The following is a 57671-nucleotide window of genomic DNA, read 5'->3' on the forward strand; positions in this document are numbered from 1 at the left end:
CCTTCGCGATCGTGCCGCCGAGCCGTGACCCGAGCAGGTCCGACAGCGGGTCGTCCGCCTTCCGTGAGGTCGTCGTCCGCGTGCTGCGCCCCGACCGGCCCGAACGCCGCGACGCCGCAGCCCGCTCGGCCTTCTCGAACTCGCGCTGCGTCCGCTCGTACTCCTTCTGCGCAGCAGCCCGCTCGCGTTCCTCCTGCTTGGCCTGCGCCGCGGCCTCCTTGGCCGCGGTCGCCGCAGCACGCGCGGCTTCCTTCTCGGCCTCGGCCGCCGCGAGGGCTGCGTCCTTCTGCGCGTCCACCGCCGCCGCCTCGGCAGCAGCTGCCTCCATCCGACGTGCCAGCATCTCGTGCGCCGAGTCCGGGTCCACCCGGGTGCCGTACGTCGCGAGCAACGGCGATGCCTGCACCCGCGATTGCATCTCGGCGGCGGGCATCGGGTCCATCGATCCCTGCGGCGCGCGCAACCGGGTCCACGCGACCGGCGTCGGCGCACCCTTCTCGTTCATGACGGTGACGATCGCCTCGCCGGTCGCCAGCGAGGTCAGTACCTCACCCAGGTCGTAGTCGCTCGACGGGTAGGTCGACACCGTCGCCCGGAGCGCCTTCGCGTCGTCGGGGGTGTGCGCCCGCAGCTGGTGCTGGATGCGCGACCCGAGCTGCGCCAGGACGTCGTTCGGCACGTCCTTCGGGGTCTGGGTCACGAAGAAGATCCCGACACCCTTCGACCGGATCAACCGCACGGTCCGCACGATCTGGTCCGTGAAGTCCTTCGACGCCCCGCTGAACAGCAGGTGCGCCTCGTCGAAGAAGAACACAAGCTTCGGCTTGTCCTGGTCGCCGACCTCTGGCAGTTCGTTGAACAGGTCGGCCAAGAGCCACATCAGGAACGTCGAGAAGACCTCGGGCTGGTCCTGCACGCCCGGGACCTCGAGCAGGCTCACGATCCCCCGGCCGTCCGCCGCCGTGCGCAGGAACACCTGCGTGTCGATCTCGGGCTCGCCGAAGAACTGGTCGGCACCCTTGTCGGCGAACGTGATGAGCTCGCGCAGGATCACCCCGGCGGTCTGCTTCGACAGACCACCGAGCTCGGCGAGCTCGCCCTTGCCCTGGTCGCCCACCAGGAACGTCAGCACGCTCCGCAGGTCGGCCAGGTCGACGAGCGGCAACCCGGCCTGCTCGGCGTAGTGGAACACCAGTCCGAGCGAGGACTCCTGGGTGTCGTTCAGGCCGAGCACCTTCGACAGCAGCAACGGCCCGAACCCGGACACCGTCGCGCGGATCGGCACGCCCGCGCCCTGACCACCGAGCGAGAAGAGCTCCGCCTGGCTCGCGACGCCCTGCCACTGCTGGCCGATGCCCGCGGTGCGCGCGAGCAGCTTCTCGTTCCCCTGCCCGACCACCGCGAGCCCGGAGAGGTCGCCCTTGATGTCGGCCGCGAAGACCGGCACGCCGTTCGCCGCGATCTGTTCGGCGAGGACCTGCAGCGTGCGGGTCTTGCCGGTACCGGTCGCGCCGGCGACCAGCCCGTGCCGGTTCAGCATGCCGAGCGGGATGCGGACCTGGACGTCGGGCTGCGCCTCGCCGTTCACCAGCGCACCGAGTTCGAGCGCCTGCCCCTCGACGGTGTAGCCGGTGCGGATCGCGGCGACGGCGTCCGGCCCGAGCGGGGCTGCGCCACTGCCGGGAGGCGCGGTGCCGGCCGCCGGGGCGTCCGCCGGTGCCGGGACGGCCGCGTCGAGAGCCGCCGTCGCGTCGTCCGCGACGGCTGCGGTGGGTCCTGCGGTGGTGGGCTCTGGAGCCAGTGGGGTGGCGGAGGCGGGCTCCGCGTCGGGGGCGAGCCGGGCCTCCTGTCCGGCGAGTGCGGCGGCGAGCTCCTCGGCCCGCTGCACGGCTTCGTCGGCCAGCCGGCGTGCCTCGTCCGCTGCCTGCCTGGCGGCCTCGGCCGCTGCCCGTGCCTGCTCCACCGCGTCGCTCATGGGCACAGCCTATGGACGCGCGGGGGCCGCTGTCCGGCTGATCCGGGCAGCTGTGGAGAACGCGTCAGTGCGTGAGCTCGGGGACCGTCCGGGGCCGCACCACGAACCACAGGATCAGGATGGCCATCACCGAGGTCGAGGCCATCACGATCGCCATCGGGGTCGCGGTGGTGATGCCGAGCCAACCGACGATCGGCGAGATCAGGCCGGCGACGCCGAAGTTCAGGGCGCCGAGCAGCGACGCCGCCGTCCCGGCCTCCTTGCCGTGCGCAGCAAGGCCGATGACCTGGACGAGGGGGAACGAGAACCCGCAGGCCGCGATGAAGAACCACAGGGGCACGAGCACGCCCACGAGCCCCGCACCGAGCTGGTCGAGCACGATGATCGCGATCGACGCCAGGAACAGGGTCGCCGTCGAGCACGCCAGGATCCACTGCGGCCCGACGCGCTGCGCCAACCGCGCGGAGATCTGCACACCGAGCACGACGCCCACCGAGTTCACCGCGAAGAGCAGCCCGTACTGCTGGGCGTCGAGTCCGTAGACACCCTGGAACAGGAACGGCGACGAGCTGAGGTACGAGAACAACCCGCTGAACACCATCGCCCCGATGAGCGCGACCCCCACGAAGATCCGGTCGGAGAACAGCGCCTTGTACCGCTGACCGATCGTGGAGTGGCCGGCCTCGCGGCGACGGGCCGGGGGCAGGGTCTCGACGATGAGCAGGATCGACGCGATCACCACGGCCAGGCCGTAGCAGGCGAGGAAGACGAAGATGCCGCGCCAGCTGGTGAACTGGAGCATCTGCGAGCCGATGAGCGGCGCGAGGATCGGCGCCAGCCCGTTCACCATCGCCAGGCGGGACAGCATCCGGACGAGCGGCTTGCCGCCGAACAGGTCGCGGACGGTGGCCATCGCGACGACACCGCCGGCGGCAGCACCCATGCCCTGGAGCACGCGGAACACCGCGAGGAGCTCGATGTCGGGAGCGGTCGCCGCGCCGATCGACGCGGCGATGTGCACCGTCGTCGCGATGATGAGCGGCAGCCGGCGGCCGACCTTGTCGCTCCACGGGCCGACGAGCAGCTGCCCGAACGCGAACCCGAGCGTCGTCGCCGTGAGCGTCAGCTGCACGGCGCCGTCGGTGACGCCGAACTGCTCCTTGATCGCCGGGAACGCCGGCAGGTACAGGTCGATCGTGAACGGCCCGAGCGCCGTCAGGGCGCCCAGGACGAAGACGTAGACGAGTCGCTGCCCACGGGAGAGTGAGTCTCCGGGGTGCAGGACGACCCGGAGCGAACCGGTGGTGGCGGGCGCGGTCACGAGCAGGAGTCCTTCGGCGGTGAGGGGCGGGGAGGTGATCGCGGCGTCGATCGAATCGATTCGTCCGCGGAACCATCCTACGGGCCGCAGGAGCGCTCCCGACGCCGTCGGCTCGGATTGCCCGCGTGTTGCCACCCGCCGTCCGCGTGCCGATCCCGTGCCATGCGGTACCGTCGGACTGCTCGGGGGCCTCCGGGTGAACCGGATCAGAAGGGGGTGGGCGTCATGGTGGATGCCCGGATCCTGCACACGACCGCCGCCCTGCGCGAAGCGATCCTGCGACTGGCGGCCGACCGCCCCGTCTCCGAGATCACCGTCGCGGACGTCACCCGTGCCGCCGGCATCAACCGCGCGACGTTCTACTCGCACGCGGTCTCCCCCGGATCGCTGCTCGCCGACGTGCTGACGCCGGAGCTCGACCGCATCCGGCAGGACGACGCCGACGACCGACGGGCCGCAGCCGCCCGCGGAGCCGACGCGGCCGAGCTCGCGACCATCACACGGCGGGGCATCAACGCGGTCGTCGAGCACGTGACCACCCACCGCGACATCTACGCCAAGGCACTGCCGGACCCGAACGACGCGTCACTGCACCGGCTGCTCGTGGGCCACTTCACCGAGTCGAGTGCCCTTCACATCCGCGAACTCGACGCCGACCGCCGCCCGGAGCTCCTCGACGACGTGGCCGCCGGCTACGTCGCGCAGGGCTTCGTCGGGGCGATCGAAGCGTGGCTCGCCGGGCCCCGACGGTCGCGGAAGGCGCTGGTCGAGACGATCACGCTGTCGTTCCCGGCCTGGTGGAGCTGAGCTGAGCCGCCTGGTGGCACGGCGCTGACCGGCATGCTGACGCGGCGCTGACCGGCCTGGTGGCGCGGCTCGCCTCGGCTCACTCGGCGTCGGTCGAGTCGCCGTCGCTCGGTTCGGTCTCCGGCTTCTCGCCGCGCTGCAACGACTGCACGACCTCGACCGCGGTGGCCGCCAGGTCTGCGTCGTCCGCCGCTGCGGGCACCCGGTAGTCGGCCGACACACCGTCGCCGCCGGTACCGCTCGCCGGCAGCGGATCACCCAGGGACACCACCACGACACCGGCGTCGTGCGCGGTCTGGATCACCCCGGTGAGCGCGGACGGCCGAGCCGCGTGCACGAGCAGGGCCTTGGCGCCCTTGCGGACGAGCTGGGCTACCGCGGTCCGCTGGGACGCCGCCGCACCGGACGCGGGTGCGACCCGGACGTCGGGACGGAACCCGGCATCGGACAGGCCGGTGCGCAGGTCCTCGCCCAGGGCCGCGTCGTCGTCGACCAGCACGACGCCGATGACAGCCTGCTTGTCGAACCCGCCGTCGGAGCTGGTCAGGTCCGTGCTCTGCACCGGCGTGGGCGCAGCGGAGGTCGTGCCCTGGCAGCCGGCCAACGCGAGGGCGGCCGTCAGGACGACGGCTGCAGCGACGATGCGCACCACGGGTGTCTCCTCTTCGGTCCGGTCTGCCACGCTACCCGGCTGCGCGGTCCGGCGACGCCGACGACACCGGCGCGGGGACGGGTCCGAGCCGCCGGACCGCGGCGATCGCCAGTGCGGCGAAGCAGATCATCGCCGCGAAGACCAGCGGGAAGGACACCGTGCCCTCGGCGCCGCCGGTCGCGGTGAACAGCAGCCCGGTGACCGCCAGGCCGATGACGCTGCCCGCTGCGTCGGCGATGGTGAGCGCCGAGCTCGCGAAGCCGTCGTCGCCCTCGCCCGAGAACCGCAGGGTGAGCATCGACGTCCGCGGGTAGATCGCCCCCATGCCCGCGCCGCCGACGAACCAACCGGCGACGAGCACCCACCACGGCAGGTCGAGCGTCGCCACCGCGAAGGCCGCCAGCAGGCTCACCAGGACGAGCGCGAGGCCGACACCGAAGGTCCGACGTGCGGTCAGGCGCTGCTCCCCCAGCCGACCGTGCGCCCAACTCGACGCCGCCCAGCTGAGCGCGGCGACTGTCAGCGCGAGCCCCGCAGCCGAAGCGGACAGGCCGTGCTTCGCCTGCAGCAGGAACGGCACGTACGCCTCGCTGCCGAAGAACGACGCCGCCACGAGCCCGCGCAGCAACACCACCGAGGGCAGTCCGGCGGCGGCACGGAAGGTGCCGGTCGGCAGCAACGGACGCAGGGCGAACCACGTCCCGACCAGGCCGACCACGACCGCGGCCACCATCCCCCACGGGGTCAGGTCCGGCGCGACGTTCAGCAGCAGGATCGACACGGCCGCGGCGACCGACCACCCGATCCGGATCCGCTGCCACGGCGGCCGCAGCTCGACCGCCGGTGCCTGCAGCCGTCCGAGCGTCGGCACGAGCACGCTGAACGCACCCACGGCGATCACGAGCGCCCCCGCGAAGACCCAGTGCCAGTTCCACGTGTCGGTGACGATGCCGGCGATCGCCGGGCCGATCAGCGCCGGGACCACCCACGCGGCCGCGAACCCGGCGAACACCGGTCCGTGCAGCTCGGCGGGGAAGATCCGGGCGACGAGCACGTACAGCACGACGTCGATCGCGCCGGCACCGAAGCCCTCGACCAGTCGACCGACGAGGAAGACCTCCATCGTCGGCGCGAGCATGACCACGGCGGTCCCGACGGCGAACAGCAGCGCGGAGACCCAGGCGACGACCCGGCCGCCTGCGCGGTCGGTCCAGTTGCCGGCGAGCACCATGCCGGGTACCCCGGCCGCGAGCGGTGCCGCGAAGGCCAGGGCGTACAGGGCCTCGCCGTCCAGGTCGCGACTGATCACCGGCATGATCGTCGTCATCGCCAGGTTCTGGAACGCCGCGACGCCCACGATGGCGACCATGCCGATCGTCGCGAGGGCGTACCGCCCGCTCAGCAGGCCCGTCCTCGTCGCCGTGGTGCTCACCCGCTCATCGTAGGGGCGAGGGGCGACACCGCCGACGTCGCGGGGCGCGGACCACGCGCGATGCGCGTCAGCGCCTGCTGCAGGTCCGCGTCAGCGCCTGCTGCAGGTCCGCGTCAGCGCGTCAGCGCCTGCTGCAGATCCGCGATCAGGTCGCCCGCGTCCTCGATGCCGACGGACAGCCGCACCACGTTCTCGGGCACCGCGAGCTCCGTGCCCTTCACCGAGGCGTGGGTCATCTCGCTCGGGTACCCGATGAGCGACTCCACACCCCCGAGCGACTCGGCCAGCGCGAACAGCTCCGTGGACTCCGCGAAGCGTCGGGCCGCGTCCGGGCCGCCCGACAGTGCGACGGACAGCATCCCGCCGAACCCGCGCATCTGACGCGCGGCGATGTCGTGCCCCGGGTGGTCGGTGAGCCCCGGGTAGTAGACGCGCTCGATGCCCGGCGCTGCGACGAGCGCCTCGGCGACGGCCTGCGCGTTCGTGGAGTGCCGCTCCATCCGGACCGCCAGTGTCTTGATGCCGCGGGTGGTCAGGAAGGCGTCGAACGGCGACGAGATCGCACCGGCGCCGAACTGCAGGAACTGCACCTTCGCCGCGAGCTCCTGGTCGGCGAGCACGACGGCCCCACCGACGACGTCGGAGTGGCCACCCAGGTACTTCGTCGTCGAGTACACGACGACGTCGGCACCGAGCGACAGCGGCTGCTGCAGGTACGGCGACGCGAAGGTGTTGTCCACGACGACGAGTGCACCGGCCTCGTGCCCGAGGGTCGCGAGTCCGGCGATGTCGGCGATCTTCATGAGCGGGTTGGTCGGCGTCTCGACCCAGAGCACGGTGTCCTCTGGGGCGCCCTGCAGCGCGGCCCGGACCTGGTCGAGCTCGCTCATGTCGACGACGACGAGCTCGACGCCCCACGGCACGTGCAGTCGGCTGACCAGACGGTGGGTCCCGCCGTACACGTCGTTCCCCATCACGACGCGGGCCCCGGGACGGAGCGCCGCCCGGAGCAGGGCGTCCTCGGCGGCGAGACCGGACGCGAACGAGTACGCGGCCACGCCGCCGTCCAGGTCGGCGAGCAGCGTCTGCAGGGAGTCGCGCGTCGGGTTGCCGGCGCGGGAGTACTCGTAGCCGTTCCGCATCCCGCCGATGCCGTCCTGCACGTAGGTGGACGTCAGGTGGATCGGCGGGATGACGGCGCCGGTGGGGCCGTCGGGCTCCTGGCCGGCGTGGACGGCGCGGGTGCTGAACTCGGTCATGCTGGCTGCGTTCCTTACTCGGAGAGGTAGGTCAGGAGGTCGTGGCGGGTCAGGACCGTGACCGGCTTGCCGTCCTCGACGACGAGCAGGGCGTCCACCGTCTCGAGGGCTCGACGCGCTGCGGACACGGACTCGCCCACGCCGATCAACGGGAGTGGTTCGCCCACGAAACCGGTCAGGGCGTCCGTCATCTTCGCAGCACCGGTGAAGACCTGTTCGAGCAGGTCCTTCTCGGCGACGGCCCCGATGACCTCGCCGATGACGACCGGCGGTTCGGCACTGAGCACGGGCATCTGGGACACCCCGTACTTGGTCATGATGTCGACGACCTCGCGCACGGTGTCCGCCGGGTGCGCGTGCACCAGGTCGGGCAGACGGCCGTCCTTGCCGGCGATGAGCGACCCGACGGTGCGCGCCTCGTCGGTCTCGGCGAAGCCGTACGAGCGCATCCACCGGTCGTTGAAGATCTTGCCGAGGTAGCCGCGGCCACCGTCGGGCAGCAGCACCACGACGACGTCGTCCTCGGTCAGGTCGCGGGCGGCCCGCAGCGCTGCGACGACCGCCATCCCGCTGGACCCGCCCACGAGCAGGCCCTCTTCCCGCGCCAGGCGGCGGGTCATCGCGAACGAGTCGGCGTCCGACACCGCGATGATCTCGTCCGGCACCTCGGGGTCGTACGCGGTCGGCCAGAAGTCCTCGCCCACACCCTCGACCAGGTACGGCCGGCCGGTGCCGCCGGAGTAGACCGAGCCCTCGGGGTCGGCCCCCACGATGCGGACACGGCCGTCGGACGCCTCCTTCAGGAAGCGCCCGGTGCCCGAGATGGTGCCACCCGTCCCGACGCCCGCGACGAAGTGGGTGATCTGCTGCTCGGTGTCGCGCCAGATCTCCGGACCGGTGGTCTCGTAGTGGCTGCGGGGGCCGTTCGGGTTCGCGTACTGGTTCGGCTTGTAGGCGCCGGGGATCTCGCGGACGAGCCGGTCGGACACCGAGTAGTACGACTCCGGGTGCTCGGGCGCCACTGCCGTCGGTGTGACGACGATCTCGGCGCCGTACGCCGTCAGGACGTTGCGCTTGTCCTCGCCGACCTTGTCCGGCAGCACGAACACGCACCGGTAGCCGCGCTGCTGAGCGACGAGCGCCAGCCCGACCCCGGTGTTGCCCGAGGTGGGTTCGACGATCGTCCCGCCGGGTCGCAGGTCACCGGAGGCCTCGGCAGCATCGATGATGCGCGTGGCGATGCGGTCCTTCGACGATCCGCCGGGGTTCAGGTACTCGACCTTCACCAGGACGGTGGCGCGCACCCCCTCGGTGACGCGGTTGAGCTTGACGAGCGGGGTGTCGCCGACGAGGTCGACCACGGAGTTCGCGTAACGCACGGGCCCGAGTCTAGGACGCCGACACCGCGTTCTGCTGGGATGCGACGTGCGCGGACACCGCTGCGGACACCTCGGCGCGTCGCCGGTCGATCACGTCGCCCATGTCGCGCGCCAGCGCCGGGGTGGACCGCACGATCTGGTCGAGAGCCGTGGCGGGGACGACCAGCACCGCGACCTCGGTGAGCGCCGTGGCGGTCGTGAGCAGGGCCTCCCGGGTCAACGCCGTCTGCCCGACGTAGTCGCCGGCCTCGACGCGGGTCGCCGGAAGGTCGGCGTCCTCGAAGGGGACCCGCAGTTCCACGCTGCCGGACAGGACGAACCGCACCGAATCCGGCACCGAGCCGACCCGGTGGATGACCTCGCCGGCCGCGTAGCGCTCGAGCCGCACCGTCGGCGCGAGCGCCGCGGTGTCGTCACCGGTCAGGTACAGCGTCGCGGCGATCGAGGCGAGCGCCTCGTCGCGGCGTGCATCGGTGACGAAGTCGTCAGTGGTGTCGCCGTCGAGCCCGAGGCCCGCGCGACGCGCCGCGTACCAGAGCCACATCCGGAACTGGGCGAGCGCGTCGGCCTCCTGGGACGGGCCGCGCACCTGGAACGACACCGCGTACGCCGCGCCGCCCGCCGGCACCGCCGTCGGTCGCGTCCCGGCGTACAGCTGCGGGAGACCGCTGGCGACCCGCTCGAGCAGGGCGACCACGGCGGCGGGTGGATCGTCCGTCGTGAACGTGACGTCGGTCGACACCGGGAACGTGCCACCGGTGCGGCTGAGGTTCGTGAACGACGCCCCGGCCAACGATCCGATCGGGGTGATCAGGATGCCCTCGCCGGTGTCGACGTGCACCGATCGCCAGTTGACCTCGACCACCCGGCCGCGCGTGCCGCCGATGTCGAGCCAGTCGCCGAGGCGGAACGGCTGCTCGAACAGCAGGAACAGGCCGGCGACGATGGGCCCGACGGCGGTCTGCAACGCGAGGGCGATCACGAACGACCCGACCCCGAGCGCCGTGAAGATGCCGCCGATGTCGGTCCCCCACACGATGCGGAACACCACCGCGAGGCCGATCGCCACCAGGATGACGCGGGCGATGTCGACGAAGATCGACGGGATCTTCTCGCGCCAGGTCCCCTTCCGGGCGTTCGTGAACATCAGGATGTTCAGCCCGTTCAGCACGAAGACGATCAGCAGGAAGCCGAGCACGGTCGCGATGACCTGGCTGACCACCGGCCGACCCGGGTCGACCGCGTCGGTCACCTGCACCGACAGGACCAGGATCGCGATGACCGGGACGACGGCGTTGCGCAGCAGCGCGACGACCTTCGACATCGGGTTGTGCCGGCGCTCGAGGCTCGACTGCACCTCGGTCAACAGGAGCAGCAGGAGTGGCAACCCGACGATCACGCTGATCGACGGCCAGAACCACGCCTGCTCCCAGAAGGCGGTCACGACGCCACCCGCTCGAGCTTCCAGACCTTCTGCGGACCGGTCTGGGTCTGCACCGTCCCGACGTCCTGCACGCCACCGCGGTCACCGAGCTTGTCGATCACCCGCTGCGTCGCGTACACCCCGGGCGCGGGCGCGATGCCCTGGACCCGGTACGCCAGGCTGACGGCATCGCCCCACATGTCGTAGACGATGCTGGAACGACCGACCAGACCACTCGTCACCTGGCCGGTGTCGATGCCCGCGCGCAGCCCGACCTTCGAACCGTGCTGGGCGTTGAACCGCTCGAGTGCACCCTGTGCTTCCTCCGCCCAGTCGACCACCCGCCGGACGTTGTCGACGCGGGGCACGCTCAGACCGCAGCTGGCCAGGTACCCGCTGCGCGTCGTGCGCACCCGCTCGATGCCGTGCCGACCAGCGGCCTCGTCGAGGGACCGCCACAGGTCGTTGAGCAGCGACAGGGACTCCTCCGCCGTCAGGCCGGCGGCGAAGTCGTCGTACCCGATGATGTCCGCGTAGACCACCGCGACGTCCTGGTGGTCCGAGGCGATGGTCTCGTCGCCCTGCTTGTACCGCCGGGCGACCTCCTCCGGCATGAGCGTCAGGAGCAGGGTGTCGTTCTGCCGCCGCTGCTCGTCGAGCAGGTCCTGCTTCACCTGCAGGCTCCGGCTCATGTCGTTGAAGGCGAGCCCGAGGTCACCGATCTCGTCACCGGCCTTCGTCTTCACCTCGACGCCGAGATCGCCGCTGCTGACCCGGTTCACCGCGGTCTGCAGTCGGCGGATGGGGCGGACGAAGACCTGCGCCAGCAGCAGCGACAGCAGGCTCACCAGGACGATGATGGCGACCAGGGACAACCCGATGTTCCGGGCGAAGTCGTTCACCGGCGCGAAGGCCTCAGCGGTGTCCATCTGCGCCACGACCACCCAGCGCAGGCCGTCCACCTCGAGCGGCGCGTACGCGGACAACACCTCCTTGCCCCGGTAGTCGTTCGAGATCACCGTGCCCGACTTGCCCTGCAGTGCCCGGCTGACCGGGGTGGTGTTGACCTCCTGCAGGAGCACCGACCCCTTCACGGCGATCTGTCGCGCGGCCGTGCCGGGTGCGGTCCCCGCGGCGATCACGTCGCGCTGGTACTGCTTCGGGTGCTCGAGCAGCTGGCGCGGGTAGGACCGCATCAGGTGGTCCGCCCCCACCAGGTACGACTCCCCCGTGTCGCCGAGCCCGTCGTCGGCCCAGTCCTGGTTGCCCGTCATGACCTGGTTGATGAGGTCCACGGGCACCTGCACGGCCAGCACGCCGATGATCTTGCCGTCGTCGGCCACCGGGGACATCACCCACAGCGTCGGGACGTTCAGGCTCGGTGCGTACCGGGCGAAGTCGGTCACCACGAAGTCGTCCGCACTGGTCAGCTGCAGCGCCTCCTCGTACCCGCTCGCCAGGTTCGAGTCGCGGTACGGGCCGTCCTGCAGGTTCGAACCGAGGTCCGCCCCGGAGTAGGTCGAGTACGTCACGTCGCCGTCGGTGTCCATGAGGAGCAGGTCCTCGTAACCGGCGGACTCGACCGCCTGGCGGAAGTACGGCTGGTACTCGGCGTGCGCCTCGGACCACTTGCTGCCGTCACCGGCGTCGTCGAGTTGCGCGGCCTGGTCGTAGTCGTCGAAGGGCGCCGTGTACCGGGCTTGCAGGTACGCCTGCGGATCGGTCGTCGGCGCGAACTGGTCCGGGTTCGCCGAGCCGCCACTCCGCGCGTCGAGCTGCGGGACGAAGGTGTCCGCGTACCAGGCGTCGACCTTCGTGTGGTCGGCGTCGGACATCGGACGGTCGCGCAGGTCGTCCCACCCGGCCGAGAACGCCTTGGTCGCGCCGATCACGCTCTCGTTGCGGGTCTGCGCGACGACCGTCTGCGTGAACTGGTCGAACGACCGCTTCAGCTCGGTGATCCGCGCCTCGCGCAGCGACGTCACCTGGTTGAGCGCCGCGTTCTCGAGCGAGGCACGACCGTTCAGGTACCCGACGACGCCGACCACCAGCGCCGCGATGATGCTCACGGCGAGCAGCATCACCAGGAGCTTCGACTGGATGTCGAGTGAGCCGCTCGTCAGGAAGGCCCGGAGCTTGCCCTTCCTGCGCGGTGCGTCCTCGACGACGCGAGGACCGCCCGTCTGCGAGTCCGTCGCCGGGGGGATCGGGTCGGGACCGGGGCTGCTGGTGTCGGACGTCGGTGGGACTGCAGTCACTTCGAACTCCGCTCAGGAGGGCTGGGTGCGCGCGCGCGTCAACCACAGGTACCACGCGAGCAACACTCGTGTCAGGTATCCGACGTTCGTTGCGGCTTCGTGACCTCGGTGGTCGCGTTCGCGACACCTGTCGCGGGGCGGGCCGGAGACGGCGGGCTGGAGACGCGGGCTGGAGACGCGGGCTGGAGACGCGGGCGGTCGGACGGGAGGCGCGCTGCGGCCCCGTCACGGGCCTCCCGTCCGCCGTCGGGTCACCTGTCCGTTCCGCGCACGCGCCGCGCACGCTGGCACCGGTCGGTCCGTGCGCACCGGCGCCGGCGCCGGCCGGCCGGCTCAACGCTCGACGGCGTCCGCGGGCGTGTTCTGCTGCCGGTGCAGAAGCGCGTAGGTGCCGTCGAGCGCGAGGAGTTCGTCGTGCGTGCCCTGCTCGACGATCCGCCCGTGGTCGAGCACGAAGATGACGTCGGCGTCCCGGATCGTCGACAGCCGGTGCGCGATCGAGATGGTGGTGCGCCCCGCGGCGGCGGTGTCGAGCGCGGTCTGCACCACGCGCTCCGAGATCGAGTCGAGCGCGCTCGTGGCCTCGTCGAGCACGAGCACGGGAGGGTCCTTCAGGAGCACCCGCGCGATCGCGATCCGCTGCTTCTCGCCGCCGGACAGTCGGTACCCGCGTTCCCCCACGACCGTGTCGTAGCCGTCCGGGAACGAGGCGATCGTGTCGTGGATGTTCGCCGCCCGTGCCGCCCGTTCGACCTCGTCGTCGGTGGCGTCCGGTTTGGCGTAGCGCAGGTTGTCGCCGATCGTCGCGTGGAACAGGTACGTCTCCTGGCTGACGATCCCCACGTGGCGCATGAGGTCCTCGTGCACGAGGTCGCGGACGTCCTGCCCGGCGAACCGCACGGAGCCCTCGGTCGCCTCGTACAACCGCGGCACCAGGTACGACACGGTGGTCTTGCCCGCACCCGACGGACCGACGAAGGCAGCGAACTGCCCGGGTCGGAGGTCGAACGAGACCCCGCGGAGCGTCGGCTTGTCGGCCTCGCCGTCCGGGTACGTGAACGTCACGTCGTCGAACGCGACGTGACCGACCATGGTGTCGTCGACGGGCTTCGCCGTGGGCGAGTCGGTGATCGCGGGCTTCAGGTCGAAGTACTCGAAGATCCGAGCGAACAACGCTCCGGAGGTCTGCAGGTCGAGCACGACCCGGAGCAGTCCGACCGTCGGGAACAGCAAGCGCGACTGCACCGTCGTGAACGCGACGATGGTGCCGGCGGTGATAGGGACGTCGCCGATGATCAGCCAGGCCGCGACGAGGTAGATGATCGCCGGGATGATCGACAGGAAGATCTGCACGATCGCGAAGAACCACTGCCCGGACATCTGCTGGCGGACCTGCAACTGGATCTGGTTGCGGTTCTCGTCCCCGTAGCGGCGGGTCTCGCTGCGCTGCTGGTTGAAGCTCTTGGCCAGCAGGATGCCGGAGACGCTCAGTGCCTCTTGCGTGATCGCCGTCATGTCGGACAGCGACTCCTGCGTCTGCCCGGCGATGCGGGCACGGACCTGCCCGACCCGACGCTGCGCGATGACGAGCAACGGCAGCAGCACGACCGCGACCAAGGTCATCTGCCAGCTCAGCAACAGCATGGCGACGATGGCGGCGATGACCGTGACGGTGTTGCCGAGCACCGACGAGATCGTGTTGTTCAGCACGCTCGCGACGCCGCCGACGTCGTTCTGCAGGCGGGACTGGATGACACCGGTCTTCGTGCGGGTGAAGAACGCGAGTTCCATGCGCTGCAGGTGCCCGAACAGGCGCATCCGCATGGCGCCCATGACCTTGTTGCCGACCGTCGCCGTCAGGTAGGTCTGCCAGACGCCCACCCCGGCGCTCGCGATCCAGAGGAACACCATCGCCGACACGAGCTCGACCAGCACCGGGACGTCGGGGCTGCCGGAGGGTGGGAACAGGCCCCGGTCGAACGCCTGCTGCGTCAACAGCGGCGGGATCACCGAGATCGCCGCGCCGATCAGGACGAGGACGACCGTCAGGATGATCGACCGCCGGTGCGGGACGAACAGCCCGGCGATCCGCTTCACCAGGTGCGGGATCTTCGGCGCTTCGGCGTTGGCGGCCTTCTGCGCACGGAAGTCACCGCTGGAGATCCGGCCGCCGCCGCGCGGACCACCGCCACCGCCGCCCCCGCGCATCCCGCCGCCCATGCTCATGCAGCAACCGTATCCCCACGGTCGGACATCGGCGCGCGCTCGACGACCGCCGTTCCGCGGTGCAGTCCGACGGCCGTATTTGACCCCGTTCAGGGGGCGTGCGAGCATGTGCCGTCCCCGCCCCCGCACCACCGAGGTCCCATGACGTCCGCGCCGTCCCGTCCCACGTCCCTCCGCCAGCAGCTCGCCCGCCGCAAGCCGATCGAGCAACTGCAGTCCGAGGCGGCCGTCGGCGTCAACGGCGAACCGCTCCGCCGGTCGCTCGGTGTCTGGCACCTGACGATGATCAGCGTCGGCGCGACCCTCGGGACCGGCATCCTCGTGGTGCTCGGCACGGCCGTGCCGCTCGCGGGTCCTGCCGTGTGGATCTCCTTCGTCGTCGCCGGGATCGCGGCCCTGCTCTCGGCACTGTCCTACGCCGAGATGGCCGGAGCCGTCCCGACCTCGGGGTCGAGCTACTCGTACACCTACGCCACGATGGGCGAGGGCATCGCGTGGGTCTGCGGATGGTGCCTCGTCCTCGAGTACGCCGTCTCGGTGGCCGCGGTCGCGGTCGGCGCGAGCGAGTACGTGGACGAGACCCTGCGCGTGTTCGGGTTGCACCTGCCGACGGCACTGTCGGCGCCTCCGGGCGACGGCGGCGTCGTGAACCTGCCGGCGGCCGTCCTGGTCCTGCTCGCCACCGTCGTCCTGATCCCCGGTGCCCGCGAGAGCGCCTGGGTGAACACCGTCATGGTCGTCGTGAAGATCGCACTGCTCGTGTTCTTCGTGGTCGTCGCCTTCACAGCCTTCCAGGCGCAGAACTTCGAGCCGCTCGCGCCGATGGGTGCCGCCGGGGTGACCGCCGCCGCGTCCAGGCTCTTCTTCTCGTACATCGGTTTCGACGCCGCCTCCACCGCCGGCGAAGAGGCGAAGAACCCGCGCCGCGACCTCCCCCGGGCGATCATCGGTTCGATCGCGCTCATCACGGCGCTCTACATCCTCGTCGCCATCGCCGCGATCGGTGCCCGTTCGTGGACGGACTTCTCGTCGTCCGAGGCCTCGCTCGTCCGCATCGTGGTCGACGTCACGGGGCAGCCGCTCGTCGCGCTGGTGTTCTCGATCGGCGCGGTGATCGCGATCGCGAGCGTGGTGCTGACCGTGCTCTACGGCCAGACCCGGATCCTGCTCACCATGGCCCGCGACGGCCTGGTCCCGAAGGTCTTCGGTCGGGTCTCCCGGCGCACCGGCACCCCCATCGCGAACACGTTGATCATCGGCATCGCGGTCACGATCGTCGCCGCCCTGGTCCCCCTGGGCGAGCTCGCCGACGCCACCAGCATCGGCACCCTCGTCGCGTTCGCGCTCGTCAACGTGTCGGTCATCGTGCTCCGTCGCTCGCAGCCCGACCTCGAGCGCTCGTACCGCGTCCCGCTGTTCCCCGTCGTGCCGATCCTCGGCGCCCTGAGCTGCGTGCTCCTGGCGGTGTTCCTCGGCGCAACGACGTGGATCGCCTTCGGCATCTGGATGGTCGTCGGCGCCGTGCTCTACCTGGCCTACGGCCGCCGTCACAGCACCTTGCGCTGACCCGCCCGGCCCGCCGGCGACTTCGCGGGCCCAGCGACAGTTCACGCGTCCCACTGCCCGTAAGACGTCGCTGAGCCCGTGAACTCGATGCTGACTCATTCCTCCACAGGGACGGCGCCGGGGCTCCAGGTCCACAGGTGTCCGACGGGCAGACACGGCACGGACCGCCTCGACGATCATCACGGCATGAACGAGAGCACCCACCGGCCACGCCTGCTCCGGGCGACAGCACTGGATCCGGCGAACGCAAGACTCCTGCAACGCAAGCATGCGTCGGGCACACTCGTCCGCCTGCTCGCTGGCGTGTACATCCCAGCGGACGAATGGGAGGCCCTCAGCCCTGTCGGCCAGCACCTCGCTCGCGCACGGGCGATCGCTCCACGGCTCCGAGTCGGGTCGGTGTTCTCGCACGTCACCGCCGCATTGATGCACGGGTGGCCGCTGGTCGGGACCGCTCCAGATCGCGTCCACGTCATCGACCCGGCGGTCCCGTCGATCCAGCACCGAGCAGGTCTCGTCCGGCACCCCTGCCCAGGGCCGCCCCTGAACGACTCGGTCGCCTTCAACGGTGTGCCGGTCACCGCCGCACTCGACACCGCGCTCGCGCTCATCACCTCGAGTGCACCCCACACCGCAGCGGTCGCCGTCGATGCGGCAGTCCGGCAGGGAGCGATCGCTCGCGACGACCTCCGCCGGTCTGTCCCGATCCGTCCAGCGCGCGGATCCGTGCGTGCGGAGACCGTGCTCGCTGCGTTGGACGCTCGACACGAGTCGGTCGGCGAGTCGTTCGCCGCGATCCGGTTCGTCCAGCTCGGACTGCCGCCGTGTGAGCCACAGGCCGAGTTCCGACACCGAGACGGCACCGTCGACCGCGTCGACTTCTGGTTCCCGACGTTGGGCGTGATCGTCGAGTTCGACGGGCGACAGAAGTACGTCGACCCGTCCATGCTGCGGGGGCGCGATCCTGCGGACGTGCTCTGGGCCGAGAAACGACGTGAAGACCGGCTCCGTGCGCTCCCCATCGTCCGCGCCGTCATCCGCGTCACCTGGTGGCACCTGGTCGAGCCCGATCGCCTCCGCGCGCTCTTCCGCTCGCACGGCATATCTTTCTGAGCAGTGCGATCTCACGCGCTGTGCGACACCTCACGCCACCGGCGACCCGCGAACTGTCGCTGAGCGCGAAAGGTCGCGCACGACGAAGGCCGCCACCCCGAGGGGCAGCGGCCTTCGTGAACCGAACGGTCGAGACTACGCGAGCTCGATCGTGGCGCCAGCGGCCTCGAGGGTCGCCTTCGCCTTCTCGGCGGTCTCCTTGTTCGCACCCTCGAGGATCTTGGCGTCGGCGGTCTCGACGAGCGCCTTCGCCTCACCGAGGCCGAGCGACGTCAGGCCACGGACCTCCTTGATGACCTGGATCTTCTTGTCACCAGCGGACTTGAGGATGACGTCGAACTCGGTCTTCTCCTCAGCGGCCTCGGCCGGGGCAGCGGCGGCCGGAGCGGCAGCAGCGGCCGGGGCAGCAGCGGTGACCTCGAAGACCTCTTCGAACTTCTTCACGAAGTCCGAGAGCTCGATGAGCGTGAGCTCCTTGAAGGCCTCGATGAGCTCGTCCTGCGAAAGCTTCGCCATGATTTTCTCCTACTACTCAGTAATACGTGTGGTTGTGGAACGCGAGCCTGATCAGGCCGCGGACTCCTGCTTCTCGCGAAGGGCGTCCACGGTGCGGACGGCCTGCGAGAGGGGGGCCTGGAACAGGTACGCAGCACCGAACAGCGAGGCCTTGAAGGCGCCGGCGAGCTTGCCGAGCAGAACTTCACGGGACTCGAGGTCGGCGAGCTTGTCCACCTCGGTCGCGGTGAGCGGGTTACCGTCGAAGTAACCGCCCTTCACCACGAGCTCGGGGTTCGCCTTGGCGAATGCACGCAGCGACTTCGCGACGGCGACGGTGTCACCGTGGACGAAGGCGAGAGCGGACGGACCGGCGAGTTCCTCGTCGAACGAGGAGATGCCGGCGTTGTTCGCCGCGATCTTGGTCAGCGTGTTCTTCACCACGGCGTACGTGGCGTGCTCACGGATCGAGTTGCGGAGCTCCTTGAGCTGCGCGACCGTGAGACCGCGGTACTCGGTGAGCAGAACGGCGTTCGAGCTACGGAAGGACTCCGTGAGCTCGGCGACCGCAGCTTCCTTGTTCGCCATGGTTCTCCTTGGGGGTTTCTTGCCGGTAGCCCCAGGTCCACGAACGAAAAAAGCTCCGGCGCAGAGGCTCGGAGCTGCTCTCACCAGATGGTGGGAGTGGTTCGGAACACCTGCGCGGGATGCCTCACGAGTGAGGACCTTCGGTCATGCTGCACGCAGCACGACATCCGGCGGTCTTTGGCTTCGAGAACAGTAGCAGATGCCGTGGACGAGACCAAACGGCGGACGGGAGGCGCGGTGCGGGCCCGCCCCGCACCTCCCCAGCGTCAGTGGGTCGCGTCCACCGCAGCGGGCGTCCCCGACCAATCAGCGGACACCGCAGCAGCGGCCGACGCGGCCGACTCCGACTCCGCCGCAGCCGACGGATCCACCGGCAGGTGCACCGTGAACACGGTGTCGCCCGGCACGCTCGCCACCTCGACGCTGCCGCCGTGCGCCTGCACGACCGCGTCCACGATCGCGAGCCCGAGCCCGGTCGACCCCACGGTGCGCGACCGGGAGCTGTCGGCACGGGCGAACCGCTCGAACAGCTTCGGCAGGAACTCCGGGTCGATGCCCTGGCCGGTGTCGCGCACGGTCAGGTCCACGCCGGGGCCGGACGGCGACGGCGCGAGGCCCACGGTGATGCGGGTGCCCTCTGGTGTGTGGGTCCTGGCGTTGGTGACGAGGTTCACGATCACCTGGTGCAGGCGCGCGGCGTCCCCCACGACCACGACGGGCGAGGACGGCACGTCGATCTCGATGACGTGCTCCGGCGATGCTGCGTGGGCGTCGTTGACGGCGTCGAGCACGAGGCCGGTCAGGTCGACCTCGTCGAACTGGATCTCGCGCCCCTCGTCGAGGCGGGCGAGGAGCAGCAGGTCCTCGACCATCGACGTCATCCGGATCGACTCGGACTCGATGCGGCTCATGGCGTAGACGACGTCCTTCGGCAGGTCACCGCCCATCCGACGGGTGAGTTCGGCGTACCCGCGGACCGAGGCGAGCGGGGTGCGGAGCTCGTGCGAGGCGTCCGCGACGAACTGCCGGACCTTCTGCTCGGAGCGTTCCCGGGCCTGCATCGCGCTGCCGATGTGCCCGAGCATCCGGTTGAAGGCGCTGCCGACCCGGCCCACCTCGGTGCGGGGGTCGGTGTCGGGCACGCGGACGCCGTCCAGGGCGTCACTGCGGTCGAGGGGCATCCGGGCCACGGTCGAGGCGGTCTCGGCGACGCGCTCGAGCGGGCGGAGCGAACGCCGGACCACGACGGCGGCGACGATCGACGCGGCGAGCAGCGCGGTGCCGACGACGATGACGACCACCCAGAACAGCGACCAGACGCTGGCGTAGACCGGGGCCATCGGCAGTCCGACGACCAGGACGGCGGGACCGACGGTGACGGCGGTGAGCCGGTAGCGCCCGATGTCCGAGCCGAGGTCGACGGTCTCCGGGTCGCCGCCCACGCGCACCTGGCCGAGGGCCGAGGCACTCGACTGCGTGATGGAGCTCGGTCGCCCGTAGTCGTCGAGGACGTTCGCGATGACGACCTGCCCGTCCACGAAGTAGGCGGTCAGGGTCCCCGCGGCCTGCCCCGACGGACGGGACAGGTCGATGCTCGGCTGCCCGCTCTGGTTCTGCTCGAGGTAGCGCTGCGCACGGTGGGTGGCGCTGGTGATCTGCTTGTCGATCGCACCGGTCTGGATCGACGAGAGCGCGATGATGCTCACCGCCCCGATCACCGCGCTGACGGCGACGACGAGGGCGACGATGCTCAGGACGAGCCGACGCCGGAGTGTCACGAGGTGGGCTTGATGACGTACCCGACGCCGCGCACCGTGTGGATCATCGGGGTCTCACCGGCGTCGATCTTCTTGCGCAGGTAGGAGATGTAGATCTCGACGACCGAGGACTTGCCGCCGAAGTCGTACGACCACACGCGGTCCAGGATCTGCGCCTTCGACAGCACGCGACGGGGGTTGCGCATCAGGAAGCGGAGGAGCTCGAACTCGGTGGCGGTCAGCTCGATCGGCCGGCCGGCACGGTGCACCTCGTACGACTCCTCGTCGAGCACCAGGTCGCCGACCACGATGCGGGAGTCGCCGGCCTCGGAGATCGAGATCTGCGAGCGGCGGATGAGGCCCCGCAGTCGCGCCACGACCTCCTCGAGGGAGAACGGCTTGGTGACGTAGTCGTCGCCGCCGGCGGTGAGCCCGGTCACGCGGTCCTCGACCGAGTCCTTCGCGGTGAGGAACAGCACCGGGGTGTCGTCGTTGTTCTGCCGCAGCCGGCTGAGCACCTGCAGGCCGTCGAGGTCCGGCATCATCACGTCGAGCACCATCGCGTCGGGCTTGAACTCCCGCGCCGTCGTCAGGGCGTCCTGCCCGCCGTTCGCGCTCTTGACGTCCCAGCCCTCGTAGCGGAGCGCCATGGACAACAGGTCGGTGAGGCTGGCTTCGTCGTCGACGACCAGGATGCGCAACGGGGTTCCGTCGGCACGCGTGAGGCGCGGGGCTGCTGCAGGCTGGGAGATGGTCACGTCTTCGAGTATCGAGGATTTCCTATGAGCTGTCTGTGGACCGCCCCTCCGCGCTCTGTGGATCGCTCCGAGGGCACTCGGCCGCGCCTTCGTAGGTTGGGGGGATGCTGCGATCCTCCGCTTGGCCACCGTCCGCCAGGCACGTCGACACCGCGGGGATCGAGGAGACGGCCGGGAGGCCCGGCTCGAGCCCGGCAGACCGTCTGACGGCCGCGCGCACACTCGCCGCCACCACCCCGCTCCTGTCCGCGGGGACCGCCGGCGGCTTCCTCGCCACGCTCGCCGCCGTCGCCGCGGGCGACGTCGCGACCGCCCGCACCGTCGAACCCCACCTCGACGCGCTCGGCATCCTGCAGCAGGCCGACGTGCCGGTCCCCGCTGATTCGACCTGGGGCGTCTTCGCTGCCGAGGGCCCGGGACTCCGCCTCGAGGCCGCGCTGCAGGACGACGGCACGGCGATCCTCACCGGCACGAAGCCGTGGTGCTCCCTTGCGTCGACGCTGTCGCACGCGCTGGTGACCGCGCACGCCGGCGACGACCGCGTCCTCGTCGCCGTGGACCTGCGCCAGGACGGCGTCACCGCGCACGACGAGGCCTGGGTCGCCCGGGGCATGCCCGACGTGCCGAGCGGCCCGGTGGACTTCGACGGTGCCACGGCACGGCTCGTCGGCGCACCCGGCTGGTACCTGCAGCGACCGGGCTTCGCGTGGGGCGGCATCGGCGTCGCCGCGTGCTGGTGGGGCGGTGCGGTGGGCCTCGGCCGGGTCCTGCGCGCGCTGGCCGCGGCCCACCCGGAGTCCGAACTGCTGCAGGCCGCGCTCGGTGCGACCGTGCTCGACCTCGCGGACGCCGAGGACGCCCTCGCCGACGCCGCCGCACTGATCGACCGGCCCCGGGAGCCCGACGCCGCCGAGGTCGACTGGCCGCTGCTCGCCCAGACGGTGCGCTCCCGGGTGCGCCGGGCGGTGGACGCCGTGCGCGAGCGGGTCGTCGCCACCGTCGGCCCGGCTCCCCTGACCTCGGACCCCGCGGTCGCGGCACGGGTCGCCGACCTCGAGCTCTACGTGCTGCAGGACCACGGGGCCCGCGACCTCGCCCGGATCGGCCGCATCGTGACGGAGCGCGGCGCTGTCGCGTGGTGAGCTTCGACCACCGCGAGCCGGGCACCGACCCCGCGGTGTGGACGCCGTTCCTCGACACATTGTCGGCCGCACCCGTCGACCTGGGCGGCATCGGCTCCGTGGTGGTCCTCGCGCCGCACCCCGACGACGAGACCCTCGGTGCCGGCGGGCTGATCGCGACCGCAGCCGACGCGGGACTCCCCACCCACGTCGTGCTCCTCACCCGCGGCGAGCGCTCGCACCCGGACTCCCCCACCACGACGGCGTCGGAGCTGGCCACCGTGCGCGACGACGAGTTCACCCGGGCCCTCGCCACGCTGCACCCCGGGGCGACGGCGTCGTCGGTCGGGATCCCTGACGGCGGGACGCGGGAGCACCGGGACGAGGTCACCGACGCCCTGCGGCGAGCGCTCGACGACGCCGCGCGGCCGACGCTCGTGGTGGCGCCGTGGCGCGGGGACGGTCACCGGGACCACCGCATCGCTGGTGAGGTCGCCGAAGCGGTGACCGCCGATGCCACCGGGGTGTCGCTGCTGACGTACCCGATCTGGGCGTGGCACTGGGACGAACCGTCCGCGTCCGCACAGCCGTGGGACCGAGCCCGGGTCCTGCCGTTGGCCGACGCCGTCCGGGAGCGGAAGCGCGCCGCCCTCGACGCCTACGCCTCGCAGATCCGCCCGCTGTCCGGAGCCGCCGGGGACGAGGCGATCATCGACGACCGGCACGCCGCGCACCACCTGCGGTCGGCCGAGTGGTTCTTCGCGCCCGAGCCGACGGCGTCGCGCTCGCGGGAGTCGTTCGACGCGCACTACGAGCGGAAGCCGGAGGGCTGGGACTTCGAGCGCTCCTGGTACGAACGCCGCAAGCGGGCGGTGACGCTCGCCGCGCTCCCCCGCGAGCGGTACCGGTCCGCGCTCGAGCTCGGCTGCGCCACGGGCGTCCTCACTGCAGCGCTCGCCGAACGGGCCGACGCCGTGCTCGGCACCGACATCTCGGCAGCGCCGCTGGACCGGGCTGCCGTCCGTGCGCCGGGGGCCCGGTTCGTGCGGGCCTCGTTGCCCGCCGAGTGGCCGTCGGGTCGGTGGGACCTCGTCGTCATGTCCGAGGTGGGCTACTACCTGTCCCCCGCCGACCTCGACGAGACGATCGACCGGGTGCTGGCGTCGCTCGACGACGACGGCGTGCTGGTCGCCTGCCACTGGCGCCACCCCGACGACGAGGCGGTGTCGAGCGGTGACGCGGTGGACGCCCGGCTCGCGGAACGGTGGCCACGACCGGCGCTCGTCCGCCACGTCGAACCGGACTTCGTGCTGAGCGTGCTGCCCGGCCCCGGCGTCGTGTCGGTCGCACGGGCCGAGGGACTCGTCCGGTGACCGCGCCCTCCGGCGTCACGCGGATCGACGTCGTGCTGCCCGCCCACGACGAGGAGGACCGCATTGCCGCCTGCCTCGACGCCCTGCTCGCCGCCCGCGCCCGACTCGGCGGGGAGCACCCCGACGTGGCGGTCTCGGTGACGGTCGTGCTCGACGGCTGCACCGACGACACGGCGACGGTCGTCGAGCGCTTCCCCGTCGACGTCGTCGCGACCGCCCACGTCGGCGTCGGTCGGGCGCGGACCATCGGGGCCACGCACGCGCTCCGGCAGCACCCCGCCGACCCGGCGTCCCGCTGGCTCGCCCACACCGACGCGGACTCGCGGGTGCCGGAGGGCTGGCTGGTCCAGCAGGCCGACGCCCTCCGCTCCGGGGCGCACGTGCTCGTCGGCGCCGTCGTCCCCGACCCGGACGACCTGGACCCGGTCGTGCTCGCCCGGTGGACGCAGGCGCACCCGCCCGGCGCCGCGCTCGGGCACGTGCACGGCGCGAACCTCGGCGTGCTGGCATCGGCGTACCTGGCGCTCGGCGGGTTCGACCCCGTCCCCGAGCACGAGGACGTCCGGCTCGTCGAGCGGGCGCACGCGATGGGGTTCCGCGTCGACGCGACGGTCGACCTGCCCGTGGTGACGAGCGGTCGGTTCGCCGGCCGGACGCCCGGCGGCTACGCGGAGCACCTGCGCCGGGAGTACGGCGACGCGAGCTGAGGGCCCCTTAGACAGCTCATAGGCTGCCGATGGGGCGGCCACTGACCGGCTGCCTACGTTCTCCTCCGTCGGCCCCGCCGTGCGCTCTGCGCGGCCGGTGACCCCAGCCGGCCACCACCGAGGAGAACCATGTTCCTGACGTACCTCAGGCGCGAACTCACGAACCGCAAGAAGCAGACCGTCATCATCGCGATCGGCATGGCGTTGGCCATCGCCCTCGTGGTCATCGTGTCCTCGATCGCCGGCGGCGTGAAGGCGGCCCAGTCCAGCGTCCTGCAGTCCGTGTACGGCGTCGGCACCGACATCACCGTCACGAAGACGACGACCCCGAGCGCGTCGGGCTCCGGTCGGCCGAGCTTCGACTTCGGCAGCCAGAGCGGTGACGACAGCGACAGCAGCGGTTCGACCGACCTGTCGCAGTCACGGCTCGCCGTCGCCCGCGGCACGAGCACGCTCAGCGCAGCGAACCTCACGACCGTGACGGGCACCGACGGCGTCAAGGCGGCGACCGGCGTCCTGACCCTCGAGAACAGCACGTTCTCGGGGCAGGTCCAGCAGTCGACCGACGGCAGCAGCACGGACAGCAGCAGCTCCGACAGCAGCAGCACGGACAGCTCCACCCAGCAGGGCCCGCCGAGCGGCGACTCCGGCCAGGGCGGCGGCGGCTTCGGCGGCGGCTCGTTCAACGTCGACTCGTTCACCGTGACGGGCATCCCGGTCTCCGGCGACGCCGTCGGCCCCCTGACCAGCACCGAGCTCACCAAGGGCCGCACGTTCACCGCGAAGGACGCCGGCAAGGACGTCGTCGTGCTGGACGCGTCCTACGCGAAGAGCGAGTCGAAGGCGGTCGGCGACACGGTCGACATCGGCGGCACCGACTTCGAGGTCATCGGCATCGTCACCTCGACCGGCTCGTCGTCGACGACCGGCTCGAACACCTACATCCCCCTCGACACCGCGCAGGCACTGGCGGACCTCGACGGCAAGGTCACCTCGATCTACGTGTCCGCCGAGTCCTCGTCGGACGTCAGCGCGATCAAGACCGCCCTGCAGCAGAAGCTCACCACCGCCACGGTCTCCACCGAGTCCGACCTGGCGTCGAGCGTCTCCGGTTCGCTGAGCACCGCGTCGAGCCTCGTCTCGAACCTCGGCACCTGGCTGTCGATCGTCGTGCTGGCGGCGGCGTTCCTCATCGCGATCCTCTTCACGATCTCCGGCGTCACGAGGCGCACCCGCGAGTTCGGCACCCTCAAGGCCATCGGCTGGTCGAACGGCCGCATCACCCGGCAGGTCGCCGGCGAGTCCCTCGTGCAGGGCCTCATCGGCGGTGTCCTCGGCGCAGCAGCCGGCCTGATCGGCATCCTCGTGGTGAACATCATCAGCCCGACCATCTCGGCGAGCGCCTCGAGCACGACCGGCGGTGGCGGCGCAGGTGGCGGTGGCATGCCCGGTGGCGCGGCGACCGCGGCCGCGGGCAGCGGCACGACGGGCGGCGCCCCGGCCGGCGGCTTCGGCGGCGGCGCGAGCACCGCGTCGACGACCGACGTGGTCCTGCACGCCCCGGTGACCGTCGAGGTGATCCTGCTGGCGATCGGCCTCGCGATCCTCGGTGGCCTCATCGCCGGCGCTCTCGGCGGCTGGCGCGCGAGCAAGCTCCGTCCGGCCGAGGCCCTGCGGAGCGTGGCCTGATGCCCGGCCCCGCCACGGGCGCGGTGCCGACCACCGGACCCGCACCGACCCCGAGCACGCGACCAGAAGGAGTGACCGTGACCAGCACCGACACCGCACCCGGCCAGGCGGAGGCGAGCCGCGCCTCCAGTCCGATGTACCGGCTGACCAACGTCAGCAAGACGTACAAGCAGAAGAACCGCACCGTCACCGCCCTGACGAACGTGGACCTGACGATCCCGCAGGGACAGCTCGTGGCGATCCAGGGGCCGACCGGCGGCGGAAAGTCGACGCTGCTGCAGATGCTCGGGGCACTCGACCGGCCGACGGCCGGCTCGATCCACCTCGGCGGCGACCGCGACGTGGCGAAGCTCGGCGACCGTGCGCTGACCGACCTGCGGGCGACCGAGATCGGCTTCGTGTTCCAGAGCTTCAACCTCATCCCGACGCTGACGGCGCTCGAGAACGTCGAGACGGCGTTCGCGGGGTCGCTCGCGAACCGGGCACGTTCGGAGATCCGCGAGCGGGCCACGGCGGCGCTCCGCGAGGTCGGGCTCGGCGAGCGGATGGAGCACCTGCCGGCCGAGCTCTCCGGCGGGCAGCAGCAGCGCGTGGCGATCGCCCGTGCCCTGGTGAAGAACCCGAGCGTGCTGCTGGCGGACGAGCCGACCGGCGCGCTCGACGAGGGCACCCGCGACGAGATCATGGGGCTCATCGAGAAGCAGTGGAAGGAACGCGGGCTGACGGTCGTCATCGTCACGCACGACTCGTGGGTGGCGAAGCGGGCCGAGCGTCGCCTGCACCTCAAGCAGGGGCAGGTGCGCGAGGTCTGAGGTGACCCGAGTCTCGCGGTGGGCGACAGTCCTCGTGGCCACGAGCCCGAGGACTGTCGCTCAGACCGAGTCTCGACCCACGGGGTAGTCGCAGTAGGCGAACCAGCGGGAGTCCGGCGACCACGGCGGGACGTTGACCGTGCCCTGGCCGCCGTCGAGCACGACGAGGGTCTCCGGCACCGGCATGATCCGGGCGCCGCGGACGAGCACCCCGGGCAGCCGCCGCAGTTCCACGCGGTGGTCGGCCGGGTGGCCCTGCACGCCCGGCTCGTAGGACAGGTAGAGCAGGTGCTCCCCGTCCGGCGAGACGTGCGGGAACCAGTTCACCCGGTCGTCGTTCGTGATCCGGACCGGGTCGGTCGCCCCCGGCCAGAGCGCGACGAGCTGCGCGGTGCCCGGCGTGAACCGCTCCGAGTTCCACACGAGCATCTCGCCCGCGAACGAGACGCCGTCGTCGGGGTGCTCGTCGCGGGTCAGGAACGTCGGTTCGCCGGTGGCGGGGTCGACGAGTGCGACGTCGGTGGTCCAGACGCCCGCCTCGGTGCGCTCCCCGACGATCGCCGCGAGGGTCTCCCCGTCCGGGGCGATGCCGTGCAGGTAGAACTTCCGGACGACCGGCAGCGCGGTGGTGACGTCGGTGAGGGTCGCGGCCGCTCCCCCGGCCGGCACGGGCACCCGGTACAGGTCCCCGTCGCGGCCGCTCACCACGACCGACTTGCCCGAGGGGTCGAGCACGTGGTCGTTGTTGATCTCGGGGACGCCCGGCATCGGCACCGGGACGAGCGCGGTCTCGTCGAGGACCTGTGCGCCGTCGGCGAGCGGAAGCAGCCACAGGTCACCGTTCCCGTTCAGCAGGATCGTGCCGTCGTCGAGCACGTTCGGCGCCTCGACGAGCACCGTCCTCGACTCGAACACCAGCCGCGATGTCCGCGACTCGAGGTCGTACACGTGCACCCGGCTGGTCTGTCCTGGCAGCAGTTGCCGCCCACGCGCTCCACTCATGCGCCCCATCCTGCCCGGTGGCACGGACCGGTACGCGAAAGCGACAGATTCCCGGCGATGTTCGCCGGGAATCTGTCGCTTTCGCGGAGCTGGAGCTGGAGCTGGGGTCGAGCCAGCTGCCTACTTCACCGCACCGGCGGTCAAGCCGGCCACGAACTGACGCTGCACGATGAGGAACGCGATCACCACGGGGATGGACACGACCAGGGACGCGGCCATGATCTGGTTCCAGTACACGTTCGTCTGCGTGGAGTACTGCTGCAGACCGACCGCCAGGGTCTGCCCGTCGCCGTTGGTCATGACCGAGGCGAAGAGCACCTCGCCCCAGGCCGTCATGAACGAGTAGATGCCGACCGCCACCAGACCCGGACGGGCCGAGGGCAGGATGACCCGGAACAGGGCACCCATCGGGCCGGAACCGTCGACCATCGCGGCCTCGTCGAGCTCACGCGGGATCGTCTCGAAGTAGCCGGCGAGCATCCAGATCGAGAACGGGAGCGTGAACGTCAGGTACGTGATGATCAGGCCGGTCCAGCTGCCGACGAGCTGGATGCCGAGCGAGTTCCCGAGGTTCGTGAAGATGAGGAACAGCGGGAGCAGGAACAGCACGCCGGGGAACATCTGGGTGGAGAGCACCGCGGTGGTGAAGGTGCTCTTGCCCTTGAAGTTCCAGCGCGAGACACCGTAGGCGGCGAACGTCGCGATGATCAGCGAGAACACCGTGGCGACCGTGCAGACCACGAGCGAGTTCACGAAGTACTTGCCGAGCGGCACCGTCGACCACATGTCGATGAACGGCTGGATGGTGATGTTGGTCGGGATCCACGTGAAGTCGTTCTGCACGTCACCGAGCGGCTTGATGGCCGTGGTGATCATCACGTAGAGGGGCACGACCGTGAACAGGGTCAGGATGACCAGGGTCACGACCTTGAAGGACTTGGCGCCGAATGTCTCACGCACGGACGGACCTCCGGTTGGTCACGGCGAGGTAGATGCCGGTGACGATGAGCAGGAAGATGAGGAGCAGGACGCTCATCGCGGCACCGGAGCCGAAGTTCCAGGTGATGAAGGACGCGTTGTAGATGTGGAAGCTCAGCAGGTCCGCGGCCGGGGGCTGCGCGGTCGAGCCGAACAGCACGAACGGCGTGTTGAAGTCGTTGAAGGTCCAGAGGAACATCACGAGCACGAGCGTCACGTTGACCGGGCGGACCATCGGCAGCGTGATCGAGCGCCACTGCCGGAACGGCTTCGCACCGTCGACCGAGGCGGCCTCGTACACGTCGTTCGGCACGGACTGCAGGCCGGCCATCAGCATCAGGAAGGCGAAGGGCCAGGTCTTCCAGATCGCGACGACGACGACGGAGACGAAGGCGTTCGAGCCGATCAGCCAGAACGGGCCGGTGCCGTTGAACAGGTGCAACTGGTCGACCAGGACGTGGTTCACGGCGCCGGAGTCACGCTGGAACATGAACTTCCAGGTGATGATGCCGGCGTACATCGGCAGCGCGTAGGGCACCAGGAACAGGGTGCGGAACAGCCCGCGGCCCCTGAACGGCTTCTGCAGTGCGACCGCGGCGGCCATGCCGAAGGTCCAGGACAGGCCGACGACGAGCACCGTGAAGCCGCAGGTGATCAGGAAGGAGTGCAGGACGCCCTTGCCGATCGCCTGGTCGAAGTCGACGACGACCGAGTAGTTGTGCAGTCCCGCGAAGGGTGCAGCGCCCCAGTTGGCGATGAAGTACTTGGTGAGCTGGATGAACGAGATCCAGATGCCGGTGAGCATCGGGACGATGTGGATGAGCAGCTCGAACAGGATGGCCGGCGCGACGAGCGCGTAGGGCAGCCAGTTGGTCTTGCGCTTGCGACCTGGCGGACGGCCCGACAGCGTCGAGCCCTTCGTGTGCGTCAGGTCGATGCGCTCCGCATCGGGCAGGACCGTCGTGGACATGGGCGGGGGCCTTTCGGCAGGAGGGGGTTCGGGTGCTTCGCACTCCGGTCCGTGGCAGCGGACGGGAGGCACGGCGTGCGTGAGACGGGACGCTCACTGCCGGCGGATGGCCGGCTCTGGGGCTGTGGGGCCGGTGACGACCTGCCCCGGCGCGTCCGGCTGTGGACGCGAGGGGTGGAGGCCCGGGGACGTCCTTGCGGACGCGCCCCGGGCCTCCTGGCTGGATCAGCCGTTCGCCTGGGACACCTGGTCCTGGGCGGTCTGCAGCGCGGTCTTGATGTCGCTGTCGGACACGGAGCCGCCGGTGGCGATCTTGGCGAACATGTCGTTCATCGCCTTGCCGACGGTGGACTCGAACTGGTCCTCGGCGGGGACCAGCGGGAGGGGCTTGGCCTTGTTGTTGTAGATGTCGAGGAACGTCTTCGTCTGCTCGTCGGTGACCGAGTCAGCCGCGGCCGCGAGCACCGGGAGGGCCGAGTACGGCTTGTCGAGCGTGGTCTGCGTGTCCGCGCTCGTCATGTACTTGACGAACTTGAGCGCGCCGTCCTTGTTCTTCGTGTTCTTGAAGATCGACAGGTTGATGCCGGCCGGGAACGACGCGATGTCCGCGCCGTCAGCGGTGGTCGGGAACGGCACGACGCCGAACTCGTCCGTCTTCATGCCCTGCGAGGTGATCGTCGCGTTCGCGTTGTTCTGCGTCAGCATCATCGCGGCCTTGCCGTTCGCGAAGTCCGAGACGGCCTGCGTGCCGTTGTCGTACTGCGCGTTCGAGGTGTTGACGACCTTGTCGGACTGCATCAGGTCGAGGTAGCGCTTGATGCCGTCGACGTTCGCCTTGTCGGTGAAGGTCGGCTTGCCGTCCTTGTCGAACCACTCGCCACCGTTCTGCGCCGAGGTGATGAACGCGAAGTGCGAGTTCTCGGTGTACGAACCACCGGCGATGGTGAAGCCGTACTTGCCGCCGGTCGTGAGCTTCTTGGCGTCCGCCGTGAGGTCTTCCCACGTGGTCGGCGCCTCGAGGCCGGCGTCCTTGAACATGGACTTGTTGTAGTACAGGCCGTACGCGAGGCCGTAGAGCGGGACGCTCGTGACGGTCTTGCCGGGGGCGCCACCGGTGGAGAGCGCGACCTTGCCGAACTTGTCGGCACCGCCGATCGCCTTCATCTCGGAGTCGCCGTACTCCTGGAACGCACCGGTTGCCTGGAGCGAGGTGGCCCAGGTGTTGCCGATGTTGACGACGTCCGGGCCCTGGCCCGAGGTGACGGCGGTCTGGATCTTCGTCTGCAGGTCGTTCCAGCCGATGACCTGGAGGTCGACCTTGATGCCGGTCTCCTTCGTGAACTTCTTGAGGACGGGGGTCAGCACCTCCTTGTCGTTCTGGAGCGACGTGCCCTGGTTGGACGCCCAGTAGGTGAGCGTCTTGGAGTCGCCGGAGGAACCGGACGATCCGGAGGAGCAGGCTGCGAGGCCGGTCACGGTGAGTGCGGCGGCCGCGGTGATGGCCAGTGCGCGGATGGCAGTGCGCATGACTCTCTACTTTCTCGTCGTTGAGATGGTGCAGGGGTGGTGCGGGATGGATCTTCGGGTGCTGCTGTGGTGTGCGGGGCGGATCCGGGCCGGTCAGGCCAGGGTCTGCTCCGCGGGGTCCCAACCCTCTGGGAGGGTCTGGGAGGGCGACACGGTGCTCTCGACGAGCACCGCCTCGCCACGTTCTGCCGCCTCGGCGATGGAGACCATCACGTCGAGGACGTGGAAGGCGAGGGCACCGGGGACCCGGTTCTCGTCGCCTGCGCGGAGCGAGCGGGCGAGGTCGACCACGCCGGTGCCGCGCGAGTAGGTGGAGCCGACCGCGGGGATCGTCTCGGGCTCCTCGGCACCGAGCGCGTACAGCTCGGTGTCGCCGTCGAAGTTGTTCGGGTCCGGGAACACGACGGTGCCGGTCTCGCCCGCGATCTCGACGACGCCCGTGCGACCGCGGTCCGACTCGAACGAGAAGACGCTCTGCGCGCTCCCGCCGTCCTCGAACTCGATCAGCGCGGAGTGGTTCGTCGGGACGTCGACGGGGAACTCGGTGCCCGCCTTCGGGCCGGAGCCGATCGTGCGCGTGGCGCGGGACTTCGACGCCGTCGCCGTGACCTTCTTCACCGGACCGAACGTCTGCACCAGGGTGGTGATGTAGTACGGGCCGATGTCGAACAGCGGGCCCGCACCGTACGCGAAGAGGAACTCGGGGCTCGGGTGCCAGGACTCCGGGCCGGGGCTCTGGAAGAGCGTCAGGCCGTTGAGCGGCTTGCCGATGCGGCCGTCGCGGATGGTGCGGAGCGCGGTCTGCAGGCCGGCACCGAGGAAGGTGTCGGGTGCGACGCTGACGGTCTTGCCCGCGGCACGTGCGGCGTCACGGAGTTCGGTCGCGCTCTCGCGGTCGAGGGCGTAGGGCTTCTCGCCCCACACGTGCTTGCCGGCGGCGAGGACCTGCAGGGCGACCTCGACGTGGGCGGCCGGGATCGTGAGGTTGACGACGATCTCGATGTCGTCGTCGGCCAGGAGCTCCTCGACGGTGCCCGACCCGGCGACGCCCCACTTCTCGGCCTGGGCGGCTGCGCGCGGCAGGTCGATGTCGGCGATGAAGCGGACCTCGACGTCGGGGAAGACGGTGAGGTTCGACAGGTACTGGTCGGAGATGACCCCGGCGCCGATGACGCCGACGCCGACGCGGCCGGTCCGGGTGCTGCTGTCGAGAGCGGTGGACGCCGTGGTGTCGGTCATGCGCGGGCCCCCTCGAGGAACGTGTAGGAGTCGGCGACCGCCTGGAAGACGTCGCCCTCGTGGCCGTCGAGCTCGACGACGTGGAGTGCGTCGGGGGCGGCGGCGAGGATCTCGCGGATCGGCATGATGCCGTTGCCCACGGCGACCTGCTTGTCGTCGTCGTGCGAGCCGTCGCCGTCCTTGACGTGCAGGAACTCGATCTTGTCGCCGTACTTGCCGATGATCGCCACCGGGTCGTCACCCCCGACCGTGACCCAGTAGGTGTCGAGCTCGAGCACGACGTCGTCGGACAGCGCGTCGGCGAAGACCTCGTAGGCGCTGACGCCGTCGATGCGGTTCGAGAACTCGAACGCGTGGTTGTGGTAGCCGAGCACCAGACCGTGGTCGGCCGCGCGGGGGGCGAGGGCGCTCAGTTCGCGGGCGATGGCCTCGACGTCCTCGCGGGTGGTCCAGCGGGCCTCGTCGATGTGCGGGTCGATCAGGGTGCCGAGTCCGACGGTGACGCTCGCGTGGAAGATCCGCTCGAGGTCCTGCTCGCCGGCGTCCAGCAGTCGTGCGTGTCCGCTCGGGGCGGCGAGGCCGGTGTCGCGCAGCGCGGCGGCGAGTTCGTCGGCGTTGTCGACGAAGCCGAAGGCCTCGACGTTGGTGTAGCCGATGTCGGCGATGCGCTGGAGCGTGCCGGGCAGGTCGGCCGAGAGGGCGTCGCGGACGGTGTAGAGCTGAACCGAGATCGGTTGGGTCACCAGGGGTTCTCCTCGTCGAGATGGTGCGGTCGTCACTGACCGAGCGTCACACTATGACCACTTCTGTCGGCGGTCAAGCAGAAGTTCGTGGAAGGTCGACGAACTTCGTTGCGTGGCGCGTTCGATGTGTGCTTCACTCCCCCCATGGTCGACTTGACTCGGACGGCAGCGTCGCCTCCGGTCGGGACGAGCGAGCTCTTCCAGATCCTCCGCGACGGCGTGCCGCGGACCCGGGCCGAGCTCGCCGCACTGACAGGACTCGCACGCTCCACCATCGGCGTGCGCCTGGACTCCCTCATCGAGGTCGGTCTCGTCGGCCCCGTCGACACCGCCGTCTCCACCGGAGGACGGCCGCCGGCCCAGGTGGCGCTGAGGCCCCGCGCCCGGCTCGTGATCGCCGCCGACCTCGGCGCCTCGCACGGCCGTGTCGCCGTCACGGACCTGGTCGCTGCCCCGCTCGCCACCCGCGAAGCACGCATCGACATCGCCGCCGGCCCGGTGGAGACCCTGTCGTGGCTGGTCGCCACCATCGACGAGCTGCTCGACGAGGTCGGCCGCGCCCGACAGGACGTCATCGCCATCGGCATCGGCGTGCCCGGTCCGGTGGAGTTCTCGACCGGACGCCCGGCGAACCCGCCGATCATGCCCGGGTGGGACGGCTTCGACGTGCCGTCGTGGCTCCGCCAGCACATCGCGGCGCACGTCCTGCTCGACAACGACGTGAACATCGCGGCCCTCGGCGAACGGGAGCACGGCTGGCCCGACGTCGACCACCTGTTGTTCGTCAAGGTCGCCACCGGCATCGGGTCCGGCATCGTGTCGGACGGCGAGCTGCAACGCGGTGCCCAGGGCACCGCCGGTGACATCGGCCACGTGCGGGTGTCCCGCGCCGGCGACGTCCCCTGCCACTGCGGCAACACCGGGTGCCTCGAGGCGGTCGCGTCCGGTCCGGCGATCGCCCGTGCTCTGCGTGCGAAGGGGCACGACGCTCACACCGGCGCCGACGTGCTGGACCTGGTGAACCGCTCCGACCTCGACGCCATCTACGCCGTCCGACAGGCGGGCCGCGACATCGGCGAGGTGCTCGCCACGTGCGTCTCGCTCATGAACCCGTCGGTGATCGTCCTGGGCGGCTCGATCACGCAGGCTGGTGAGCACCTGCTCGCCGGCGTCCGCGAGGTCGTCTACTCGCGGTCGATGCCGCTCGCCACCGAACACCTCGTCATCGCCCAGTCGCGTGCGGGGTCGCTCGCCGCGCTGCAGGGCGCAGCGGCGCTCGCGATCGGCTACGCGCTCTCCCCCGCCGGGGTCGACGAGCTGGTCGCCTACGCCGAGGGGCGTGAGCTGGTCTCCTGACGTGTGCGCTGCGCCTCGTGAGCGCGTCGGATTCGGTCTTGCCGGTGGTCGGGGGGAGAATCGACGGGTGACGATCGTGCAGCCCACCCTGTGGGGCGACCTGGACCCCGGACTGGAGGAGCTGTCTGCCTCCGCCACGCCGGCTGCGGTCCCCGGGCGCGACGCGTTCACCGCCCTGCGCGGCCACACCGAGCGGATCGTCGCGCACTCCTCGGACCGCTTCGCCTGGCTCCGCGCCCGCGCCGCGGGCATCACCGCGACCGACGTCGCTCGGCTCGCCTCGCTGCACGCGGTCGAGGCCGTCGTCACCGAGAAGCGCTACGGCTCACGGTTCTCCGGCAACGCGTTCACCGAGCACGGCAAGGACCGCGAGCCCCACATCGCCGCCTGGGTCGCGGCCACGCACGGCATCCAGCCCTCGGCGCACCTGTTCCACGCCGCCGCGAACCGGGCGCACCTCGCGACCCCCGACGGCGTCGGTGTCCAGGGCTCGCGGGTGGTGCTCGCCGAGATCAAGACCACCGCGAAGGGCTGGCGGAGCATCCCCCGGCACTACCTGCGGCAGATCTGGTGGCAGCAGTACGTGCTCGGCGCCGATCGCACCCTGTTCGTCTGGGAGCGCCACGACGGCTTCGTCCCCGTCGCCGACGAGCCCGAGTGCCGCTGGGTCGACCGCGACGACGACCAGATCCGAGGGCTCGTGCAGCTCGCCGACCTGGTGCTCGACAAGCTGCGCGACTTCCGTTCGTAGCCCGTCAGCTCAGACCTTGACGAGTCGCAGCCGACTCATCCCCACGACGAGGACGCCGAGCAACCCGATCGAGACACCCACGCCGACGCAGTAGATCGCCACGACCCCGTACCCCTGCGCGGGGTCGAGGAACGGGTACGGCACCCAGCCGTCGGTCGCGCCCCGGATCAGGATGACGATCGTCCACACCGCCGGGTAGATCAGGAACCACCAGACGTGGCGGAGGAGCAGCTTCGACCGGTCCGAGAACAGCAGCCAGTCGAGCACGGCGTACGCGGGGATGACCTTGTGCAGGACGTCGTTCGACCACTGCACGCTCGCCGACACGTCGACGTTCGTCAGCAGGGTGTTGTAGACGATCCCGGTCGTGGCGATGTAGACCGTGCCGGCGCCCCGGAGCAGGCTCACCCGCAGATCCCCACGCTTGCGGCGGGCCGAGGCGACGAGGGTCACCGCCAGGGCCACGGCGACGATGACGTTCGACTGGATCGTGAAGTAGCCGAAGAAGTTCCACGGGTTGTAGACGTCCGTCTTCGAGCTGACGAGCCACTGGGCGACGATCGCGACGACGACGGCGATGACGGCGATCAACCGGAGCGAGTTCACGAGGGTGCGCACGAGACCACGCTACCGGGACGCCGGGCCCGACATGCGAAGAGGCCCGCACCGGAACCGGTGCGGGCCTCTTCGAGACTGATCAGGAGATCAGATGCTGTTGACGTCCAGCGGGATGCCGGGGCCGAAGGTCGTCGAGACGGCGCCCTTCATGACGTAACGGCCCTTCGAGGAGCTCGGCTTGAGGCGGTTGATCTCCTCGAGCGCGGTCGAGATGTTCTCGTCGAGCTGCTCCGGGGTGAACGAGGCCTTGCCGACGACGAAGTGCACGTTGGCGTGCTTGTCGACGCGGAACTCGATCTTGCCGCCCTTGATGTCGTTGACGGCCTGCGCCACGTTCGGGGTCACGGTGCCTGTCTTCGGGTTCGGCATGAGGCCACGCGGGCCGAGCACCTTGCCGAGACGACCGACCTTGCCCATGAGCTCGGGCGTCGCGACGGCGGAGTCGAAGGACGTGTAGCCCTCGGCGACCTTCGCGATGAGCTCGTCGCCACCGACCTCGTCGGCGCCGGCTGCGATCGCGGCCTCGGCCGCTGCACCCGTCGCGAACACGATGACGCGGGCGGTCTTGCCCGTGCCGTGCGGCAGGATGACCGTGCCGCGGACCATCTGGTCCGCCTTGCGCGGGTCGACGCCGAGCTTCAGTGCGACCTCGACCGTGGAGTCGGTCTTCGCAGAGCCGGTCTCCTTGGCCAGGGCGACTGCCTCGGTCGGGGTGTAGAACTTGTCGGCCTCGATCTTCGCGGCCGCGGCTTCGTAGGCCTTGGACTTCTTCGCCATGGTGGTCTCCTTGCGAGATACGTGGTTGACGAGCCGGCGCGGCTCTCCCACGGAAAGGTGTCTGGGTGTGGGCCGGAGCCCGATCGGCGCTTAGGCCTCGACCGTGATGCCCATCGAGCGTGCGGTGCCGGCGATGATCTTCGCGGCCTGCTCGATGTCGTTGGCGTTCAGGTCGGCCTGCTTGGTCTCGGCGATCTGACGGACCTGGTCCATCGAGATCTTCGCGACCTTGACCGTGTGCGGGGTCGCGGACCCCTTCTGCACACCAGCAGCCTTCTTGATGAGCTCAGCGGCCGGCGGGGTCTTGAGGACGAACGTGAACGAACGGTCCTCGTAGACGGTGATCTCGACCGGCACGACGTTGCCACGCTGCGACTCGGTCGCCGCGTTGTACGCCTTGCAGAACTCCATGATGTTGACGCCGTGCTGACCGAGTGCCGGACCGATCGGCGGGGCCGGGTTGGCGGCTCCCGCGTTGATCTGCAGCTTGATCAGGCCCGTGACCTTCTTCTTCGGTGCCATGACTTGTCTTCCTCCTGGAATCGAACGCACGGGGATCCGTGCACTCTCCCGCTGGTCCGGCCGTTCCGGACCGCGGTGAAGGCCCACACGCACGAGGCGTGCGGGCCCAAACTCGATGAGTCTACCCGAACGGGGAGACCTGGACTAGAGCTTCGTGACCTGGTCGAAGCTGAGCTCGACCGGGGTCTCGCGCTCGAACAGCGAGACGAGGACGGTGAGCTTGCCGCTCTCCGGCTTGATCTCGGAGATCGAACCCGGCAGGCCCGCGAACGAGCCTTCCTTGATGGTGATCGTCTCGCCGACCTCGAAGTCGACCTCGGCCGCGGGCTGCGCCTGCAGGGAACCGCCGGACTTCGAGCCACCCTTGGTCGGGGCGGCCTCGGCGACCTGCACGAGGGACTTGAGCATGCCGAACGCCTCGTCGAAACGGAGCGGCGTCGGGTTGTGGGCGTTGCCGACGAACCCGGTGACACCGGGGGTGTGCCGGACGACGGACCACGAGTCCTCGTTGAGGTCCATGCGGACGAGCACGTACGAGGGGATCCGGACGCGGGTGACCAGCTTGCGCTGCCCGTTCTTGATCTCGACGACGTCCTCCATCGGGACCTCGACCTGGTAGATCGACTCCTCCATCGACATCGACACCATGCGGTTCTCGATGTTCGACTTCACGCGGCGCTCGAAGCCCGCGTAGGAGTGGATGACGTACCACTTGCCCGGCTTCATCCGCAGCTCGACCTTGAAGGCCTCGTACGGGTCGACCTCGGCCTCTTCGGCGTCGTCGTCCTCGGCGTCGATCGCTTCGTCGGCGGCGAGGGTCTCGTTCGCCTCTTCGGCGGTCTCGGACTCGAGTTCGATCTCTTCCTCGTCCTCGACCGCCTCGACGGCGGCCTCGGCCTCGTCAGCGGAGTCGATCGCGAGGGCGTCCTCGACGACGGCGTCGGCCTCGGGGTCCTTGGACTCCTGCAGTGCCGTCAGCTCCTCGTCGATGCCGAGGGACTCGTCGTCCTCGGACTCGACGGAGATCGCGCGCTCCTCGGCGGACTCGGCGGAGCGCTCCTCGCCGGTCTCGACGTCGCCTTCCTGGTTCTCCTCGACCTCGGAGGACTGCTCGGCAGCCGTCGCGAGGTCGATGTCGTCGCGGGAGTAGTCAGACACAGTCGATTCTTTCCGTTCGGTGGTGCGGGTCGGGATGGCGGACGGTCCTGGTCACGATCGGCACCGTCTCGGGCGACCGTACTCCAGTGGACTGCCGCACTCGGCAGTCGACGTCCGGGTCAGGCCGTGGGCCCGTTGCCGAAGACGTACCCGACGCCGAGACCGAACACGAAGTCGAGGATCGACACCAGGATCATCATCACGACGACGAAGACGAGCACGACCAGCGTGTAGCTGAAGAGCTCCTTGCGGGTCGGCGTCACGACCTTGCGCAGTTCGCCGATCACCTGACGGATGAAGAGCACGATGGCAGCGATCGGACCCCGGCGCTCGGCCCGGTCCTGCTTCGCCTTGGCGACGACGTCGTCCGCCGTCGTCCCCATGTCTTTGCTCGCCAACTTCTACCCTTCCAGAGTTGCAGGGCGGACAGGACTCGAACCTGCAACCTGCGGTTTTGGAGACCGCTGCTCTACCAATTGAGCCACCGCCCTTCAGAGCACGTCCGTCACCGATCGTGTTCCGGTGGTCGAGTGTACGGGAGTCCGTCACACGGTGTCCACTTGGCCCCCTCCACGGCGTGCCGCGCCGATAGGCTGGCACCCGTGAGCACCGCAGCCCCCGGCCCCGAGTCCACCGCAACCCCCGCCGCCGCGCCGACCGATCGGCCGCGCATCGCGTCCCGCATCGCGGCGATCGCCGAGTCCGCGACGCTCAAGGTCGACGCGAAGGCCAAGGCCCTGAAGGCCGCGGGCCGACCCGTCATCTCCTTCGCCGCCGGCGAACCCGACTTCGCCACGCCCGACCACGTGGTCGTCGCCGCGGTCGAGGCCGCACAGGACCCGAAGAACCACCGGTACACGCCGGCGACCGGTCTGCCGGAGCTGAAGCAGGCCATCGCCGAGAAGACCGCACGCGAGTCGGGCATCACCGTCGACCCGTCGCGGGTGATCGTCACCAACGGCGGCAAGCAGGCCGTCTACCAGGCGTTCCAGACGATCGTCGACGCCGGCGACGAGGTCCTGCTCCCCGCCCCGTACTGGACCACCTACCCCGAGGCCATCCGCCTGGCCGGTGGCGAGCCGGTCGAGGTCTTCGCCGGCAGCGACCAGGGCTACCTCGTCACCGTCGAGCAACTCGAGGCCGCGCGCACCCCGAAGACGAAGGCGCTGCTGTTCTGCTCGCCGTCGAACCCGACGGGCGCCGTCTACACCGCCGAGCAGACCAAGGCCATCGGCGAGTGGGCACTCGAGCACGGCATCTGGGTGATCAGCGACGAGATCTACCAGGACCTCGTGTACGACGGACTCCGCTTCACCGGCATCCTCGACGCCGTGCCGGCCCTCGCCGACACCACGATCCTGGTCAACGGCGTCGCGAAGACCTACGCGATGACCGGCTGGCGCGTCGGCTGGTTCATCGGTCCCGCCGACGCGGTCAAGGCCGCGTCGAACCTGCAGTCGCACCTGTCGTCGAACGTGTCGAACGTGTCCCAGCGCGCCGCGATCGCCGCGCTCACCGGGCCGCAGGAGCCGGTGGCGGCCATGCGCGAGGCCTTCGACCGCCGTCGCCAGGCCATCGTCGCCGGGCTCAACGCGATCCCGGGCTTCGTCACGCCGACCCCACAGGGCGCCTTCTACGTCTACCCCGACGTCACCGCACTGCTCGGTCGCGAGTGGGCGGGCGCGACCCCGACGACGACCCTCGAGCTGGCCGACCTGATCCTCGAGCACGCCGAGGTCGCGGTCGTCCCGGGCGAGGCCTTCGGTCCGTCCGGCTACCTGCGCCTGTCGTACGCGCTCGGCGACGACGACATCGCCGAGGGTGTGGCCCGCCTGGCGGAGTTCTTCGCGTAGTCCCCCCGATCACAGAACGGGCCGCCTCGTCGAGGTGGCCCGTTCGCCGTTCCGGGAGGCCCGTGGCCGGGTCGTGCCGGTGCTCGTGCGCTCAGTCGAGCAGGTCGCCGACCACCACGGGCTCCGGCACGAGCGACACCCCGAAGCGGTTCAGGACCGTGACCTGCACGTACCGTGCGAGCTCGGCCACCTGGGCCGCCGTCGCGCCGCCACGGTTGGTCAGGGCCAGGGTGTGCTTCGACGAGATCGCCGCGCGCGACCCCGGCACGGCGTAGCCACGGTGCACCCCGGCGTGCTCGATGAGCCAGGCGGCGCTGAGCTTGACGTCGTCGCCGGCCGGCCACCGTGGCGCGTCGGCGGGGAGGGTCTCGGCGAAGGCCGCGGACACGATCGGGTTCGTGAAGAACGACCCGGCGCTCCAGGTGTCCCGGTCGTCGGCGTCGAGCACCATGCCCTTCGAGGCGCGGAGGCGCAGGACCTCGTCGCGGACCGTCGTGGGTTCCACGAGGGCACCGAGGTCGACCCCGAGCGAACCGGCGAGCTGGGCGTACCGCACCGGCACGCCGTGCTCCCCCGCCGTGCCGAGCCGGAACTCGACCGTCAGCACGACACCGCGGCGTCCGTGCTTGAGGGTCGACGTGCGGTAGCCGAGCGCCAGCTCGGCCGCGGGCACCCACGTGCGCTCCCCCGTGGCCGCATCGAGGAACTCGACCCGGGTGAGCACGTCGGAGAGCTCGACCCCGTAGGCGCCGATGTTCTGCACGGGGGCGGCGCCGACGGTGCCCGGGATGCCGCTGAGGGCCTCCAGGCCGGTCCAGCCGTTCGCGACGGTGGTGGCGACGAACGCGTCCCAGGGTTCGCCGGCCGCGACGCGGACGGTGACGCCGGCGGCGTCCGTGTCGGCGTCCACCCCCGTGGTGCGGACCAGGACGACGGTGCCGTCGAATCCGGAGTCGGCGACCAGCACGTTGCTGCCGCCGCCGAGGACCAGCCACTCGTGGTCGTCCCACGCGGTCTGGGTGTGGGCGACGAGCTCGTCGGTCGTCGTGGCCGTGAGCAGCCGCGCGGCCGCCCCACCGACGCCGAGCGTCGTGAGGTCGGCGAGCACCGGCTCGTGCACGGTCAGCGGAACGCCACCGTGACCTGCGCCTTGCCGAGCACGGTCTGCCCGCCGGCGGTCACGGTGAGGTCGATGCGCTTCGGTCGGCCGTCGTCGTCGACGGTGCCGACCTTGGCGACGATGCCGATGGTCGCGCCCTGCTCCGGGTCCACGACGACGGGGCGGGTGAAGCGGACACCGTAGCCCGCGACCCAGCCGCTGTCGCCGAGCCACTCGGAGACCGGCTGCACGGCGATGCCCATCGTGAGCATGCCGTGCGCGAGGACGCCGGGCAGACCGACCGAGGCGGCGACGTCGTCGCGGTAGTGGATCGGGTTGAAGTCACCGGAGGCGCCGGCGTAGCGGACGAGCGAGTCGCGGGTGACGTGCACCTCGCGCTCGGCGACCACCGTGCCGACCTCGATCGCGGTGGCGGGTGCGGCGGTCATGCGTCGTCTCCTCGGACCACGAGGGTGGACGTCGCCGTGACGACGTGCTCCCCCGAGGCGTCGTTCATCGTGCTCTGGGCCGTGACCATCGCGTTGCCGCCGAGCGTCTTGACGCTCGTGACGGTCAGGGTCGCGGTGAGTTCGTCACCGGCCACGATGGGCCGGTCGTAGGTGAAGGACTGCTCGCCGTGGACGACACGGGAGAAGTCGATGCCGGCGTCCGGCTCGGCCAGGAGCTGGGCGAGGGTCGCTTCCTGCACGACGACCGCGAAGGTCGGCGGGGCGACGACGTCGGCGTACCCGGCGGCGCGGGCCGCGTCGGGTTCGTGGTGGACGGGGTTGGTCGCGAACACCGCGCGCGAGAACTCGCGCACCTTCTCGCGACCGACCAGGTAGGGCTGGGCCGGCGGGAACGTCCTGCCGACGAGCTCGGGGTTCACTGACACGTCGGCAGTCTACCGACGCCCGTCCGGGGGCCTGTCGATACTGAGGATGCATCGGCTAGGCTTGCCGGGCCGGTTCGGGGGAATCGGCGGTCCGGTCGCGACACCGGATCAGGGGACGGGGGGAGCAACCATGGACACCAGGACCGAGTTCGCCGTGCACACGGGCGACCGGTGCACCGCGATGGAGGTCGCCGGCGCGGCACTCCGCACGGCGGGACACCACGTCGAGTCGACCGGTGGGACCCTCACCGCGACGACCGGCAACCGGCTGCTGACGATCCTGCTCGGCGCGCTCGTGCACCCGTCCCGCGAGTTCCGCCGCTACGAGTTGTCGACGACCGTCACCGGGGCCTCCACCACGATCACGCTGCGGCACCGCGGACACGGCACGGCCGTCTCCGGTGGCAGCATCGGCGCGAGCCGTCGACGGGCCGCGTGGCACGAGGTGAACGCGGCGATCGAGCGCGCGCTGCGCGCGGCCGGCGTGCTGCAGACGCGGACCGACACCGGGTCGCACTCCGCGCTGTAGGTCCGACCCCAGGGCGGACGGGAGGCCCGGTGTGCGTCCGCCACGTGCCTCCCGGCACGCACCTGGTCCAGCGCACAGCCGAAGTGCGTCCGCAACGCTTTGCACGCAGCCCGGGAACGACGAGAGCCCGGGAACGACGAAAGCCCGGCGAACAGATCGCCGGGCTTGCTGTAGCGAGGGCGGGACTTGAACCCGCGACCCCACGATTATGAGTCGTGTGCTCTAACCAACTGAGCTACCCCGCCAGAGATCCGGAGCGACACGCGCACCGGGTCGGAGCCCCGAGTCAGGATTGAACTGACGACCCCCTCCTTACCATGGAGGTGCTCTACCACTGAGCTATCGGGGCGATGTGCCGCGAACGGCACCACACGAGGATAGCAGACCTCCGACGCTGCTCCGGAACCGGGCGAGACGCCCGGGCGTGCCGCGTCGGCGACCGCTAGTTCGCGTTGGTCTGGAGCCACGCCAGCGGGTCCACGGGGACCCCGTCGACGTGCACTTCGAGGTGCAGGTGCGGGCCCGTGGAGTTGCCCGTGCTGCCCACGAGACCGAGCTCGTCGCCGACCTCGATCTGCTGACCGGTGACCACCTTGAAGGAGTTGTCCTCCATGTGGCCGTACACGCTGACGAACTGCTTGCCGTCGACGTCGTGCTCCACCCAGACGTCGTTGCCGAAGCCGCCGTCGTTCGCCTGGACCTTGATGACAGTGCCGGCGGCGATCACCCGGATCGGGGTGCCCTCGCCGGGAGCGAAGTCGACGCCCATGTGGTTCGTCGAGCAGAACGAGCAGCCCGCGACCTGACGACCGCCGAAGCCGGAGGTGATCGGGACGCCGGTGAGGAACGGCCACTGGATCGTGCCGGTCGGGTCGTTGGTGAAGCTCGAGGCGTCGACGTTCTTGTACTGCGTGGCGTCCGACACCGTGTACTGGTCGCGGCTCGTCGACCCGTCGGCTGCGGCGCTGACGCTCATCGACTGGGTCGCACCGCTCGCCGTCGACCGGGCCGCGGTCGAGCCGGTCTCCGGCACGTAGAGCGCCTGGGCGGGCAGCGACGTCGAGACGACGAGACCGGCGACGAAGAGGAGCGCACCGACGGCCGTCACGCGCGAGGCCGCACGGCGGAACGAGGCACCCTGCTTCCGGGCGGCCGGAGCCGGGGCGGGCACGGCGGCGGTGCGGCTGGCCGCGATGTGCCGGGTGGCGCGGTCGACCTGCACGGCCGGTGCGGCACGGCCGGTCCACCGACGGGACGCCGGGACCTGGCCGATGACACGGCGAGGCTGGGGCGCGACGGACTCCGCTGCAGCCGTCGCGGTGCGCGGCGCCGTGGCGCGGACGTCCGGCGACGTGGGAGCCGGCGGCGTCGTGATGCGCGAGGCCGGACGGACCGCCGACTCGGGCAGCGCGGGCGACACCGGTGCGAGGTCGATCGGCGACACGGGAGCCGCGGCCGACGACGGTGTGGTCAGCCCGACGACCTCGTCGAACGACGGGCCCGCGGCACGGTCGGCTGCGACGTCCTGCGCGTGGTCCTGCGTGACGGGAGCACCCTTCGCAGCCGCTCGCTCCGCCTCGATCCGTGCTCGTCGGGTCAGGTGGACGACCGGGGTGGCGGCGTCGACGGGACCGGTGGGGACGGACGTCAGTGGGGAGTGGGGCATGCGTGCGGTGGCGATCCTGATCGGGGAAGGGGCGCGCTCGTTGGTAACGAGCAGATAACGGGACCTGAGCACGGTAGCAAACGTCGTCGCACGTCGCCAGTCGTGGTCATGTCCACCGGGCACCCCCAGACCGAGGGACCGACGGACCTCAGATGCCGAGCGCCTCCGCTTCCAGCCCGCGCAGCAGCGCCTCGAGGTCGTCGGCCACCGCGGGGCTCGCGAACAGGAAGGAACGGGTGCCGCCGGCCTCCCAGATGCGGACCGACGCTCCGGCCTCGCGCGCGACGACGGAGCCGCCGGCCATGTCCCACGGGTTGATCCCGCGCTCGTAGTAGGCGTCGACGACCCCGGCACCCACCGCGCAGCAGTCGAGCGACGCCGCTCCCCCGCGCCGGATGTCCCGCACCTCGCCGATCAGCCCGGCGAGCACGGACACCTGCTCGCGGCGCCGGTCGGCCGTGTACCCGAAGCCCGTCGCCACGAGCGTCTCGGCGAGCGAGGCCGGAGCGCTGACGGACAGGGGGACGCCGTCGCGGGTGGCGCCCTGTCCGGCGGCGGCACGGAACACCACCCCGGTCGCGGGGGCCACCACGACGCCGGCGATCGGCTCCCACGTCGTCGGGTCGGCGGAACCCCGCACGACGCCGATGCTCACGCCGTACTCGGCGCTGCCGTACAGGTAGTTCACCGTGCCGTCGATCGGGTCGACGACCCAGGTGATGCCCGACTCCCCCGACGCCGAGCCGGACTCCTCGCCGTGGAACGCGTCGTCCGGCCGGGCCTCGGCGATCCGGGCGCGGATGAGCGCCTCGACCTCGCGGTCCGCCGCCGTGACCACGTCGACGATGCTCGACTTCCGGTCGGCGACCTCGACGCCCTCGGCCCGTCGTCGTGCGGCGAGCGTGGCCGCTTCGCGCGCGATCGTCTCGGCGAGGTCGGCGAACTGGGACGGAGCGAGGTCGGATGCCATGCACCGATCCTGCCAGGGACGACGAAAGCCCCGTCCGACCCGGACGGGGCTTTCGCGATGGTGGCAAGTGAGGGATTCGAACCCCCGAAGGCTACGCCGGCTGATTTACAGTCAGATCCCTTTGGCCGCTTGGGTAACTTGCCATGCGCACCCAGCCGGTGTGATCACCAACCGAAGGCGCGCACAAAAGCATAGCGGATCCGGAACGGTGGTCGTGACCACCGCGAGCCGACCGCCGGAGCCGAACCGGGCCTCCCGTCCGCCGTTAGGCTGTCCGGCATGGCAGACAGTTCCTTCGACGTGGTCAGCAAGGTCGACAAGATGGAGGCGGAGAACGCCCTCAACCAGGCGGCCAAGGAGATCGAGCAGCGGTACGACTTCAAGGGCGCGGACGCGTCGGTCGCCTTCAGCGGCGAGGACGTCCTCATCAAGGCGAACTCGGAAGAGCGCGCGAAGGCCGTCCTCGACGTCCTGCAGAGCAAGGCGATCAAGCGCAACATCAGCCTGAAGAGCCTCGACGCCGGCGACCCCTACCCCTCGGGCAAGGAGTACCGCATCGAGGTGAAGTTCAAGAACGGCATCGAGCAGGACGTCGCGAAGAAGATCGGCGCGTTCCTGCGCGCCAACGCACCGAAGACCGTGAAGAGCCAGATCCAGGGCGACGAACTGCGGGTCTCCTCGAAGAGCCGCGACGACCTCCAGAACACGATCCAGCTCCTCAAGGGTGAAGAGTTCGACGTCCCGTTGCAGTACATCAACTTCCGCTGACGTCCGTGGAGCACTGGCTCACCGTCGCGATCACGGTCCTGGCCGTCCTGCTGGACCTGGCGATCCGCGTCTTCTCGATCATCTACGTCCCGATCAACCGGAAGCCGCAGACGGCGACCGCCTGGTTGCTCGCGATCTTCCTCATCCCCTACATCGGTTTCATCGTCTTCCTCGTCATCGGGTCGACGAAGCTGCCGCGTGCCCGGCGTGAGAAGCAGACCGAGATCAACGCGTACATCCTCGAACAGACCGAGGGCATCGAACGCGTGCGCCGTGACCACCCGTGGCCGCTGTGGCTCGAGAGCATCACCACACTGAACCGCGAACTCGGCGCGATGCCGCTGGTCGGCGGCAACTCGGCGGAGCTCTACCCCGACTCCGAGGAGTCGATCGCGGAGATGACCCGGGCGATCGACCAGTCGCGCCGGTTCGTGCACGTCGAGTTCTACATCGCGACGCTCGACGACACCACGCGACCGTTCTTCGACGCGCTCGCTTGTGCACAGGCCCGCGGCGTCACCGTCCGGTTCCTGCTCGACCACTGGGCCAGCCGCGGTTACCCCGGGTACAAGGACACGCTGGCGTTCATGGACCGCGCCGGCATCGAGTGGCACCTCATGCTCCCGCTGCTGCCGCTGCAGGGGAAGTTCCAGCGCCCCGACCTGCGCAACCACCGGAAGATCATGGTCATCGACGGCTCGGTCGCGTTCACCGGGTCGCAGAACCTGATCGACCCCTCGTACGACATCAAGTCGCACATCGAGAAGGGCATGGTCTACAAGGACCTGTTCGCCCGGTTCGAGGGACCGGTCGTCGCGGGGTTGAACGCCCTGTTCGTCACCGACTGGTACAGCGAGACCGACGAACTGCTGCTCCGTGAGAGCGACCCCGTCCAGCGGGCCGACCGCGGCGACGCCCTCGACTGCCAGGTCGTGCCGTCCGGGCCCGGGTTCGACGGCGAGAACAACCTGCGCCTGTTCAACGCACTGCTCTACTCGGCGCAGAAGAAGGTGTCGATCACCTCGCCGTACTTCGTGCCGGACGACTCGATGCTCTACGCCATCACGACGACCGCCCAGCGCGGCGTCGAGGTCGAGCTCTTCGTCGGCGAGATGGGCGACCACGCCATGACGTGGCACGCGCAGCGCTCGTACTACGAGGGACTGCTCCGCGCCGGCGTGCGGATCTGGCTCTACCGGGCACCGACGATCCTGCACGCCAAGCACTTCACCATCGACGACGAGGTGTCGGTGATCGGGTCGAGCAACATGGACATGCGCTCGTTCAGCCTGAACCTCGAGGTCTCCGTGATGGTCCGGGGCCACCGCTTCGTCGATGCCCTGCGCGAGGTGCAGGACGCCTACAAGGAGCACAGCTTCGAGCTGACGCTCGACGAGTGGGTCGACCGTCCGCGCCGGTCCAAGGTGCTCGACAACGTCGCGCGGCTCACGGCAGCGCTGCAGTAGCGGACGACCGGGAGGCGCGGCTCGGCCCCGGCAGGGGCGCTCAGCGCATCGGGACGGTGGACGCCAGAGCCGCGACGGCCCGCTCGAGCGGGCCCCGGCCGAGGAACCGGCGCCAGACCATCGCGAACACGACCGAGCCCAGCGCGAACCAGCCCCACGCCTCGGCCGACTCCGGGTACTCGGGCAGCATCGCGATCACCACGAGGTGTCCCGAGTAGATCGTCAGGGGCATCGACCCGACGGCGGCGAGCGGGAACGCGATCCGCTCGGCGACCCGCCCGCGCCCGTCGAACACCAGGGTGCAGAGCGCGATGACCGCCACCGCCACCCCAGCGGTGCCGACCACGTCGACCGTCGTCGACGAGTGGTCGCGCGGTGACAGGAAGAGCTGGGCGAGGGCCTCGGCCGGCGTGCTGCCCTCGGCGGCGTACGGGACCCCCGGGAACGCGAACGCGGCCCCGGACGGAAGCGGCGCGAGGACCGTGCCGACGACGTACGCGGTGGCGGCGACCAGTGCGCCGGACGCGAGGAGCACGACCTGCGTGCCCCGCATCTCCAGCCCGGCCCGGGCGACGGCGAGACCGACCAGGACGTACGCCAGGAAGGTGACCACGGGGTAGACCAAGCCGAGCTGCTGTCCGACCATGCCCGCGTCGGCGTAGGCCGGTGCGGTCGAGACAGCGACGATCGGCGACAACACGGCGCAGGCGCCCGCGATGGCGAGCAGCCACGCCGGGCGGACCCGGAGCACCGGGATCACCAGCAGGAACAGCACTCCGTACGTCGGCAGGATGACGTAGACCGGGGTGTCCAGGCCGATGAGCACGAACCCGATTGCGACGACGGCCGCGGCGCGGATCGCCAGGCGCGCCCGGACCCGCCCGATCGTCGGGGGCCCTGGCGGAGTCGTGCGACCGCTCGTCAGGCCGATCGAGACGCCGGCGAGGACGGCGAACAGCGTGGACGGGCGCCCGTGCGCCACGGCGGACCACGTCGACGGATCGGACCAGTCGAGCTGGTCCGCGATGCCGCCGATGTGCGCGGCCATCATGCCGAGCAACGCGACGGCCCGCGCGACGTCGACGCCCTGCAGTCGCACGCCGGACACGGACGCGCCCCGCACCGCGGTGGGCGGGACGGGGCGCGTGTCGGTCATCGGTGTCAGTTCGTGGGCACGTCGACGCGACCGAGGGACACGTCGATCATCTCGTCGCGGGGCACGACCTTGATGCGCTCACGGCCCTCGGCAGCACCGAGCGCGAGCTCGTGGGTGTCCAGGTGGTGCCAGCCCTCGAGGTCGGTGTACTCGACGCCACGCTCGCGGAGCAGGGCCGGGATCGCACCCTCGGAGGGGTCCTCCGGCGTCCACCAGCTCGCCTGGTCGTTGACGATGTGCTGCACGGTCTCCATGGCGTCGGACTTCGTGTGCCCGATGAGCCCGACCGGGCCGCGCTTGATCCAGCCGGTGGCGTAGACGCCCGGGATCTGCTGGTTGTCGTCGTCGAGGACCTGGCCCTCGTGGTTCGGGATGACGCCGTGGCGCTCGTCGAACGGCAGCCCGGGCAGCGGGGAACCGAAGTAGCCGACGGCACGGTAGGCCGCCTGGATCGGGATCTCACGGATCTCGCCCGTGCCCTCGACACCGCCCTCGCCGTTCGGCCGGGTGCGCTCGTACCGGATCGCGGTGAGGTTGCCCTGCTCGTCGCCGACGAACTCGGTCGGCTTCGCGTAGAAGTGCAGGTGCAGCCGCCGGCTCGCCTGGCCGGTCTCGCGGGTGCGCCACTGCTCGAGCACCCGGTTGATGACCGTGACCTGCTTGTTCGTGGCGATCGCGGTCTTCGACGCCTCGTCGTGGTCGAAGTCCTCGTCGTAGACGACCATGTCGACGTCACGGACCTCGCCGAGCTCGCGGAGCTCGAGCGGCGTGAACTTGACCTGGGCGGGACCACGGCGGCCGAAGACGTGGACGTCCGTGACGGGCGACGCCTTGAGGCCCTCGTACACGTTCGCCGGGATCTCGGTCGGCAGCAGGTCGTCGGCGTGCTTCGCGAGGATGCGGGAGACGTCGAGCGCGACGTTGCCGACCCCGATCACCGCGACGCTCTCCGCGGTCAGCGGCCAGGTGCGCGGGACGTCGGGGTGGCCGTCGAACCAGCTGACGAAGTCGGCGGCACCGTAGGAGCCCCGGAGGTCGACGCCGGGGACGTCGAGGTCGGCGTCCTTGATCGCGCCCGTCGAGAAGACGACCGCGTTGTAGTGCTTCTTGAGGTCCTCGAGGGTGATGTCCTCGCCGAAGCGGACGTTGCCGAACAGCCGGACGACACCGCGGTCGAGTACGTCGCGCAGGGCGTTGACGATGCCCTTGATCCGCGGGTGGTCGGGGGCGACGCCGTAGCGGACGAGTCCGTACGGCGCGGGGAGCTGCTCGAACAGGTCGATCGACACGTCGTGTCCGTGGGCCTCGCGCAGCAGGATGTCCGCGGCGTAGATGCCGGCGGGTCCGGCGCCGACGATGGCGATTCGGAGGGTGGGCACTGATCGTCTCCAGTTCGTTCGGGTGGGGTGCTCCCGGTGGTGCGTCCCGCGCGGCGACCGTGGGGTCGTCCGGTCGCGGGTGGTGTTCAGCGGCTGCGGTCGACGACGGAGTCGGCGAAGCGGGTGAGTGCCCGCTTGACGGTGCCGTCGGGCAGCGGGGCGAGGGCGTCCACGGCTTCGCGGGCCCAGCGGACCGCGACCGTGCGCGTCGACGCGGTCGCCTCGTGGTCACGCAGTGCGGCGACGGCCGACTGGTACGGCGCGGAGCCGACCGCGTCGTCCGGGGCGCCGTTCACGTCGCGCTCGATGCGCAGGACGAGGTCCTGCGCCGCCGGGTCGGTCGCCGCGTGCCGACGCAGGTGCAGCATCGGCAGGGTGTCGACGCCGGCACGGAGGTCGTTGCCGGCGATCTTGCCGGTCTTGTCCGTCGCCGGTGCCAGGTCGATGACGTCGTCGACGAGCTGGAAGGCGACGCCCACCTTCTCGCCGAAGGTCCCGACGGCGTCGAGGTAGGCACGGTCGGCGCCGGAGAACATGACACCGGCGCGGGCGGCGGTCGCGATGAGCGAACCGGTCTTGTCGCTGAGCACCTGGATGTAGTGCTCGACCGGGTCGTCGTCGGGCTGCGGGCCGGTGGTCTCGTGCAGCTGCCCCATGCAGAGGCGCTGGAAGGTCTCGGCCTGCATCCGGATGCCCTCGGTACCCAGGTCGGCGGTGATGAGGCTGGCGCGGGCGAAGAGCAGGTCGCCGGTCAGGATCGCGACGTTGTTGCCGTACGTGATCTGCGCTGCGGGGACCCCGCGGCGGACGGGCGCTTCGTCCATGACGTCGTCGTGGTAGAGCGACGCCAGGTGGGTCGTCTCGATGCTGACGGCGGCCTTGACCACGGCGTCGGTCACCCCGTCGCCGAGCTGCGCGATGAGCAGCGTCAGCGTCGGACGGATCCGCTTGCCGCCCGCGGACAGCAGGTAGCGGCTCGTGGTGTCGGCGAGGGTGTCCGTGGAACGCATGGCGTCCTCGAGCCCCTGCTCGACGAGCTCGAGACCGTCGTCGACGGCGGCGATGAAGCGGCGGTCGGCGGGCGTGGCGAACAACCGCTCGCCGATGCCCAGCGAGGCGCGGAGGCTCGGCGCGCGACGTGCGACCGGGACGCTCGGATTCAAGTGCTGCTCCGTCTTCGGGGGATGGTGACCGGTCAGTCGTCGGCCGGGTCGACGCGCGGCTGCTCGCCGGTGGTCTGGTGGTCGCGGCGTGCCTTCGCACGACGGGCCGCGGACTCGCGCACCGTGTCGGCGACGGGCTTGCGGCCACGGTGCAGTGCGACGATACCGGCCGTGAGGTTCCGGTAGGCGACCACGGAGAAGCCGACGCCGCGCAGCCACTGGGTGAGGACCTGCTGGTCCGGCCAGGCGTCGATCGACTCGGCGAGGTAGCGGTAGGCGGCGGGGTTGCTGCTCGAGAGCTTCGCGATGCCCGGGAGCACGCGCTTCAGGTAGGTGCCGTAGCCGAGGCGCAGCAGCGCACGCGGCGGGGTCGAGAACTCGCAGATGACCACTCGGCCGCCGGGCTTGAGGACCCGCAGCATCTCGGCGAGCGCCTGCTTCGGGTCGTTCACGTTGCGCAGCCCGAACGAGATCGTGACGGCGTCGAACGTGTCGTCGTCGAAGGGCAGGTGCTCGGCATCGCCCTCGACGAAGGTGATCTCGGGGTGCCGCTCGCGACCGACCGCGATCATGCCGGCGGAGAGGTCGAGCGCGCTGACCTCTGCCCCCTTCTTCGCGAAGGCCGCGGCACTCGTCCCGGTGCCCGCGGCGATGTCGAGGACCTTCTCGCCGGGCTGGGGGTCGACCGCCCGCACCGTGGCGACACGCCACAGCGGTGCGTTGCCCGCCGACAGGATGTCGTTCGTGAGGTCGTACTTGGCCGCGACGTCGTCGAACATCGCCGCCACCTCGTCCGGCCGCTTGTTCAGGTCCGCTCTGCTCACCCGACCAATCCTAGAGGTCCCGACCGTACGTTCACCGGACTCGCAGCAACGGCCCACTCGTCGAGCGCGCGGCCAGGTGGTCCACCGACCGCGCGTAGCATCGGAGCCGTGACCCGAACCACCACGGCGGCGCCCCCGCTGACGGTCTCCACCCGGATCCTCGACGACCCGGGCACCGTCCTCCGCCACACCCTGCGCGACCGTCCCCTGGCCTTCGTCCGGAACGGTGACGGCATCGTCGGCATCGGGGAGGCGCTGCGGTTCACGTTCACCGGCCCCGACCGGATGCGCGACGCCGCCGCGGTGTGGCGCACCGTCGTGGAGTCGGCCGTCGTCGACGACCCGGTGCAGCTGCGCGGCTCCGGCCTGGTCGCGTTCGGCTCCTTCGCCTTCGCCGACGACTCCGCCGACGAGAGCGTCCTGATCGTCCCGCGCGTGGTCATCGGCCGTCGGCGCGGCAAGGCCTGGCTCACGGCGATCGACACGACCGTCGGCGCCGAGCCGCTCACGTTCACGCGGACCTCGGTGCCGGTCCCCCACGTCGGACCACACGTCTCCGTCGCGCTGCGCCCCGGCCGGATCGACGAGGCCGCCTACGCCGCGAACGTCGCCGAGGCCGTGCGGCGCATCGCCGCCGGGAGCGCGCAGAAGGTCGTCCTCGCCCGCGACCTCGTCGGCAGGATGCCAGCGGACGCCGACCACCGCGCCCTGCTGCTCGACCTCGCCGCCGCCTACCCGCAGTGCGTCACCTTCGCGGTCGACGGCCTGGTCGGTGCGACCCCCGAGACGCTCGCCCGCACCGACGGCACCCGGTTGACGGCGCGGGTCCTGGCCGGCAGCGCCGCACGCGGCGCCGACGAGGTGTCGGACCGTGCCGCTGCCGAGGCCCTCGCCGCCAGCGCGAAGGACGTCGAGGAGCACGCGTTCGCGATCGACAGCCTGCTCGCCTCGCTCCGACCGCTCGTGACCGAGTTGCGCGCCGACCCCGAGCCGTTCCGGCTGCAGCTGCCGAACCTGTGGCACCTGGCAACCGACGTGCAGGCGACCCTGCCGCCGGACACCACCTCGCTCGACGTCGCCGACGCCCTGCACCCCACCGCCGCCGTCGCGGGCACCCCCACCGACGTGGCCGTCCGGCTCGTCGCCGAGCTCGAGGGCGTCGACCGCGGTCGTTACGCCGGCCCGGTGGGCTGGATGAGCGCCACCGGCGACGGTGAGTGGATGCTGGCGCTCCGCAGCGCCCGCATCGACGACGACGGCACCGTCCGGGCCTGGGCGGGTGCGGGCGTCGTCGCGGGGTCGGAACCGGCGCGCGAGGTCGCCGAGACCGCTCTGAAGTTCCGACCGGTCACCGACGCGCTGGCCTGAGCGCCGCGTCAGTCGGCCAGCGGGACCTCGATCACGACGCGCTCGGCCGGGTCGGTGAGCACCCGCTCGAGGTCGCCCCACGTCTCCGCGCGGCGGTACTCCCAACCGAGGCCGGTCACGACCCGTTCGACGTCGACGTGCTGCGGGGTCGACATCATCCGGCGCATGTCCTCCGGTGGAGTGGTGCGTGCCACCTCGAGCCCGCGGAAGATCGCGCCGCCGTGGTCGTTGCCGACGACGACCTGGACTCGGTGCGTGCGCTCCTCGGTGCCCGTGACGAACGCCCCGAGGTCGTGGAGCAGGGTCAGGTCGCCGAGCAGCACCCGCGTGGTGCCGACCGACGCCGACGACTGTTCGAGGGCCGCGGCGATCCCGAGGGCCGTCGACACGGTGCCGTCGATGCCGGCGAGCCCACGGTTCGCGTGCACCCGGATCTTCTTGCCGAGCACGCGCCCGTCGGCGACGCGGATGATCTGCGAGGCGCCGAACACGAGCCGGTCGTGCGGCCACGTCACGCCCCACACGGCGTCGGCGAGCATCGCGCGGTCGACGGGTCGGCGGCGGAGGGCGACCTCGTCGCGCAGGAACTTGTTGCGCTCGGCACGGTCCGGGGACCGCTTGGCACCGAGGTCGGGTCCGGCGTCACCGTCGCCCAACAGCTGCCGGCTCGCACCGACCCAGCGCCCGACCCACGCACGGTGCTCCGGCCGGGTCCGGCCCGTCACGCGGACGTCGGACACGAAGGTGGTGTCGGAGGGCCGGGAGGCGCGGGCCGGGTCGAAGGGATCGGCCGCGTGTCCGCGGACCACGAACGTCTCGACCCCCTGCCGCTGCAGGAGCGCCGGGACCTCGCGACTGAGGGTGGGGTGGCCGAGCACGACGGCACGACGGACCACGCCGCCGAAGTCCTGGTCGCGCAGGAGTTCGCGGTAGGTGACGACGAGGTTCCGGCCGAACCGTGCGCCGCTGGAGACCTCGGCGAGCAGGGGCGCGCCGAGCTCCCACGCGATGCGCTCGGCGTCCTCGCCGGCGTCGTGCCCGGCGATGACGACCGTGCCCGGTTCGTCGTCCGGCGACAGCTCGGCCACCGGGAGTCCGCCGTGCGCACGACGGGTGGCGAACGCGGTGTCGACCTCGTCGTCGGGGACGCCCTGCACGCGGTCGGCGTCGAGGCCGGCGGACAGGGGTTCACGGAACGCGACGTTGAGCTGCGCCGGCCCCGGCTGTCCGGTGTGTCCGGCGGCTGCGGCGACGGCCTGGCGGGCGAGGTCGCGGAGCGCTGCACGCACCGAGGCGTCGGCTCCGTGCGCAGAGGGCGCCTCGACGTCGCGGACGAAGGCGACCGCGTCGCCGAACATCCCCGGCTGGACGGTGGTCTGGTTGCTTCCGATGCCGCGGAGCTCGTCCGGCCGGTCGGCGCTCAGCACGATCATCGGCACACCGGAGTGGTGCGCTTCGAGGACGGCAGGGTGCAGGTTGGCGACGGCGGTGCCCGAGGTCGTCACGACGGCGGCCGGTCGACCGGACTCCACCGCGAGCCCGAGGGCGAAGAACCCGGCGGTGCGCTCGTCGAGCCGGACGTGGACGGTCAAGCCGCCGGCACGCTCGAGGGCGACGGCCGCGAGCGCCAGGGCCTGGGATCGTGAGCCCGGGCTGACGACGACGTCGGTGACGCCGGCGCGGACGAGTTCCTGCAGCAGCGTCAGGGCAGCGTCCGTCGCCGGACTGCCCGATCCGGCGGGACCGTCAGCGATCGGTGCGGCCGTCGTCGTCTCGGTCGTGGAACTGGTCTTCGAGGTCTCGGAGGGTCGCGTCGTCCTGGTCCTTGTCCGTGAGGGTGTCCCCCGGAACGGGCGTGGTGCCGAGGAAGTCCGGGTCGTCTTCGGGTCCACGGTACCGGGCGGTCGTGCCCGGGGACGCCGGCGAGCGGCCGAGCAGGAACCAGAGCACCCCACCGAGGACGGGGAGGACGATCACGAGCAGGATCCAGACACCGCGCCTGAGGGATCGGACACGTTCGCGGGGCATCGTCGCGCAGTCGATGGCCGCGTACACCGTGAAGGCGACAGCGGCGACGACGACGATCAACCACAAGCGGACCATGCCCAGGAGTCTAGGTCGCGAGCCTGTGACGACCCTGCCGGTCGGCCGTCCGTAGACTCGCAGGGTGAAAGCGTGGCTCCTGTACACCCTGGCCCGGCTCGGCATCTTCGCGGCGGCGCTCGTGCTCCTCCGGCTCCTGACCCCGATGCCCTGGTACTGGGCGACGATCATCGCCGCCCTCGTCGGGCTGCTGGTGTCCTACATCGCGCTCGCCGGACTCCGCACCAAGGTCGCCCTGAGCCTGGCGAACCGCCGCGGTGGCCCGGAGCGCGATGCGGACACCGACTTCGAGGACGACTTCGTCGACGCGGCGGACACCGACTCCGCGGACACCCCGACCGTGCGCCCGGTGTCGGACGCCGACCGGCACGCCGCGCGCCGGGACACCGACGCGGAGTAGTCCGGCGGAGTCCTACGGCTGGACGGCGAGCGTGATGCCGAGCACCACGCCGAAGACCAGCGAGGCGAACGACGACAGCTGCAGTGCCGTGATGAGTTCACGGGGCTTGCGCGACGACACCCCGATCGCGAGCGCCGGCAGGGCCAGCAGCAGCGAGAAGTACGTGAAGCCCGTGCGGAAGTAGAGCAGGACGAACCAGAGCAGCACGACGTACGGCAGCAGCAGGAACAGGCCGTACAGCACCCGTGCCACCGGTCGTCCGACGACGACGGCCAGGGTGCGCTTGCCGGCGAGACGGTCCTCGTCGATGTCGCGGATGTTGTTCACCATCAGGACCGCGCAGGCGAAGAACCCGGCGGCGACCGCGGCGGCCCACCCGCTCGTGGTGGCCTGGCCGATGAGCACGTACTGGGTGCCGAGCACGGCGACGAGGCCGAAGAACACGAAGACGAAGACCTCGCCGAGCGCGTTGTAGCCGTAGGGCTTCTTGCCGCCGGTGTAGAACCACGCGGCGACGATGGCGGCGGCGCCGACGAGCAGCAGCCACCACAGCTGGGTGAGTACCACGATGACGATCCCGGCGACGGCAGCCAGCCCGAAGAACGTCAGCGCGACGGTCAGCACCGTCCGGGGCTTCGCGAGGCCGGCCCCCGTCAGTCGAGCCGGGCCGACGCGGTACTCGTCGGTGCCGCGGACCCCGTCGGAGTAGTCGTTGCTGTAGTTCACGCCGATCTGCAGGAACAGTGCCACCGCCAGGGCGAGCAGCGCGATGGCGAGGTGCCCGTCCTGCGCCAGGAACGCGCCGAAGTCGCCCGTGGTGCCGCTGTCGACGAAGCCCACGGTGGTGCCGAGCACCACGGGGACGACGCCGAGCGTCAGGGTGCGGAGCCGTGCCCCGCCGATCCAGTCCCGCGCGGTCGCCCGGCGCTTCGAGCGGACCGGGGTCGCAGCCTTCGCCGGGTTGCCCGAGCGGCCCTGCTTGTGCGTCGTGTTCTTCGTTCGTGCCACGACCACCGATCCTATCCGCGCCGCGTCGCACTGCACCGCGGTGCCGACGCGCGGGCCTACGAGGACGCCAGGTCCTGGATCGCCCGCCGGTCGGGTTTGCCGGACGCGAGCATCGGCAGCCGGTCGACCACCACCACCGCGGCCGGACGTGCGGCACGGCCGAGGGCGTCGCCCACGTGGGACCGGACGGTGTCGAGGTCGAGCGGCTGCTCGGTGACGACGACTGGCACCTCGCCCCACTCCCCCGAGGCCCGTCGGGTGACGACTGCACCGTGCTGGTCGGGCAGGTCGCGCACGAGCCGCTCGACCGCGCCGAGCCGGACCTTCTCGCCGCCGGAGATCACCACGTCGTCGAGGCGTCCGAGCACCCGGACCACCCCGTCCGACACCGTCGCGGCGTCCCCCGTGCGGTACCAGCGCAGACCGTCGCGGTCGACGAACGTCGCGGCCGTGCGGTCCTCGTCGCCGAGGTACCCCTCGGCGAGCATCGGACCCGCCAACTGGAGCTCGTCGTCCACCGCCGCGGTGCGGACGGTCCCGAACGGCACGCCGTCGTACACGCAGCCACCGCTCGTCTCGCTGGCGCCGTAGGTCGTCACGATGCGCACGCCCGCGGCGACCGCTCGCTCGCGGAGCGCCGCCGGGGTCGCCTGCCCGCCGACGAGGACCGCG

General features: G+C 70.8%; 53 protein-coding genes and 4 tRNA genes (2 of these 57 running past the window's edge). 16 read left to right on the top strand and 41 right to left on the bottom strand.

From position 1 onward, the window contains the following. Both ACIPV1_RS06175 and ACIPV1_RS06180 read right to left on the bottom strand, forming a co-directional pair. Positions 1-1975: the 5' portion of a helicase HerA-like domain-containing protein gene (locus tag ACIPV1_RS06175; RefSeq protein ID WP_402725961.1), read on the bottom strand. Its footprint begins 44 nt before the window's first position; 1975 of the gene's 2019 nt are visible here — the first part of the coding sequence; the start codon lies at positions 1973-1975; its stop codon lies beyond the left edge, outside the window. Between the two features lie 64 nt (positions 1976-2039). Beyond that, positions 2040-3296 carry a multidrug effflux MFS transporter gene (locus ACIPV1_RS06180; protein WP_111084464.1) on the bottom strand — a complete coding sequence of 419 codons (1257 nt, stop codon included), beginning with the start codon at positions 3294-3296 and terminating at the stop codon, positions 2040-2042. A 225-nt stretch (positions 3297-3521) separates the two neighbouring features. Here ACIPV1_RS06180 and ACIPV1_RS06185 point away from each other — a divergent pair, with 225 nt between their 5' ends. After that, positions 3522-4103, top strand: coding sequence for a TetR/AcrR family transcriptional regulator (locus tag ACIPV1_RS06185; protein WP_159573139.1), 582 nt, complete (start codon positions 3522-3524; stop codon positions 4101-4103). Positions 4104-4182: 79 nt separating this feature from the next. Here the strand turns inward: ACIPV1_RS06185 and ACIPV1_RS06190 are convergent, their stop codons facing one another. The 7 genes from ACIPV1_RS06190 to ACIPV1_RS06220 all read right to left on the bottom strand — a co-directional run bounded on the left by ACIPV1_RS06190 (position 4183) and on the right by ACIPV1_RS06220 (position 14714). Beyond that, complete coding sequence (locus tag ACIPV1_RS06190; RefSeq protein WP_165901358.1) at positions 4183-4755, bottom strand: substrate-binding domain-containing protein; 573 nt, start codon at positions 4753-4755, stop codon at positions 4183-4185. A gap of 31 nt (positions 4756-4786) precedes the next feature. Continuing rightward, a complete protein-coding gene (locus ACIPV1_RS06195; RefSeq protein ID WP_402725962.1) occupies positions 4787-6187 on the bottom strand; it encodes an MFS transporter in 1401 nt (466 codons plus the stop codon). A 113-nt stretch (positions 6188-6300) separates the two neighbouring features. Further along, on the bottom strand, positions 6301-7446 hold the full coding sequence (locus ACIPV1_RS06200) for a cystathionine gamma-synthase (protein WP_402725963.1): 1146 nt from the start codon (positions 7444-7446) through the stop codon (positions 6301-6303). Between the two features lie 14 nt (positions 7447-7460). After that, positions 7461-8825, bottom strand: coding sequence for a cystathionine beta-synthase (locus tag ACIPV1_RS06205; RefSeq protein ID WP_194672742.1), 1365 nt, complete (start codon positions 8823-8825; stop codon positions 7461-7463). Positions 8826-8835: 10 nt separating this feature from the next. Beyond that, positions 8836-10269, bottom strand: a complete 1434-nt coding sequence (locus ACIPV1_RS06210; protein WP_402725964.1) for a mechanosensitive ion channel domain-containing protein — start codon at positions 10267-10269, stop codon at positions 8836-8838. After that, complete coding sequence (locus ACIPV1_RS06215; protein WP_402725965.1) at positions 10266-12506, bottom strand: adenylate/guanylate cyclase domain-containing protein; 2241 nt, start codon at positions 12504-12506, stop codon at positions 10266-10268. Before ACIPV1_RS06215 ends, ACIPV1_RS06210 begins: the two co-directional genes overlap by 4 nt. 333 nt (positions 12507-12839) lie before the next feature. Continuing rightward, positions 12840-14714, bottom strand: a complete 1875-nt coding sequence (locus ACIPV1_RS06220) for an ABC transporter ATP-binding protein (RefSeq protein WP_123292343.1) — start codon at positions 14712-14714, stop codon at positions 12840-12842. 159 nt (positions 14715-14873) lie between these two features. Here ACIPV1_RS06220 and ACIPV1_RS06225 point away from each other — a divergent pair, with 159 nt between their 5' ends. Continuing rightward, positions 14874-16298 (top strand): amino acid permease, encoded by a 1425-nt coding sequence (locus ACIPV1_RS06225; protein WP_123338869.1) that lies wholly within the window; start codon positions 14874-14876, stop codon positions 16296-16298. A gap of 186 nt (positions 16299-16484) precedes the next feature. Continuing rightward, entirely contained in the window at positions 16485-17411 is a 927-nt protein-coding gene (locus ACIPV1_RS06230; RefSeq protein WP_402725966.1) for a hypothetical protein, read from the top strand. 135 nt (positions 17412-17546) lie between these two features. On the opposite strand, the gene rplL is transcribed toward ACIPV1_RS06230, so the two are convergent. From rplL to ACIPV1_RS06250, 4 genes are all read right to left on the bottom strand, one after another. After that, positions 17547-17927 (bottom strand): 50S ribosomal protein L7/L12, encoded by a 381-nt coding sequence (gene rplL, locus ACIPV1_RS06235; protein WP_123938632.1) that lies wholly within the window; start codon positions 17925-17927, stop codon positions 17547-17549. A gap of 51 nt (positions 17928-17978) precedes the next feature. Then, the gene (gene rplJ, locus ACIPV1_RS06240; RefSeq protein WP_123292121.1) at positions 17979-18494 is read right to left on the bottom strand and encodes a 50S ribosomal protein L10; all 516 of its coding nucleotides are present in this window, start codon (positions 18492-18494) and stop codon (positions 17979-17981) included. A 266-nt stretch (positions 18495-18760) separates the two neighbouring features. Beyond that, complete coding sequence (locus ACIPV1_RS06245; protein WP_402725967.1) at positions 18761-20272, bottom strand: ATP-binding protein; 1512 nt, start codon at positions 20270-20272, stop codon at positions 18761-18763. Further along, positions 20269-21009 (bottom strand): response regulator transcription factor, encoded by a 741-nt coding sequence (locus ACIPV1_RS06250; protein WP_017888661.1) that lies wholly within the window; start codon positions 21007-21009, stop codon positions 20269-20271. Before ACIPV1_RS06250 ends, ACIPV1_RS06245 begins: the two co-directional genes overlap by 4 nt. Positions 21010-21113: 104 nt before the next feature. Here ACIPV1_RS06250 and ACIPV1_RS06255 point away from each other — a divergent pair, with 104 nt between their 5' ends. From ACIPV1_RS06255 to ACIPV1_RS06275, 5 genes are all read left to right on the top strand, one after another. After that, positions 21114-22151 carry an acyl-CoA dehydrogenase gene (locus ACIPV1_RS06255; RefSeq protein ID WP_402725968.1) on the top strand — a complete coding sequence of 346 codons (1038 nt, stop codon included), beginning with the start codon at positions 21114-21116 and terminating at the stop codon, positions 22149-22151. Beyond that, positions 22145-23503 carry a PIG-L family deacetylase gene (locus tag ACIPV1_RS06260; RefSeq protein WP_402725969.1) on the top strand — a complete coding sequence of 453 codons (1359 nt, stop codon included), beginning with the start codon at positions 22145-22147 and terminating at the stop codon, positions 23501-23503. The genes ACIPV1_RS06255 and ACIPV1_RS06260 overlap by 7 nt, the downstream gene beginning before the upstream one ends. Next, a complete protein-coding gene (locus tag ACIPV1_RS06265) occupies positions 23500-24210 on the top strand; it encodes a glycosyltransferase family 2 protein (RefSeq protein WP_243698065.1) in 711 nt (236 codons plus the stop codon). Before ACIPV1_RS06260 ends, ACIPV1_RS06265 begins: the two co-directional genes overlap by 4 nt. Positions 24211-24339: 129 nt before the next feature. Next, complete coding sequence (locus ACIPV1_RS06270; RefSeq protein ID WP_402725970.1) at positions 24340-25899, top strand: ABC transporter permease; 1560 nt, start codon at positions 24340-24342, stop codon at positions 25897-25899. A gap of 134 nt (positions 25900-26033) precedes the next feature. Further along, a complete protein-coding gene (locus ACIPV1_RS06275; protein ID WP_111084468.1) occupies positions 26034-26711 on the top strand; it encodes an ABC transporter ATP-binding protein in 678 nt (225 codons plus the stop codon). Positions 26712-26771: 60 nt separating this feature from the next. Here the strand turns inward: ACIPV1_RS06275 and ACIPV1_RS06280 are convergent, their stop codons facing one another. The 6 genes from ACIPV1_RS06280 to ACIPV1_RS06305 all read right to left on the bottom strand — a co-directional run bounded on the left by ACIPV1_RS06280 (position 26772) and on the right by ACIPV1_RS06305 (position 33170). Beyond that, positions 26772-27713 carry a hypothetical protein gene (locus ACIPV1_RS06280; RefSeq protein ID WP_134194983.1) on the bottom strand — a complete coding sequence of 314 codons (942 nt, stop codon included), beginning with the start codon at positions 27711-27713 and terminating at the stop codon, positions 26772-26774. Positions 27714-27833: 120 nt separating this feature from the next. Further along, complete coding sequence (locus ACIPV1_RS06285; protein ID WP_111084253.1) at positions 27834-28673, bottom strand: carbohydrate ABC transporter permease; 840 nt, start codon at positions 28671-28673, stop codon at positions 27834-27836. Beyond that, positions 28666-29661: a carbohydrate ABC transporter permease gene (locus tag ACIPV1_RS06290; protein ID WP_111084254.1), complete on the bottom strand. Its 996-nt coding sequence runs from the start codon at positions 29659-29661 to the stop codon at positions 28666-28668. The genes ACIPV1_RS06285 and ACIPV1_RS06290 overlap by 8 nt, the downstream gene beginning before the upstream one ends. Positions 29662-29886: 225 nt before the next feature. Continuing rightward, positions 29887-31188, bottom strand: a complete 1302-nt coding sequence (locus ACIPV1_RS06295; protein WP_123938625.1) for an ABC transporter substrate-binding protein — start codon at positions 31186-31188, stop codon at positions 29887-29889. 93 nt (positions 31189-31281) lie between these two features. Further along, positions 31282-32427, bottom strand: a complete 1146-nt coding sequence (locus ACIPV1_RS06300; RefSeq protein WP_123938624.1) for a Gfo/Idh/MocA family protein — start codon at positions 32425-32427, stop codon at positions 31282-31284. Beyond that, on the bottom strand, positions 32424-33170 hold the full coding sequence (locus ACIPV1_RS06305) for a sugar phosphate isomerase/epimerase family protein (protein ID WP_402725971.1): 747 nt from the start codon (positions 33168-33170) through the stop codon (positions 32424-32426). The genes ACIPV1_RS06300 and ACIPV1_RS06305 overlap by 4 nt, the downstream gene beginning before the upstream one ends. Before the next feature lie 144 nt (positions 33171-33314). Here ACIPV1_RS06305 and ACIPV1_RS06310 point away from each other — a divergent pair, with 144 nt between their 5' ends. Together ACIPV1_RS06310 and ACIPV1_RS06315 are read left to right on the top strand one after the other, a co-directional pair. After that, complete coding sequence (locus ACIPV1_RS06310) at positions 33315-34526, top strand: ROK family protein (protein WP_402725972.1); 1212 nt, start codon at positions 33315-33317, stop codon at positions 34524-34526. Positions 34527-34593: 67 nt separating this feature from the next. Next, the gene (locus ACIPV1_RS06315; RefSeq protein WP_123938623.1) at positions 34594-35277 is read left to right on the top strand and encodes a YqaJ viral recombinase family protein; all 684 of its coding nucleotides are present in this window, start codon (positions 34594-34596) and stop codon (positions 35275-35277) included. 9 nt (positions 35278-35286) lie between these two features. Here ACIPV1_RS06315 and ACIPV1_RS06320 read toward each other — a convergent pair whose 3' ends face one another. The 6 genes from ACIPV1_RS06320 to ACIPV1_RS06345 form a co-directional block, all read right to left on the bottom strand. Continuing rightward, the gene (locus tag ACIPV1_RS06320) at positions 35287-35895 is read right to left on the bottom strand and encodes a Pr6Pr family membrane protein (RefSeq protein WP_402725973.1); all 609 of its coding nucleotides are present in this window, start codon (positions 35893-35895) and stop codon (positions 35287-35289) included. Positions 35896-35982: 87 nt separating this feature from the next. Beyond that, a complete protein-coding gene (gene rplA / locus ACIPV1_RS06325; protein ID WP_123292110.1) occupies positions 35983-36672 on the bottom strand; it encodes a 50S ribosomal protein L1 in 690 nt (229 codons plus the stop codon). 90 nt (positions 36673-36762) lie between these two features. After that, positions 36763-37194, bottom strand: a complete 432-nt coding sequence (gene rplK, locus ACIPV1_RS06330; protein WP_022906459.1) for a 50S ribosomal protein L11 — start codon at positions 37192-37194, stop codon at positions 36763-36765. Between the two features lie 144 nt (positions 37195-37338). After that, on the bottom strand, positions 37339-38352 hold the full coding sequence (gene nusG, locus ACIPV1_RS06335) for a transcription termination/antitermination protein NusG (RefSeq protein ID WP_123938621.1): 1014 nt from the start codon (positions 38350-38352) through the stop codon (positions 37339-37341). 119 nt (positions 38353-38471) lie between these two features. Then, positions 38472-38735 (bottom strand): preprotein translocase subunit SecE, encoded by a 264-nt coding sequence (gene secE / locus ACIPV1_RS06340; RefSeq protein ID WP_402726244.1) that lies wholly within the window; start codon positions 38733-38735, stop codon positions 38472-38474. Between the two features lie 35 nt (positions 38736-38770). Then, positions 38771-38843: transfer RNA gene (locus ACIPV1_RS06345), tRNA-Trp, on the bottom strand. A 180-nt stretch (positions 38844-39023) separates the two neighbouring features. Here ACIPV1_RS06345 and ACIPV1_RS06350 point away from each other — a divergent pair. Then, complete coding sequence (locus ACIPV1_RS06350; protein ID WP_402726245.1) at positions 39024-40205, top strand: pyridoxal phosphate-dependent aminotransferase; 1182 nt, start codon at positions 39024-39026, stop codon at positions 40203-40205. 91 nt (positions 40206-40296) lie between these two features. Here the strand turns inward: ACIPV1_RS06350 and ACIPV1_RS06355 are convergent, their stop codons facing one another. The 3 genes from ACIPV1_RS06355 to ACIPV1_RS06365 are packed head-to-tail and all read right to left on the bottom strand — an operon-like array spanning position 40297 to position 42199. Further along, a complete protein-coding gene (locus ACIPV1_RS06355) occupies positions 40297-41313 on the bottom strand; it encodes a UDP-N-acetylmuramate dehydrogenase (RefSeq protein ID WP_402725974.1) in 1017 nt (338 codons plus the stop codon). Between the two features lie 14 nt (positions 41314-41327). Further along, positions 41328-41753 (bottom strand): MaoC/PaaZ C-terminal domain-containing protein, encoded by a 426-nt coding sequence (locus ACIPV1_RS06360; RefSeq protein ID WP_123938619.1) that lies wholly within the window; start codon positions 41751-41753, stop codon positions 41328-41330. Beyond that, on the bottom strand, positions 41750-42199 hold the full coding sequence (locus ACIPV1_RS06365; protein ID WP_123292106.1) for a MaoC family dehydratase N-terminal domain-containing protein: 450 nt from the start codon (positions 42197-42199) through the stop codon (positions 41750-41752). The genes ACIPV1_RS06360 and ACIPV1_RS06365 overlap by 4 nt, the downstream gene beginning before the upstream one ends. A 130-nt stretch (positions 42200-42329) precedes the next feature. Here ACIPV1_RS06365 and ACIPV1_RS06370 point away from each other — a divergent pair, with 130 nt between their 5' ends. Next, complete coding sequence (locus ACIPV1_RS06370; RefSeq protein ID WP_131845699.1) at positions 42330-42728, top strand: hypothetical protein; 399 nt, start codon at positions 42330-42332, stop codon at positions 42726-42728. A 171-nt stretch (positions 42729-42899) separates the two neighbouring features. Here ACIPV1_RS06370 and ACIPV1_RS06375 read toward each other — a convergent pair. The 5 genes from ACIPV1_RS06375 to ACIPV1_RS06395 form a co-directional block, all read right to left on the bottom strand. Beyond that, positions 42900-42973 (bottom strand) — tRNA-Met (locus ACIPV1_RS06375). Positions 42974-43005: 32 nt separating this feature from the next. Next, positions 43006-43077, bottom strand: a tRNA-Thr gene (locus ACIPV1_RS06380). A 93-nt stretch (positions 43078-43170) separates the two neighbouring features. After that, a complete protein-coding gene (locus ACIPV1_RS06385) occupies positions 43171-44394 on the bottom strand; it encodes a peptidoglycan DD-metalloendopeptidase family protein (protein WP_402725975.1) in 1224 nt (407 codons plus the stop codon). A gap of 148 nt (positions 44395-44542) precedes the next feature. Beyond that, positions 44543-45364, bottom strand: coding sequence for an inositol monophosphatase family protein (locus ACIPV1_RS06390; protein WP_123938616.1), 822 nt, complete (start codon positions 45362-45364; stop codon positions 44543-44545). Positions 45365-45422: 58 nt separating this feature from the next. Then, positions 45423-45507 (bottom strand) — tRNA-Tyr (locus tag ACIPV1_RS06395). A 136-nt stretch (positions 45508-45643) separates the two neighbouring features. Between ACIPV1_RS06395 and ACIPV1_RS06400 the strand changes: the two genes are divergently transcribed. Together ACIPV1_RS06400 and cls are read left to right on the top strand one after the other, a co-directional pair. Beyond that, complete coding sequence (locus ACIPV1_RS06400) at positions 45644-46132, top strand: YajQ family cyclic di-GMP-binding protein (protein ID WP_111084269.1); 489 nt, start codon at positions 45644-45646, stop codon at positions 46130-46132. A 5-nt stretch (positions 46133-46137) separates the two neighbouring features. Next, a complete protein-coding gene (gene cls / locus ACIPV1_RS06405) occupies positions 46138-47598 on the top strand; it encodes a cardiolipin synthase (RefSeq protein ID WP_402725976.1) in 1461 nt (486 codons plus the stop codon). A gap of 40 nt (positions 47599-47638) precedes the next feature. Here cls and ACIPV1_RS06410 read toward each other — a convergent pair whose 3' ends face one another. The 4 genes from ACIPV1_RS06410 to ACIPV1_RS06425 all read right to left on the bottom strand — a co-directional run bounded on the left by ACIPV1_RS06410 (position 47639) and on the right by ACIPV1_RS06425 (position 52120). Then, positions 47639-48754: a heparan-alpha-glucosaminide N-acetyltransferase domain-containing protein gene (locus ACIPV1_RS06410; RefSeq protein WP_123938615.1), complete on the bottom strand. Its 1116-nt coding sequence runs from the start codon at positions 48752-48754 to the stop codon at positions 47639-47641. A gap of 5 nt (positions 48755-48759) precedes the next feature. Next, positions 48760-50133 carry an FAD-dependent oxidoreductase gene (locus ACIPV1_RS06415; protein WP_402725977.1) on the bottom strand — a complete coding sequence of 458 codons (1374 nt, stop codon included), beginning with the start codon at positions 50131-50133 and terminating at the stop codon, positions 48760-48762. A gap of 86 nt (positions 50134-50219) precedes the next feature. Next, complete coding sequence (locus ACIPV1_RS06420; RefSeq protein ID WP_123938613.1) at positions 50220-51296, bottom strand: polyprenyl synthetase family protein; 1077 nt, start codon at positions 51294-51296, stop codon at positions 50220-50222. Between the two features lie 32 nt (positions 51297-51328). After that, positions 51329-52120: a demethylmenaquinone methyltransferase gene (locus ACIPV1_RS06425; RefSeq protein WP_111084274.1), complete on the bottom strand. Its 792-nt coding sequence runs from the start codon at positions 52118-52120 to the stop codon at positions 51329-51331. Positions 52121-52228: 108 nt separating this feature from the next. On the opposite strand from ACIPV1_RS06425, the gene ACIPV1_RS06430 reads away from it, so the two are divergent. Continuing rightward, entirely contained in the window at positions 52229-53488 is a 1260-nt protein-coding gene (locus ACIPV1_RS06430) for an isochorismate synthase MenF (RefSeq protein WP_402725978.1), read from the top strand. 8 nt (positions 53489-53496) lie between these two features. On the opposite strand, the gene menD is transcribed toward ACIPV1_RS06430, so the two are convergent. Further along, positions 53497-55242: a 2-succinyl-5-enolpyruvyl-6-hydroxy-3-cyclohexene-1-carboxylic-acid synthase gene (menD, locus tag ACIPV1_RS06435; RefSeq protein ID WP_159573808.1), complete on the bottom strand. Its 1746-nt coding sequence runs from the start codon at positions 55240-55242 to the stop codon at positions 53497-53499. After that, a complete protein-coding gene (locus ACIPV1_RS06440; protein ID WP_131921755.1) occupies positions 55235-55591 on the bottom strand; it encodes a PLD nuclease N-terminal domain-containing protein in 357 nt (118 codons plus the stop codon). Before ACIPV1_RS06440 ends, menD begins: the two co-directional genes overlap by 8 nt. A 64-nt stretch (positions 55592-55655) precedes the next feature. Here ACIPV1_RS06440 and ACIPV1_RS06445 point away from each other — a divergent pair, with 64 nt between their 5' ends. Continuing rightward, positions 55656-55991 (top strand): DUF4229 domain-containing protein, encoded by a 336-nt coding sequence (locus tag ACIPV1_RS06445; protein WP_402725979.1) that lies wholly within the window; start codon positions 55656-55658, stop codon positions 55989-55991. 12 nt (positions 55992-56003) lie between these two features. On the opposite strand, the gene ACIPV1_RS06450 is transcribed toward ACIPV1_RS06445, so the two are convergent. Together ACIPV1_RS06450 and ACIPV1_RS06455 are read right to left on the bottom strand one after the other, a co-directional pair. Continuing rightward, positions 56004-57005 carry a 1,4-dihydroxy-2-naphthoate polyprenyltransferase gene (locus ACIPV1_RS06450; protein ID WP_123339055.1) on the bottom strand — a complete coding sequence of 334 codons (1002 nt, stop codon included), beginning with the start codon at positions 57003-57005 and terminating at the stop codon, positions 56004-56006. Between the two features lie 50 nt (positions 57006-57055). Further along, positions 57056-57671, bottom strand: partial view of an AMP-binding protein gene (locus tag ACIPV1_RS06455; RefSeq protein ID WP_402725980.1) — the 3' portion only. It continues 515 nt past the right edge of the window; only the last 616 of its 1131 coding nucleotides appear in the window; its start codon lies beyond the right edge, outside the window; its stop codon occupies positions 57056-57058.

Source organism: Curtobacterium sp. NPDC089991, assembly GCF_044748425.1.
Lineage (GTDB): Bacteria > Actinomycetota > Actinomycetes > Actinomycetales > Microbacteriaceae > Curtobacterium.

Coding starts and splice junctions, on each gene's coding strand:
- ACIPV1_RS06295 (WP_123938625.1), bottom strand. CDS start 31,188: ATGCGCACTGCCATCCGCGCACTGGCCATCACCGCGGCCGCCGCACTC.
- ACIPV1_RS06290 (WP_111084254.1), bottom strand. CDS start 29,661: ATGTCCACGACGGTCCTGCCCGATGCGGAGCGCATCGACCTGACGCAC.
- ACIPV1_RS06440 (WP_131921755.1), bottom strand. CDS start 55,591: ATGGTCCGCTTGTGGTTGATCGTCGTCGTCGCCGCTGTCGCCTTCACG.
- rplL (WP_123938632.1), bottom strand. CDS start 17,927: ATGGCGAAGCTTTCGCAGGACGAGCTCATCGAGGCCTTCAAGGAGCTC.
- rplA (WP_123292110.1), bottom strand. CDS start 36,672: ATGGCGAAGAAGTCCAAGGCCTACGAAGCCGCGGCCGCGAAGATCGAG.
- ACIPV1_RS06280 (WP_134194983.1), bottom strand. CDS start 27,713: ATGAGTGGAGCGCGTGGGCGGCAACTGCTGCCAGGACAGACCAGCCGG.
- ACIPV1_RS06385 (WP_402725975.1), bottom strand. CDS start 44,394: ATGCCCCACTCCCCACTGACGTCCGTCCCCACCGGTCCCGTCGACGCC.
- rplK (WP_022906459.1), bottom strand. CDS start 37,194: ATGGCACCGAAGAAGAAGGTCACGGGCCTGATCAAGCTGCAGATCAAC.
- ACIPV1_RS06390 (WP_123938616.1), bottom strand. CDS start 45,364: ATGGCATCCGACCTCGCTCCGTCCCAGTTCGCCGACCTCGCCGAGACG.
- ACIPV1_RS06225 (WP_123338869.1), top strand. CDS start 14,874: ATGACGTCCGCGCCGTCCCGTCCCACGTCCCTCCGCCAGCAGCTCGCC.
- ACIPV1_RS06200 (WP_402725963.1), bottom strand. CDS start 7,446: ATGACCGAGTTCAGCACCCGCGCCGTCCACGCCGGCCAGGAGCCCGAC.
- ACIPV1_RS06270 (WP_402725970.1), top strand. CDS start 24,340: ATGTTCCTGACGTACCTCAGGCGCGAACTCACGAACCGCAAGAAGCAG.
- ACIPV1_RS06410 (WP_123938615.1), bottom strand. CDS start 48,754: ATGACCGACACGCGCCCCGTCCCGCCCACCGCGGTGCGGGGCGCGTCC.
- ACIPV1_RS06360 (WP_123938619.1), bottom strand. CDS start 41,753: ATGACCGCCGCACCCGCCACCGCGATCGAGGTCGGCACGGTGGTCGCC.
- ACIPV1_RS06255 (WP_402725968.1), top strand. CDS start 21,114: ATGCTGCGATCCTCCGCTTGGCCACCGTCCGCCAGGCACGTCGACACC.
- ACIPV1_RS06230 (WP_402725966.1), top strand. CDS start 16,485: ATGAACGAGAGCACCCACCGGCCACGCCTGCTCCGGGCGACAGCACTG.
- ACIPV1_RS06275 (WP_111084468.1), top strand. CDS start 26,034: ATGTACCGGCTGACCAACGTCAGCAAGACGTACAAGCAGAAGAACCGC.
- secE (WP_402726244.1), bottom strand. CDS start 38,735: ATGGGGACGACGGCGGACGACGTCGTCGCCAAGGCGAAGCAGGACCGG.
- ACIPV1_RS06400 (WP_111084269.1), top strand. CDS start 45,644: ATGGCAGACAGTTCCTTCGACGTGGTCAGCAAGGTCGACAAGATGGAG.
- ACIPV1_RS06300 (WP_123938624.1), bottom strand. CDS start 32,427: ATGACCGACACCACGGCGTCCACCGCTCTCGACAGCAGCACCCGGACC.
- rplJ (WP_123292121.1), bottom strand. CDS start 18,494: ATGGCGAACAAGGAAGCTGCGGTCGCCGAGCTCACGGAGTCCTTCCGT.
- ACIPV1_RS06185 (WP_159573139.1), top strand. CDS start 3,522: ATGGTGGATGCCCGGATCCTGCACACGACCGCCGCCCTGCGCGAAGCG.
- ACIPV1_RS06220 (WP_123292343.1), bottom strand. CDS start 14,714: ATGCGCGGGGGCGGCGGTGGCGGTGGTCCGCGCGGCGGCGGCCGGATC.
- ACIPV1_RS06310 (WP_402725972.1), top strand. CDS start 33,315: ATGGTCGACTTGACTCGGACGGCAGCGTCGCCTCCGGTCGGGACGAGC.
- ACIPV1_RS06370 (WP_131845699.1), top strand. CDS start 42,330: ATGGACACCAGGACCGAGTTCGCCGTGCACACGGGCGACCGGTGCACC.